The organism is Cohnella boryungensis, assembly GCF_042651945.1.
Classification (GTDB): Bacteria; Bacillota; Bacilli; order Paenibacillales; family Paenibacillaceae; genus Cohnella; species Cohnella boryungensis.
The window spans coordinates 288,358-346,028 of record NZ_JBHSED010000003.1 but is presented as its reverse complement, the minus strand read 5'-3'; the positions used below and the strand labels follow the sequence as shown (position 1 = coordinate 346,028).

39 protein-coding genes (2 of these 39 only partly in view) are annotated in these 57,671 nt (G+C 55.7%); 7 read left to right on the top strand and 32 right to left on the bottom strand.

Annotation, left to right across the window (positions count from 1 at the left end; all coding sequences use genetic code 11):
- The 23 genes from ACFO1S_RS02775 to ACFO1S_RS02665 all read right to left on the bottom strand — a co-directional run.
- Positions 1-416 carry the start of a hypothetical protein gene (locus ACFO1S_RS02775; protein WP_378126196.1) on the bottom strand. It extends 712 nt beyond the left edge of the window, so 416 of the gene's 1,128 nt are visible here — the first part of the coding sequence; its start codon is at positions 414-416; the stop codon falls past the left edge of the window.
- A gap of 11 nt (positions 417-427) precedes the next feature.
- Positions 428-1,915 carry an MBOAT family O-acyltransferase gene (locus tag ACFO1S_RS02770; protein ID WP_204600767.1) on the bottom strand — a complete coding sequence of 496 codons (1,488 nt, stop codon included), beginning with the start codon at positions 1,913-1,915 and terminating at the stop codon, positions 428-430.
- Between the two features lie 191 nt (positions 1,916-2,106).
- Positions 2,107-3,105 carry a C40 family peptidase gene (locus tag ACFO1S_RS02765; protein ID WP_378126194.1) on the bottom strand — a complete coding sequence of 333 codons (999 nt, stop codon included), beginning with the start codon at positions 3,103-3,105 and terminating at the stop codon, positions 2,107-2,109.
- 342 nt (positions 3,106-3,447) lie between these two features.
- Entirely contained in the window at positions 3,448-6,531 is a 3,084-nt protein-coding gene (locus ACFO1S_RS02760) for a glycoside hydrolase family 2 TIM barrel-domain containing protein (protein WP_378126286.1), read from the bottom strand.
- 63 nt (positions 6,532-6,594) lie between these two features.
- Positions 6,595-7,992, bottom strand: a complete 1,398-nt coding sequence (locus ACFO1S_RS02755) for a four-carbon acid sugar kinase family protein (protein ID WP_204600770.1) — start codon at positions 7,990-7,992, stop codon at positions 6,595-6,597.
- 6 nt (positions 7,993-7,998) lie between these two features.
- Positions 7,999-9,258, bottom strand: coding sequence for a ribulose-bisphosphate carboxylase large subunit family protein (locus ACFO1S_RS02750; protein ID WP_204600771.1), 1,260 nt, complete (start codon positions 9,256-9,258; stop codon positions 7,999-8,001).
- Positions 9,259-9,287: 29 nt separating this feature from the next.
- Complete coding sequence (locus ACFO1S_RS02745) at positions 9,288-9,962, bottom strand: aspartate/glutamate racemase family protein (protein WP_204600772.1); 675 nt, start codon at positions 9,960-9,962, stop codon at positions 9,288-9,290.
- Between the two features lie 30 nt (positions 9,963-9,992).
- Complete coding sequence (locus ACFO1S_RS02740) at positions 9,993-11,717, bottom strand: hypothetical protein (RefSeq protein ID WP_204600773.1); 1,725 nt, start codon at positions 11,715-11,717, stop codon at positions 9,993-9,995.
- Positions 11,718-11,730: 13 nt separating this feature from the next.
- Entirely contained in the window at positions 11,731-13,326 is a 1,596-nt protein-coding gene (locus ACFO1S_RS02735; protein ID WP_204600774.1) for a response regulator, read from the bottom strand.
- A gap of 41 nt (positions 13,327-13,367) precedes the next feature.
- Entirely contained in the window at positions 13,368-14,186 is an 819-nt protein-coding gene (locus tag ACFO1S_RS02730; protein ID WP_204600775.1) for a carbohydrate ABC transporter permease, read from the bottom strand.
- Positions 14,186-15,055 (bottom strand): carbohydrate ABC transporter permease, encoded by an 870-nt coding sequence (locus ACFO1S_RS02725; RefSeq protein ID WP_204600776.1) that lies wholly within the window; start codon positions 15,053-15,055, stop codon positions 14,186-14,188. The genes ACFO1S_RS02730 and ACFO1S_RS02725 overlap by 1 nt, the downstream gene beginning before the upstream one ends.
- A 92-nt stretch (positions 15,056-15,147) precedes the next feature.
- On the bottom strand, positions 15,148-16,518 hold the full coding sequence (locus tag ACFO1S_RS02720) for an ABC transporter substrate-binding protein (protein WP_204600777.1): 1,371 nt from the start codon (positions 16,516-16,518) through the stop codon (positions 15,148-15,150).
- 123 nt (positions 16,519-16,641) lie between these two features.
- Positions 16,642-18,417 carry a sensor histidine kinase gene (locus tag ACFO1S_RS02715; RefSeq protein ID WP_204600778.1) on the bottom strand — a complete coding sequence of 592 codons (1,776 nt, stop codon included), beginning with the start codon at positions 18,415-18,417 and terminating at the stop codon, positions 16,642-16,644.
- 286 nt (positions 18,418-18,703) lie between these two features.
- A complete protein-coding gene (locus ACFO1S_RS02710; RefSeq protein WP_204600779.1) occupies positions 18,704-20,107 on the bottom strand; it encodes an alpha-L-fucosidase in 1,404 nt (467 codons plus the stop codon).
- Positions 20,071-20,925, bottom strand: coding sequence for a sugar phosphate isomerase/epimerase family protein (locus ACFO1S_RS02705; RefSeq protein WP_204600780.1), 855 nt, complete (start codon positions 20,923-20,925; stop codon positions 20,071-20,073). Before ACFO1S_RS02705 ends, ACFO1S_RS02710 begins: the two co-directional genes overlap by 37 nt.
- Positions 20,918-22,027, bottom strand: coding sequence for a Gfo/Idh/MocA family protein (locus ACFO1S_RS02700; RefSeq protein WP_204600781.1), 1,110 nt, complete (start codon positions 22,025-22,027; stop codon positions 20,918-20,920). The genes ACFO1S_RS02705 and ACFO1S_RS02700 overlap by 8 nt, the downstream gene beginning before the upstream one ends.
- A 12-nt stretch (positions 22,028-22,039) precedes the next feature.
- Entirely contained in the window at positions 22,040-24,751 is a 2,712-nt protein-coding gene (locus ACFO1S_RS02695; RefSeq protein ID WP_204600782.1) for a hypothetical protein, read from the bottom strand.
- Positions 24,752-24,854: 103 nt separating this feature from the next.
- Positions 24,855-26,435: an extracellular solute-binding protein gene (locus ACFO1S_RS02690; RefSeq protein WP_204600783.1), complete on the bottom strand. Its 1,581-nt coding sequence runs from the start codon at positions 26,433-26,435 to the stop codon at positions 24,855-24,857.
- 127 nt (positions 26,436-26,562) lie between these two features.
- Complete coding sequence (locus tag ACFO1S_RS02685; protein ID WP_204600784.1) at positions 26,563-27,462, bottom strand: carbohydrate ABC transporter permease; 900 nt, start codon at positions 27,460-27,462, stop codon at positions 26,563-26,565.
- Positions 27,456-28,421 (bottom strand): ABC transporter permease, encoded by a 966-nt coding sequence (locus ACFO1S_RS02680; RefSeq protein WP_378126189.1) that lies wholly within the window; start codon positions 28,419-28,421, stop codon positions 27,456-27,458. The genes ACFO1S_RS02685 and ACFO1S_RS02680 overlap by 7 nt, the downstream gene beginning before the upstream one ends.
- A gap of 322 nt (positions 28,422-28,743) precedes the next feature.
- Positions 28,744-31,041 carry a helix-turn-helix domain-containing protein gene (locus ACFO1S_RS02675; protein ID WP_204600785.1) on the bottom strand — a complete coding sequence of 766 codons (2,298 nt, stop codon included), beginning with the start codon at positions 31,039-31,041 and terminating at the stop codon, positions 28,744-28,746.
- Between the two features lie 130 nt (positions 31,042-31,171).
- Positions 31,172-31,486 (bottom strand): cupin domain-containing protein, encoded by a 315-nt coding sequence (locus tag ACFO1S_RS02670; RefSeq protein ID WP_204600786.1) that lies wholly within the window; start codon positions 31,484-31,486, stop codon positions 31,172-31,174.
- 1 nt (position 31,487) lies between these two features.
- On the bottom strand, positions 31,488-32,723 hold the full coding sequence (locus ACFO1S_RS02665; protein WP_204600787.1) for an oligogalacturonate lyase family protein: 1,236 nt from the start codon (positions 32,721-32,723) through the stop codon (positions 31,488-31,490).
- Positions 32,724-32,852: 129 nt separating this feature from the next.
- Here ACFO1S_RS02665 and ACFO1S_RS02660 point away from each other — a divergent pair, with 129 nt between their 5' ends.
- Positions 32,853-33,713, top strand: a complete 861-nt coding sequence (locus ACFO1S_RS02660; RefSeq protein WP_204600788.1) for a helix-turn-helix domain-containing protein — start codon at positions 32,853-32,855, stop codon at positions 33,711-33,713.
- 35 nt (positions 33,714-33,748) lie between these two features.
- Here ACFO1S_RS02660 and ACFO1S_RS02655 read toward each other — a convergent pair whose 3' ends face one another.
- Positions 33,749-34,561 carry an AraC family transcriptional regulator gene (locus ACFO1S_RS02655; protein ID WP_378126186.1) on the bottom strand — a complete coding sequence of 271 codons (813 nt, stop codon included), beginning with the start codon at positions 34,559-34,561 and terminating at the stop codon, positions 33,749-33,751.
- 147 nt (positions 34,562-34,708) lie between these two features.
- On the opposite strand from ACFO1S_RS02655, the gene ACFO1S_RS02650 reads away from it, so the two are divergent.
- Both ACFO1S_RS02650 and ACFO1S_RS02645 read left to right on the top strand, forming a co-directional pair.
- On the top strand, positions 34,709-35,992 hold the full coding sequence (locus tag ACFO1S_RS02650; RefSeq protein WP_204600789.1) for a hypothetical protein: 1,284 nt from the start codon (positions 34,709-34,711) through the stop codon (positions 35,990-35,992).
- Positions 35,993-36,219: 227 nt separating this feature from the next.
- Positions 36,220-37,941, top strand: a complete 1,722-nt coding sequence (locus ACFO1S_RS02645; RefSeq protein WP_204600790.1) for a hypothetical protein — start codon at positions 36,220-36,222, stop codon at positions 37,939-37,941.
- 75 nt (positions 37,942-38,016) lie between these two features.
- On the opposite strand, the gene ACFO1S_RS02640 is transcribed toward ACFO1S_RS02645, so the two are convergent.
- The 3 genes from ACFO1S_RS02640 to ACFO1S_RS02630 form a co-directional block, all read right to left on the bottom strand.
- A complete protein-coding gene (locus ACFO1S_RS02640) occupies positions 38,017-38,898 on the bottom strand; it encodes a cation diffusion facilitator family transporter (RefSeq protein WP_204600791.1) in 882 nt (293 codons plus the stop codon).
- Between the two features lie 291 nt (positions 38,899-39,189).
- Entirely contained in the window at positions 39,190-40,821 is a 1,632-nt protein-coding gene (locus ACFO1S_RS02635; protein WP_204600792.1) for an ABC-F family ATP-binding cassette domain-containing protein, read from the bottom strand.
- Complete coding sequence (locus ACFO1S_RS02630) at positions 40,818-41,789, bottom strand: MBL fold metallo-hydrolase (protein WP_204600793.1); 972 nt, start codon at positions 41,787-41,789, stop codon at positions 40,818-40,820. The genes ACFO1S_RS02635 and ACFO1S_RS02630 overlap by 4 nt, the downstream gene beginning before the upstream one ends.
- 850 nt (positions 41,790-42,639) lie before the next feature.
- On the opposite strand from ACFO1S_RS02630, the gene ACFO1S_RS02625 reads away from it, so the two are divergent.
- The gene (locus ACFO1S_RS02625; RefSeq protein ID WP_204600794.1) at positions 42,640-43,785 is read left to right on the top strand and encodes a virulence factor; all 1,146 of its coding nucleotides are present in this window, start codon (positions 42,640-42,642) and stop codon (positions 43,783-43,785) included.
- A gap of 59 nt (positions 43,786-43,844) precedes the next feature.
- Here the strand turns inward: ACFO1S_RS02625 and ACFO1S_RS02620 are convergent, their stop codons facing one another.
- The 5 genes from ACFO1S_RS02620 to ACFO1S_RS02600 all read right to left on the bottom strand — a co-directional run bounded on the left by ACFO1S_RS02620 (position 43,845) and on the right by ACFO1S_RS02600 (position 54,707).
- Positions 43,845-44,804 carry a D-2-hydroxyacid dehydrogenase gene (locus ACFO1S_RS02620; protein WP_204600795.1) on the bottom strand — a complete coding sequence of 320 codons (960 nt, stop codon included), beginning with the start codon at positions 44,802-44,804 and terminating at the stop codon, positions 43,845-43,847.
- Positions 44,805-44,925: 121 nt separating this feature from the next.
- Entirely contained in the window at positions 44,926-45,579 is a 654-nt protein-coding gene (locus ACFO1S_RS02615) for a response regulator (RefSeq protein ID WP_204600796.1), read from the bottom strand.
- On the bottom strand, positions 45,576-50,693 hold the full coding sequence (locus tag ACFO1S_RS02610; RefSeq protein ID WP_378126183.1) for an AAA family ATPase: 5,118 nt from the start codon (positions 50,691-50,693) through the stop codon (positions 45,576-45,578). Before ACFO1S_RS02610 ends, ACFO1S_RS02615 begins: the two co-directional genes overlap by 4 nt.
- A gap of 240 nt (positions 50,694-50,933) precedes the next feature.
- The gene (locus ACFO1S_RS02605; RefSeq protein WP_204600797.1) at positions 50,934-54,047 is read right to left on the bottom strand and encodes an MMPL family transporter; all 3,114 of its coding nucleotides are present in this window, start codon (positions 54,045-54,047) and stop codon (positions 50,934-50,936) included.
- 90 nt (positions 54,048-54,137) lie between these two features.
- Positions 54,138-54,707: a TetR/AcrR family transcriptional regulator gene (locus ACFO1S_RS02600; protein WP_204600798.1), complete on the bottom strand. Its 570-nt coding sequence runs from the start codon at positions 54,705-54,707 to the stop codon at positions 54,138-54,140.
- 412 nt (positions 54,708-55,119) lie between these two features.
- Between ACFO1S_RS02600 and ACFO1S_RS02595 the strand changes: the two genes are divergently transcribed.
- The 3 genes from ACFO1S_RS02595 to ACFO1S_RS02585 form a co-directional block, all read left to right on the top strand.
- Positions 55,120-56,148 carry a zinc-dependent alcohol dehydrogenase gene (locus ACFO1S_RS02595; protein ID WP_378126284.1) on the top strand — a complete coding sequence of 343 codons (1,029 nt, stop codon included), beginning with the start codon at positions 55,120-55,122 and terminating at the stop codon, positions 56,146-56,148.
- 59 nt (positions 56,149-56,207) lie between these two features.
- Positions 56,208-57,113 (top strand): dihydrodipicolinate synthase family protein, encoded by a 906-nt coding sequence (locus ACFO1S_RS02590; protein WP_204600800.1) that lies wholly within the window; start codon positions 56,208-56,210, stop codon positions 57,111-57,113.
- A gap of 108 nt (positions 57,114-57,221) precedes the next feature.
- Positions 57,222-57,671, top strand: the 5' end (the start) of a protein-coding gene (locus tag ACFO1S_RS02585) for an ABC transporter substrate-binding protein (protein WP_204600801.1). Its footprint extends 888 nt past the window's final position; the window shows 450 of its 1,338 coding nt (coding positions 1-450); its start codon is at positions 57,222-57,224; the stop codon falls past the right edge of the window.

Sequence of the window (57,671 nt, the reverse complement as noted above, 5' to 3'; positions counted from 1 at the left end):
CTGAACACCGGTTTGATTTCCGAGAATTGGCTGAACCCTTCGAAATCTATGCCGAGAACGACTTTCCTTAACGAAGAGTCATGACTCAAAGCATACTCCAGATATCGCCTGGCCACATAGATGTTCGCGCCGGAAAGACCGCTGTTGTAGGCACTCTCCCCTGTGATCAGGCGATAATGTCGAGGATCCAGGCCTCTGCTGGTTCTGGATGAGCCGAGAAAGATGACCTCCGGTTTGCCGGTTGCCAGATATCTCGCTTTGCTCAAATATTCTTGAGTCGGCAGCTTCAAGCCGGCAATAGCTGATTTTCCAAATAGGGAATACGGATCGACAAGATAGTTAGTAACGGCAACCCCTGTACAGCATAGAACAAGCAATATAATGGCCGAGAAGTACCATCTTCTATATTTTTTCATGTTCATTATCCTCAAAAATTAAAATAGACAAACTCGTTTACCTTCGTCAGATTAAGCAAGGCGTATAAGAAAAGAATACAAGTAAACACGAACGTATACCATGCGGGCTTGAACTTGTCCAGCAGCTGATTCGAGTTCTTGAAGCAGAGAACCAGAATAAAGCCGATCAGAATATATTGGACTGCGCCTGTGGCATCGTTAAGCGCGCCTTCGGCAAAGGTGAACGCCTGAATACGGGTCAATTCCGGAAGCAGCTCCGCCAGCTTGGCAGGCAGCACAATTCCGCTTAACCCGAGCATCCCTTTTAATACCTTGACGACGTCCTCCATGCTGGAAGCCCTGAACAGAACAAATGAAAAATTGATCAAATTAAAATTGATGAACCACGCCAAAAATTTGTTCATTCTAATCCTCGTCAATTTCCAGCACCGGTATATGATCATCGACACGCCGTGCAGCAAGCCGAAGAGAACAAAATTCCAGCCCGCTCCGTGCCACAGCCCGCTCAACAGAAACAATACAAGCAAGCCTATGCTGATTCTCAGAGTGACTTTGCTCTTCAGCCCGAGAGGCGAGAACACCCTGTCGAGCAGAAACCTGTTCAAGGGAGCAAAAACATAGCGATTCAAAAACTGGCTTAACGTGACATGCCAGCTATGCCAGGTTTGCTGAATGTTCAATGACTTGTACGGGGAGTTGAAATTGATCGGCAACTTAATATTGAACAGCAAAGCTGCTCCCATGGCCATATCCATATATCCGCTAAAATCGAAATAGATCTGGAAGGTATAGGAGAGCGAAGTAATCCAAGCTTCGATGAAGCTAAGAGACTCCAGCTTATCGAACCCTTCCGTTGCCCATGTCGCGAAGGTATCCGCCAACACGACTTTCTTAAATAAGCCAATCGAAAATACAAACATGCCCATCGCCTGATTTTTATAGCTGACAAGCTTGCTTCTGAGCGCCATGAATTGAGACATCATATCTTTGTGATAAACGATCGGACCTACAATAAGCTGGGGGAAAAAAGTAATAAACAGAAAATAGTTGAGAAGATCCCGTTCCCGGGTCTCTTTCCTGTAACAATCTACGATAAAGGCAATCTGCTGGAAGGTATAGAAGCTGATCGCGAGCGGCAATCCAAGGTTTAAGAGGGCAATGTCCGTGCGCAATAGAGCATTCGCGTTTGAAATCAAAAAGTCAGTATATTTATAGTACCCTAACATGCCGAGGTTAAAGAGGATTCCTACAGTGACAATAGCCTTGCGCTTTGTTGCGGGGTAATTCCGGCCTAACGCCAAGCCGATGCCGTAATTGACGAGAATAGACAACAAGATCAGGGGAAGATAGCTGATATTCCACCAGGAGTAAAAAAACAAAGAACTTAATACTAGCCATGCTTTCGAAGCGATCGTGAGCTTCTTTCTGTTAAGCAGATAATAAACAAGAGTAACGATCGGCAAAAATAGCAAAATAAATTCAAATGAATTAAACAGCATCTATGCTTCTCCGTTTAGCAAGTTAGTCATTCAGGCACAGAAGTATTAATTATATCTCGTTAATAGGCTTGAGGATAGTGAACATTGTCAGTCCTTTGTCATATGACAAATTTAATAAAAAAAATCCAATGTCTATAAAAGACATTGGATAGACAATCTGGAAAACCCGCCCTGACGAGCATTTCCTCCGCTTACAATGCGCTGCCTCCGTACAGGAAGCGATATTCCCAATGCTTGCCGGCGATGCTGTCCGTGCGTACGCCCCCGGAAGCTACCGAATACGTATGCAGCACCTTGCCGTCGCCCAGATAGATCGCCGCGTGGCTGATTTTCTCGGAGAACGCTTTTTTCCCCGTATACTTGGAGGCGCTTGTCCCTTTGTAATCCATGAAAAACATCAGATCGCCGCGTTTGAGCTGACGCCAATCCGTCGTTACGGAGCCCTTGCTCCGCACATAGTCGCCCTGGCCGCGGGAATCGGCCGGCAAGGTAAGATTGATGGCGTCCTTGAACATCTGGCGGATCAGATCCGAGCAATCGAATGTGCGGGTGTTGTCGCGGCTGGACCCGTACTCGTACGGGGTACCCAAATATTTCATGCCGGCTGCAATGATCGCTTCCACCCGGTTTCCGGTTGGCGTCGTCGGCTGCGCCGGCGCGGGCTGCGAGACAGAGCCCGAGACCTGTATGTATTTGCTATCGGAGCTGACATAGCCGGACTGGCCGTTGGCGTCCGTAATCGCGTACCAATAGGAATTGGGTTGGCCGGTTACTTTCACCTGCTCGCCCTTGCTCATGTAGCGGATCCGAGAGGCGTCCGTAGAAGGCCCTGTGCGGAACGATACGCTGCCCGAGATCGTCGCGTTCGTGCCGTTAGCCGCAGCGCTTCCTCCCGTCGAGCCGGAGGGGGCGTTGTTGATGTGAATATACTTGCTGTCCGAAGAGATATACCCGATACTGCCGAACACGTCCTGAACCTGCAGCCAGGCGCTGTTATGACGGCCGAGCACGACGACTTCCTCGCCCTTGCCGATCATGCGGATAACGGATGCGGAGGTGCTTGGCGTTGTGCGGAAGTTGACGCCCGATTGAATCGCTCCCGTCGTAACCGCAGCCTCGGCGCGAGGCAGCGGGATCATCTCCCCTCCCAACAAGGCCGCCGTCAGTAAACAGATTAACGTTCGTTTCACTTTTACGTAATCCTCCTTTGGAATTCGGCATTCGGGAGCGGATAGGCCCCCTGCTTCATTATAAAGACCTGCCCAATCCCTTCCATCGGACATACAACCCAGCAATTGGGTCCCTGAAGTGAATAAAGTTCCATTTGCCGCTGGGTCTCTGGCACGTCAACCCGCGCGAGCGGAGCGTTTGCAACGTTCCGTTTTCCCCAATTTACCAGCGTTTCGTCAGGCAAAAAGCAAAAAAGCCGGAGCCAATCGGCTCCGGCTTCCCTTTCGGTTCTACTCCCCGAGGAAAATAACCCCAACTCGTATTACGTTAGACCCACTGCGAAGACGGGACATTGTCCCGCTTCACCGGATTTTCCGGTCCAAGGCATGAATGCTAAGCTTTATGCTCCGGCTGGCTGCCGGCAGCAGATAAGCTTCCAGCGTAGGCGCGTAGCCGCAGCTATGATTGCCTATCCCGCTTTGCCCCTCGTCGAGCTTCACATGTGTTTCGCGGAGACGCGGCAAGAGATGGGCATGGGAGGTTCTCGTCATCGCTTCCGACGAATAATGGTGCACGCTTGTCTCCAGAAGAGAATCGCCCCGGAAGAACAGTCCGGTCCCCTGTCCGTCCGTCACGGAGGACCACCTTACCTCGGACTTGTTGCCGTTGTCCTGCGGTTTGGGATAAGGGACGAATTGCTCGGCCACTGATCCGTCGTATACTCCCAGCCTGCCGCTTTCCTTGCGGTCGGGATAACACTCGTGAGGGCCTTTGCCGAACCAGGCGAACCTGTCATATTCGTCCGGCATGCTCAGCTCCAGCCCGAATCTCGGCAGCGGAGGCAGTTCTCTTCTGGCTTCAATCGAGGCCTCGATTTCGATCTCCCCGCCCCGATCGATGCGGTAACGCATCCTGGAGAGAAAAGCCATCGCTTCTCCCCTCGCTCCGATCGCGTGTTCGACGGCAATTCGGCAGCAGTCCGGCGAATTCTCCTCTACCTCAAACGAACGCAGCCCGAATTGAAGTCGATCGTATCCGGCCTTCGTCCATTCCTTCGCCAGATGGACATCGTTGTCCAAGGGAGCCCGCCATAGGTTCAACTTGGGGCCAGCAAGCAGCAGCTTCTTCCTTTCCCGCTGCCAGTCGGATATCCAGCCCGTCACCTTATCGAAGGCGATGCTGAAGCTTTCGCCGGTAATGCACAGCTCTTCGCGGCTTTCTGACACGGACAACGCCAAGCTCGGCACGGTCCCCTTGTCCCGCTGGCTTGCGGCCGCCTCCGTCGAGTCGTCCTTGTCCAGAAGCAGATCCGCCCAGGCGATTTCATGGCCGGCCTCCGCCCAGGACGTATCGTCCTTCAGGAAGAACCGGACGTGAATCCAGCACTCTCCGTCAGCCGTCGCCGCAGCGCCGGACGGAAGAGGCAGGCTGATCGTCTCTTCCTGTCCCGGCCCAAGCCGGGAGGGCTCCAGCGTGCCTCCGGCCAGCCTCCCTCCCTCGCTGAGCAGCGCCCATTCGCCGGACAAGTGTTCAAGCGTCAGGAAATGGTAGCGGTTGTGAATGCGAATGAGGCCTTTGCCGATATCGACCGCCTCGATCTTAACCGGTTCGATCGCCTTCTTGTACTCCAGCAAAGCCGGCTTCGGCCTGCGGTCGGGAAACAGCAGGCCGTCCAGGCAGAACGGCCCGCTGTGCGGCTCGTCTCCAAAATCTCCGCCGTAGGCATACCACGGGCGCCCCTCCTCGGTATGCTGAAGAATGCCCATGTCCGCCCATTCCCAGATCAGCCCGCCCAGCAGCCTCGGGTAGGTGTATACCGCCTCCCAGTACTCCTTTTGATTGCCGACGGAATTGCCCATCGCATGACCGAATTCGACCATCAGATAGGGCCGCTTGTCATCCTTGAGCCCTTCGGCGACCAGCATGTCCACCGAGGGATACATCGTGCTGACGATATCCGAGACCGGAGCTTCATAAGCGCGCTCGTAGTGGATCGGGCGCTCAGGATCGGCCTTCCGGATCCACTCGGCCATCGCGTCATGGTTCGCTCCGTACCCCGACTCGTTGCCCAACGACCAGACAATGACCGAAGGATGGTTCTTGTCCCTTTCGACCATTTTCCGCGCCCGCTGAACGTAGGCCTCCTTCCAGTCCGGGTGCTTGCTCAGGTAGCTCTCGTCCTCAATAAAGTGAAAGCCGTGCGTCTCCAGATCAGCCTCGTCAATGACATACAGCCCGTAACGATCGCACAGGTCGAGCCATCTGGCATCGTTGGGGTAATGGGACAGCCGAACGGTGTTGATGTTGTGGCGCTTCATCATCGTAATATCTTCAATCATGTTGTCCATTGTGGTGACATAGCCGCTGTCCGGGTAAAACTCGTTCCGGTTTACCCCTTTGATGATCACGGGCGTTCCGTTAACAAGCAGCTGTCCGTCGGAAATGACGATATCGCGAAACCCGACGGCGATTTCCTTGACTTCCTGCACGGCTCCCTTGTCATCATATAGCGTAAGCAGCAGCGTGTAGAGGTACGGGGTTTCCGCCGTCCATCTCCGGGGAGCCTGAACCGTGGACAGGAAGGTCAGCAGCGAGGCTTCTCCAGCATGGCTCGGTGGCTGCGCGTGGCCGCTGCGATCCAGCACGGGATTCCGCTCGCCGTCCAGCAATACCGCCCGGATCCTCCAGCGCGAGTAATCTCCTTCGGACGCCTGCGTAAGCTTCAGGCTGACCTCCAGCTCGTCCCCTTCGCCGTCTTCTCCCCGTTTTGTCCGCACTCGCGCATCTTCAATGGTCAAGGAGGGCAGCGACATCAAATACACATCGCGAAAAATACCGCTTAGCCGCCATTTGTCTTGAGACTCCAGATAGCTTCCGTCGCACCACTGGTATACCCGAACCGCCAATACGTTCGTCCCTTCTCTGACATAAGAAGAAACGTCGAACTCCGAGAAATTGTGACTGCCCTGGCTGTACCCGACGAATTGACCGTTCACCCATACATGGAAGGAGGAATCGACCCCCTCGAAAGCAAGGCGAACCTGACGAGCCTCCCAGCCCTCTCTTAAGGCAAAGGTCGTGCGGTAGCAGCCGGTAGCATTCTTAAGAGGCACGTTCGGAGGATCGATCGGGAACGGATAGGGACAGCTGCTGTAATGAGGCTTCCCGTAGCCGTGGATCTGCCAGTTGCCGGGAACGGGAATGCGATCCCAGCCCTCGTCCGCATAGTCCGCTCTATAAAAATCCGCCGGAGTCAGCTCCGGCGCATCGGCGTAATAGAAGCTCCAGCTTCCGTTCAATAGATGATAATAGGGGGACGCTAGCCGATCGGGGCGGCCGTTCGCAGATGGACTCGCATAGGGAATCAGATCCGCCCGAGGCGGTATCGTATTGCGCTCCAGGCACTCCAGGTTCGTCCAATCCGGCTTCATGCCATCTCTCGTCATCAATGGTGCTCCTCCTTCTTCTTGAGACGCAAATTGGATTCTTGACCGCGAAGCAGGCTCCGCCTAACGGCCGTTTTTCGCTTGCTCGAAGAAGTCCGGAGCGCCCACCTGTCCGCCCTTCAGCACGAGCTCCAAGCCGTCCAGCCCGGCTTCTTCAGAGGTAGCGCGGCATAGCGGAGCGCCCGGAGTCAGCGCCGCTATGCATTCCAGGGCCTCGATCCCGAGCTCCCGGGTCACATAGCCGGACGTGTCTCCGCCCGCGATTACCAGTCTTCGCAGCCCTTTGCTCAAGACGAGCTCACGAGCAAGCGAGCCCAGCACGGAGCCGAGCAAGCGGCTGCTGTCTTCCGGGCGATAACCCTGAGCCGTCAACGCCTCTCTGAATTGTCCGATGCTGGCGTCCTCCGGTCCCTCAGCCGAATAGAGCAGCACGCTCCTTCCCTCGTCCAAGCGATCGGCCGCTTCCTGCAGCAGCCGCTGCCGAGCTTCCGCCGCTTGCTCGGGATCGATGAGCCGATCCACAGGAACGCGGATACCGGCAAAGCCGGCATGAACGGCCCTGCCGATCTGTCCCTCGGTTACGGGCGAGCAGCTCCCGGATACGACGAGCAAGGCGTCTACGGCCGACACATCCGATGATGCCGCAGCCGGCGGTCGGGTGATGCCCTTGGTCTCCCAGTACGCGCCAAGGGCATATTCCACCCCCGAGGAGCCGATGACGAACATCCCCTCATCGCTCGCGGAGGCTTCTTGCCAGATCAGCTCGCCAACCGTTCGCAGTCTTTCATCGTCCAGCACGTCGAACAGAACCAGATCGGGGTTCTCCGCGGCGATGAGCATCTCCAGACGCTCACTCGCTTCCTCCGGCGTACCGGTCAGCGCCAGAATGTCCATCAAGCCGACGCTCAGATCGGTCTGCGCCGCAAGATGCTTGCGCAAATCCGCTTCCTTCATCGGCGTGATCGGATGACGGGACATCGTCGGATGGCGATCCAGCCGATGAACCTGCGCCCCCGCCGCCGCAAAGTGGTTGCCGAACAGCGTGTAGCGGCCGAGATAAGGCACGCCCGCCACCAAAGGCGCGTAACGGCCGGGAAACGCCTTAAGCCCGATTTCCGCCGCCGTGCCGATATTGCCGATCTCCGGAGAGGAATCGAATGTGGAGCATATCTTGTAATGGATAACGGCCGCATCCGCCCGCTTCAGCGTCTCGAACAGCGGAGTCAGCTCCCGGGTCGCCTCCTCCGGCGTGAGCGAGCGGCCAACGCCCGCGACACCGAAGGCTTCCCTGTCGGAGAAGCGTCCCTGCAGCTGCTCCTCGGTTGGCGGCTTCAGGAAAAGCACGGTCCTCACTCCGGCATGAAACAACGACTCAAGCACGTCCGTAGACCCCGTAAAGTCATCCCCGTAGTAGCACAGAAGCCTGGCATGCCGCCGATCGTTGCCCGACTGTGTCGTCATTGCCGATCAGCCCCTTCCGTATTTCTCGATCGCCCGCTGCAAGGCCGGATGAGATTTGGCGTATTCGGCCATAGGAATGCCTTGAACCGCCGCTTCCCAGCCCTGCTTCATGCTGTCGAAGCCCGCCGCCGCACCGTCCGGGTGAGCGAGAATGCCCCCGCCGGCCAGATGCATCACATCGACCGTCTTCGTCGCCTCGTAGGTGGCCTGAGCCGTGCCGGCCCATTGCGCGGAGGAGACGACCGGCATCGCGGCGTAGCCTCCGTACATCGGTGTCGTGCACGCCGTAATCGAGCGAACGACGGATTCGTTGCTCTCGTAGAACTTGCTGTTCAAGCCGTTCACGTGCAGCTGGTCGGCTCCCGCCAGCCGGCATAGCTTCTGGTAGGCCGAGAATTCAAAGCCCAGCTCCGGACAGCGCGTCAGCATGCCCCACTGGTTGCGGTGACCGTGAATCGGCACTTCGCTGTACGAGTTCAGATGAGCCAGTCCCGCCAATCCGACGCTCATGATGCTGACCATCACGCAATTGCCCCCAGCCTGGACGACAAGATCGTGGTTGCGCTTCATTTCCTCGATATCGCCCGTAATGTTGAAGGCATACATGATTTTTTTGCCGGTTGCGTCCGCCGCCCGTTCAACCGCCTCCATGACGGCTTTCACCTTCAGCTCCAGAGGGGCGTAAGGCGGGTTGGCGTTCAACTCGTCATCCTTGATGAAATCAAGCCCGGCCTCGGACACGTCCATAATCATCTGCTGCAATTGCTCCATCGGAAGGCCGATGCTCGGCTTGACGATCGTGCCCAGAATCGGGCGGTCGTACACGTTCGTCAGCCTGCGCGTGCCTTCGATTCCGAACTTGGGCCCGGGATAACGGGCCGCGAAGGCGTCTGGCAGCTCCAGATCGACCAAGCGCAAGCCGGACAGCTCCTGCAGCTCATACAGATTGCCTGCGATGGCGGACATCAGGTTCGGGATCGAGGGTCCGAAATTATGCAGTGGAAAAGAGATCGTCACCAGTCCCTGGCGATACAGCCCATCGTGCTGCGGCGGCGTCTTGGAGCCCGGCAGCGACGGCCTGTCGCGCGTCTCCAGCGCAACGATCTTCTCCACGCGCGCGCCATGCTTCTCCTTCAAGCTGTCCGTTTCCCCCGGCACGGCCGTGAACGTACCCGTGGATTGCTCTCCGGCAATCACTTCTGCGGCACGCTCTAGGGAATACGGCGTCTCGACTAAATAAACGGCTTGTACTCTATTCGAATCCACACGCGTTCCTCCGTTCTGTCGTCCGTCCCTTAGGACGGATTGCTCTCTAGCTGCTTGAGCACCGATTTGACCTGCTCGACGCCAAGGCGCGGACTCGACAGCACCGGCTTGCCCGTCGCTTCTCTCAGGCTTTGCTCCATGCGCGCCATCGAGCCTTGCGCCAGCACGAGCACATCCGCCTCCTCGCATACCCGCTTAGCCGTCTCCAGCAATATCCGGTCGTGCTCCTCCGGCCGGCCGCCGACCAGCGCGTCGAAGGCGCCTTCCGCAAGCCCGTTGACCAGAACAACCTCCTTGCCCAGCAAGTCCGCTTCCTTGCGAATCAATCGCAAGGTCGGCTCCAGCGTGGAGGGCAGCGTCGCCAGCACGCCGATTCTGCCGTACTCGGCTGCCGCCTTGGCCGCCATGGACTGATCGATCTTGACAATCGGAACGCCGATCAATCCGCGCGCCTGATCCGCCACCTCGCCGACGGAGGAGCAGGTATTAAGGATGACGTCCGCCCCCAGCTCTTCGGCATGGTGGTAATACTGAACAAGCCGCCTGGCGACCCCCTCGGGGATGCGCCCGGCCTTGACGACATCGCCGATCAGGCTGTCGTCGATAATATTGACAAGCCGGATGTCCGGCAAAACCTCTTTGAATACCGCCTTAAGCGGATCGGCCAGCCCTTGGCCGGTGTATATGGCAACAACCGTTTTCATTTGCACGCGCCTCCCTCGTCTCTCTTCCGTTTACCAGACCAGCTCGTTCTCGATACGGCGCAAGGCGCCTTCGCGCATCGGAGCTTTATCGAACACCTTGCGTCCATTGTAGAACGGATGCTCCGTTCCGGCAGGAGAGATGCCAATAACGTCGTCTCCGCGCCATTCCGTCTCGAAGATTTGACCGATCGCGTTCTCGATCGTCTTGCGGCGCGACAGCGGGAATTCTATCGTGATCACCTCTCCCGCGACGGCGCGGCCAAGCAGCAGGAAATGCTCGCCTACCCAGCGGCTCGGCTCGTTGCCCTTGCCTTCCTCGATCTTGCCGTCAAGCTCGCGCGTGAAGCGAACCTTCGCAAAGCCGGCCCACTCCGGAATTCTCACCTGCAGTCTGGCGATATCCTGATGAACGCGCAGGACCAGCTTGCCTTCGTGCGGCAGATAGCTTTCTACATCGAGCCAGACGGAGCCCCGGTTCAGCAGGAAGTTCACGCTCACCGTCCCCCGCTTCTCCGTGATCGTATTGCTCCAGCCCATATACAGTCCTCTCGTGCCCGATCCCAGACAGCAGATTTGCAGATCGTTCGTATGTCCCCGGCCATGGTTCACGTTGCAGCAGAAGTCATTCGGGGCGGAATAGCCCGCAAAGGCGCCGCGCGTTCTCTGGGCGATGTTGCGGTACGTAATGTATCCGGGAACTTCCTTGGAGAGATCGTCGGTTTCCTTGACCCAGCCCATCTCCAGCAGCTGCGATTCCGCCAAGTGATTGCGGATAAACTTCTCCACGACGCTCCAATATTTCGTATAGCCGCTTTGCGCCAGCGTAATACCCGTAGCGATGAGGTCGACCAGCGAGCAGGTTTCGTGCTCGTAAGCCTGTTCCTTCATATCTCCCGGCGTCCAGCCGAAAGTCGTGCACTGGGTCAGCGCCCAGGCGTAGCTTTTCTCCACGAAGCTGATCAGCGCCGCGTCTCCCTTGAAAGCGCCGAAGCGGGCAAGCGCGTCAAGCGTGCCGAGACGGGTATGGAAATGTCCGCTGCGATAAGCCAGCGAATCGTTGAAGCTGCCGTCGGCGTTAAACACGCCGCTGCGCTGCACGATCATGGCCGAGAAGAATTCGCAAAGCTCCAGCGCGTCCTCGTTGCCCGTCAGCTGATGGTATTTCAGCAGCGGCATAACCAGTCTTCCGCAGAACGCGGCAGGGTCAGGAGCCAAACGAAGCAGAATCGCGTTAGAGGACGGCCAGCCGCCTTCCTTATACTCGGAAGCCGGGTAGTACCATACGTCCTTCTCCTTGATCGCCACTCGCTTCAACGCCGCGACATGCTTGTCGGCGGTTTCCTTCACCTTCGGATCTCCCGTCGACATGTACCAGGTCGTCAGAGACAGAATGACCGCCCGCTGATCGATAAAGTTGGCGTTCGGCTCCCAGTTGAAATTCGGATTTGTCTGTCGATAGCTTAAGCCATCCTCCTTGAAGAACGTCAGCAGGTTCGCCCGGTATTTCTCCTCGATCTCCGTTCCGAACGTTTCTCCCGACATATGGCGCGCCAGAATCATCGCGTCGATCATCCGCCCGTGAGAGGAGCCGTAATCCCAGTCTCCGTGCGTCAGATTCGCCGGATTGCTCATGAGATTGGCTGCGAAAAAGGGAATGTCCTGATAGTCTCCGTCCGACATGCCCACAATCGCGTTCATCGCATGGGCCGCTCTTTGTTCCAAGGTTAACGTATCGGGTATTTGTCGTTTTTGCATCTGTGATCTCTCCCTAATTGTTATTCGTCGGTTGCTGCGAGTCCCGGAATTCCCCGATGGTCTTGCCTGTCTTCTTCTTGAAAATCTGACTGAAATACCGGTAATCCTCGTAGCCGACTCTTCTGGCAATCTCGTAATTTTTATCGTTGGAGTGCTTCATGTATTCGATAGATTTGGCAATGCGGTAATCGGTCAAATAGTCGACGAAGTTGTGCCCGGTCGTTTTTTTGAACAGCCGGCTCAAATAATCCGCGTTCAGAAACCGGCTTTCCGCAATCTGATGAAGCGACAGCGGCTGGGCATAGTGAACCTCGATCAGCTTCTGAATTTCCCTTACGATCTTCTCGCCCTGATTGGCCCCGGCCCGGTTGCCGTAAAAGGCGCGGATGGCGGGAAGGATGCGGCTGTCGAACAGGTAGCGGATCGATGCCGAATCGTTGCGCAGCTGCACCATCTCTACGTAGCTCAGCGGACCGCTTCCGACAAGCTCCTCCAGACTGCTCTGGGAAGCCTGCAATTGTCTTTCCAGCGCATGAATGAGCAGCGATGCGCTCTGCTGCAAATATTCAATCGACATTCCGTTCTCGGAGATCGCCCCGTAGAACCGGTCGAATTCCGCAATCGCCGCTTCCTCATTGCCCATTTGCAGCGCCAGCAGCAGCACTTCTTCTTTATCCTGCGGATATTTGTTGAGCGGAGCTCCCGCAGTCGCTTGGACCGGATATAGGATGGCCCCTTCGACGCCAAGCTTCCTGGCGGACAGACTCTGCCTCGCTTGCCTGTAACCGCCTGGGATGGCCGAAGCCTCCTTCAGAATCGCGCTCAAGCCGATGCTGTAGCTGACATTCGCTTGCTGTTTCAACAGATTTCTGACGATGGCGGCGAGCGTGTCCAGCTCCTTCTCCTTAAGCTTCTCGCCGGCGATGCATACGACGATTTCGCCCGTCTCCCCCGGTTTGGCCGTCAGCTCGTGCTCCCACGAGCCGTTCATATAGAAGCTCTTTTCCTGCCGAAGCTTGTCGTCCAGCAATCGGGCCAGCCGCTGCGTTTCGTAGCTCTCCCCGTAGCGGTCGGGCAGCGCGACAAATACGATGGCCTCTTGAAGGAGCCATCGCTCTGGCGGCTTGCCGCTTGCATCGGCCTCGGAGCCCGCTGCCCGGCTCTGCCGAAACAAAATGTGTCCCAGCCAGCTCTCGCCGTTGTCCTGCAGCTTCCTGCGGCGCTCCGCGTCCCGCTCGTCCAGATGGGCGAGCGCTTTGCGCAAGATCGACACAAGCTCCTCCTTCTTGACCGGCTTAAGCAAATAATCGAAGGCGTTATTGCGGATCGCTTCCTTCGTGTATTCGAAATCGGAATAGCCGCTGACGACGATGGTCAGCAGCTCGGGCAGATCCCGTCTCAGAAGGCCGAGCAGTTGCTTGCCGTCAAGGCCCGGCATGCGCATATCCAGAAATAACAGGTCGGGCTTGCGCTCGACGGCCATCTCGTAGGCGTCTCCGCCGTCCTCCGCCTCGCCGGCAAGCTCGATTCCCAGCTCCTCCCACGGGATCGACTGAATCAGTCCTCTGCGAACCCAGCGCTCGTCGTCCACAATCATGACTTGTCTCATCGCTTCAGCCTCCCCGTGTTGCGAGCGAAATCGTTCCGGACCTAGCCCTTCATCGATCCTGCCGTCAGTCCGTCGATAATGTAGCGTTGCAGGAACAAGTAAATCAACAATACCGGTGAAATGACGATAATCATAAACGCGAATACGACGCCCCAGTTCGTGCTGTACAGAGTAACGAAGTTAAACACCTGGAGCACAATGGTCCACTTGGTGCTGTCCGTGACCAGGTAGAACGGTCCGAAGAAGTCGTTCCACACCGAGACGATCACGACGATCGACACGGTCACCGACACCGTGCTGATCAGCGGCATAATGATCCGGAAGAACAAGCGGAAGTAGCCGCAGCCTTCAAGCAAGGCCGCCTCGTCCAGCTCCCGGGGAATGGACTTCATGAAACCGACGAGCAGGAACACGGCGAACGGAAGCAGCACGGCCGTATAATACATGATGATGCTGAAATAGGAGCCCTTGATGCCTAGGACGTCCATCAGCTTGATCGTCGGCACGATGGAGACCGGCACGATCAGACCTAGAATAAAGGCAAGGTAGGCGCCCTGCAGGAACTTGCCGCCGCGGCGCTGAATGATAAAGGCCGCCATCGAGGCGCAGACGTTAACCGACAGCACGACCAGACCGGAGATTAGAAAGCTGTTTTTGAAGCCCCGGAGAATGTTGTCTTGCTTGAATACCGCCTTGTAATTGTCGAACTCCCACACGGAGGGCAGCGACAGGCCGAACAAGGCCGATTCCCGTATGCCCTTGAACGAATTGATCAGGATCATGAAGAAGGGAATGAGAATCAACAGAGACAGCGCAATGACTACGATTTCAAGCGCAAGCCGCGAGCCGCTTCTTGTCATTACATCTCAACCTCCCTTTTCTTCATGAGCATCAGTACCGGCACTCCCACAATCGTCACGAAGAAGAACAGCAGCATATTGACCGCCGTGGCATATCCCATCTCCCCGGAGCTGAACGTGGTGCGAATGAGCGTATAGAATACTTCCGTCGTATAGCCCGGACCGCCTTCGGTCAAGACCATGACAATCTCGAACACCTTCATGGAATTGATCATGGCCAGCAATACGTTAACCGTGAAGGCAGGCGCCAGCAGCGGGAATACGATGTGCTTGAAGCGGCTCCAGTAGCTTGCCCCGTCGATGGAGGAGCTCTCTATCAAATCCTTGGGAATGAACTGCAAGCCCGCCAGATATACGACCATCGAGAAGCCGGCTACGCGCCAGATGTCCGTCACGATAATCGTGAACAAGGCATATTTCGGATCGTTCAGCCAGTCCTGCATCATGAAGTCCAGGCCGACCAGATCAAGGAACTTATTGACTACCCCGTGCTCGGGATGGTAGATTGCGCGGAAAATATAACCGATAACGAGAGGCGCGATCACATAAGGCATGAAAAAAATCATCCGTAGAACGTTCCGTGATTTCAGCTTCTCGTTCAGCATCAACGCCAGCGCGAGCCCCGTTACATTCTGGAGCACCGTTACCGCAACGGCGAATATGATCGTATTGATAAGGGCTTGTTTCAGCCTAGGCTCCTGGAATAGCTCTCTATAATTGTCCAGACCTATAAACTTGATGCTGTCCGCATTGATGTTCCAATCCGTAAAGCTGTAATAAATCCCGATAATCGTTGGCGTAATGAAAAACAGCAGGAAAATCGCAATTGCCGGAAATGAAAAATAAAGCGGGTATTTCAGCCGTTTCACGTCCACCCCTCCTTTCTTGACCAGAGCAAGGGACTGAATCGCTCGGTTAAAGTCCGAGCGAAGCCGTCCCTTGACTCTGGTGCACAGTACGTTTACTCGAAGCCTTGCAGACGCTTGGAATTGCCGTCTTTAACGTAATTGGTATCCATTTCTTTCAGAGCCGCATCGACATCGCCTTTGATGTGAAAGTTTTGCAGGATTTTGCCGAGGTCCAGGAACGAAGCCGTCAGACGGTTTTGCACGTTAACCATGGACTTGCCGTTGTTGATGTACTCTTGCACGGTTTGCTGCAACGGATACAGCTCGCTCGTCGCGCCCTTGTAGATCGGAATACCCGGCTGGCTGGCATAGAAAGTGTTGACGCTTTCGGAAGAGATCATGAATTTCACGAGCTCTTTCGCTTGCTCCAGATGCTTGGCCTTCGACGGAACCATCAATTGGTTCGGAGGCGTGATCATGGCAACTCCCGTATCGGTAGCCGAAGGGAATGGGAAGAATCCAACCTTGTCCGTGACGAACTCTTTGCCGAACTTCTTCTCCAGCTGCGGCAGAATGCCGTCCAGCATAAAGGTCATGGCAATCTTGCCTTCGCCGAATTCGTTTTGCAGCTCATCGAAGGTGCCCGACAGCGCGTTTTTCTGGAAGAAGCCCAGATCCTTCAATTCTTTGGACTTCACGAACAAATCCTTAAGCTCCGGAATATCGGACAGCTTCAGCTGATTCACGTTCAGCTTCTGTACGCCTTCCTCGCCAATTGCCGGATCGACTTGCGTTACCCAGCCTGTGAGGTAGAAGACTTGAGTCGGCCAGCCTTCTTTGACTGCTTCATAGAAAGGCGTGATGCCGGCCGCTTTGATCTTATTCGCGATCTCGATCAGATCGGCATAGTTTTTCGGAGGCTCTACGCCGGCTTTGGCGAATACGTCTTTGTTGTAGAACACGCCCATTTGGCCGGTTTTGCCGAAGGGTACGCCATACGCTTTGCCGTTCGGGTCCTTCTGGAATTGGTTGATGGAATCGATGATGTTGTCCCATACGCCAGCTTCGCCCGACCATTCATACAGCGTTTCTTCCGCTCTCAGCTTGACATACTGCTTCGTGCCCGGCTGCATAAGGAACACGTCCGGGAAGTCGCCGGTGGAGAAGCGGGTTTTCAGCATATTGTCGTAGTCTCCGCCCGGAAGAGCCTGCACTTCGACCTTGTTGCCCGTTTGCTTCTCGAATGCGGAGAAGATCGTGTTGTATGGCGTTACGTCCTCCGTGTTCGGAATAAGGAACGTCAAAGTAACCGGGTCTTTCGACTTCGACGGCTCAGCCGAAGGGCTTGCCGCAGAGCTGGCGGGAGCGCTTTCAGAAGAGCTCGCCGACGGGGAAGCCTTCTCGTTGTTTCCGCCGCACGCCGACAGCACGAAAGCGACCAGAAGTACAGATAATACGGAATACATCCATTTTGTTTTTTTCAATTGACGCCACCCTCTCAGTAGTAATCGCTTACAAACCGATTATATTGCAAACGCTTTCCTGTCCCCATTCACGTTTTTGACCTGTTATGTTGAAAATTCTTACCTCTCCGCTCGATTCGACAATTATTCTTCAAATGGCGGAAACAGCAGCATGATCGATGTGCCGACGCCTTTCTTGCTGTCCATGTGAAATTCGAATCTGTCGCCGAATCGAATAGCATAACGGGAATAGACGTTGGCAATGCCGATTCCGTTCTCTTGCGCCGGTCGGGGCTCGTTCATCTGCTGAATAGGCGGCCTCAGGCTTTCCCGGATTTCGTTCAGCCGCCTGTCCGAAATCCCCACGCCGTCATCCGCAACCGTCAGCCGGATGCGCGAATCCTCCTTCGAGACGGATATCGTAATCGTGCCTTTGCCCCTCTTGCGTTCGATTCCGTGAAAGACGGCATTCTCAACGAGCGGCTGCAGCGTCATTTTCAACAGGGAGGCGCTGTACAGCTCCTCGTCGATCTCCTGGCGGTACACAATCTTGCCCTCGAACCGGATGCTCTGGATGCGAAGGTACGAATCGATCTGCACAAGCTCCTCCTGCAGCGTCACGATTTCGTCCTTATTGTTGGTGTTGTAGCGGAACATATCCGCCAGAGACTGCGCCATTATGCTGATTTCCTCGACCTTGTAGTAGTCGGACATCGCGCGAATGCTGTCCAGCGTGTTGTACAGGAAATGCGGGTTAATCTGCGAATAGAGCATGGCCAGTTCAACCTCTTGAAGCTTGATCTGGTTCAAATACTTGGTCTCGATCAGCATCTGAAGCTCATCCTGCATCGCATTGAAGTTCATGCCTATTCTGCCGATCTCGTCGTTGCGGTCGACCTTCACCCGCAGGGAGAAATCTCCGCGCTTGATACGGTTGACGGTTTTGTACAAATTCAGAATCGGCTGTGTGATCCGTTGGCCGAACAGAACGGAAATGAAGAAGGTGATCACGAAGGCGAGAAGCGCCGTCAAAATAACCGTTGTTTTGATTTTGTCCAACGAGCCGAAGATTTCCTCTCTCGGTGTGACGAGAACGGCTTTCCAGGCGGAATAACCCGACTTCGTATAGGAGGCGAGCATTTTGTCGCCGTCCACATTCATCCAGAACTTGCCTTCGCGGCCGGTCACCCGATCCGTCAGCTCCGCCGCCAGTCCGGTATCGGTCGAATCCCCGGATTCGTAGATCATCCGGCTGTTCTCGTCCAGGATCACGATTTTGCTGCTGAGCGACAGATCGTCGTTCTGACCGATGCTGCGGAATAGACTGGTTCTGTATTCGGCGCGAACGACGATGAACCGGTCCGGATTGGAGTAATCCCGAATCAGGATTGACGACGCATAAGCGGCGACCTCCGCGTTTTTCTCATCCGCCTGCTGGGGGATGGAGCCGCTGAAGAACACCTCGCCATCCTTGGCCACCGTCTCCCGAAACCAGTCCGAATTGCGCACCTGGCTGGGCGTCCACGGCTTTCGGGCATCCGAGGAACTGAGCAGCTCTCCGTTGTTATAGTAGATTTGGAATCGAATGAAGTCCCGGATCGGAGTCACATTAAAGCTCTTGAGATAGAGATCGCCCAGCCGCTGGCGGAATTGAAACTTCTCCTGGTCGTTCATCTCGATGTAACGGTTAATGCCGTCGATATAGGTCTGATCGTTATAAGGAGCCAACAGCAAGTTCCGCTTGCTGTGAAAATCGTTGTCCATGTTGTTCTCGATCTGCCGGACGAGCTGGAGACCGGCGGATTCCACCCGTTCCGACATGGTCGTATAGGAAATATAGAATGAAACGAAGCCGACCAGCGTTATACTCAGAAGAATCACAATAAAATAGCTCAACAAAAGCACGGTGCGGATACGCACAGCCGACCCACTCCTCCCATAGATTGCGCTTACTCGATTATATACGACAATGCCGAGCAATCAAGTTAGCGCCTTCAAGCGGTAGCGAAGGGAAGGTCGGTTAAGAGAAGGATTCGATTCGGTGAAAGCTGAGGAGCTGCGAAGCCTCGAAGCGAGGATAATACGGGTAAGTTAATCGGCTAACTCCGACGCATATATGCGGGTGAAGTTAGCCGATTTTTCGAACGTCTCGGTGGAATTCCGCCTTTCTGGCCTTCTGGCAACCGAGGCTTGCCGGATGCTTGCTTTATTTCAGGAACAACTCAATGACAGGTACGCTCACGTTCGGCTTCTTCACCGGAAGCTTCAGCGTCAGCGTGTTCGCAGGACGGCCTTCGTCGAACGCTCCCGCTTCCATGCTCATCCGCTGCTCGCCTTCCACCATGCGAATTTCGGAAGCATCATGCAGCAGTTGCGCATACGCGACCCGACCCGAGAACTCCGGCAGATGCACCTGCTTGAATGGCCATGCGAATAAGTGCAGGTATAACCGATTGCTCTCCGGGTTATACGTGTACCGGCAATCCGGCGGGCACGCATACTCCTCCGGCGCCGCCGTGCAGCCGTAGATGGAGCGGCTGTGCCGTCTCATCCACTGCCCCATCCCTTTCAGCCGATCTACCGCACGCTCGTCAATTTCTCCGCGTCCCGTCGGTCCAACGTTGAGCAGCAGGTTGCCTCCCTTGGCGACGGTATCGATGAGCATCTGCAGCAGCATGTCCACGCTTTTCCAGGATTCCTCATCGCGATAGTATCCCCATGAGCCGCTAAATGTATGACACGCCTCCCAGACGGTGCGCTGGCCGTTCAGCTTGATCCACTCCCGCGGCTGATACTGCTCCGGCGTCGTAATGTCGCCCGGAATGCCCAGACGGTCGTTCACCAGAATGTTCGGCTGCAACTCCCTAACCATCTGCATGAATCTCTCGCTCTGCCACTCTTCCTTGCCCTTGGCCGCGAAGCCTTCCTCCGGCGGTATGGAAAAGTCCAGAAACAGCACGCCGATGTCCCCGTATTCCGTAAGCAGCTCCCGCGTCTGGCCGAACATGTAGTCTACATATTTGGAAAAATCCCGCTGCTTGCTCTGTTCCACGAATGCAGGATCGTAACGCTGCGGATGCTTGACGTCCACGGTGTAGTGATCATGATGCCAATCCAGGAGCGAATAGTATAATCCCGGAGTAATGCCTTTTCCCCGAAACGCCTCCAGCATCGGGCGCAGCAGGTCGGAGCCCGCCGGCGTGTTCGTCGCTTTATAGTCCGTCAGCTTGGAGTCCCACAGGCAGAACCCTTCGTGATGCTTGGCCGTTACGACCATATATTTCATTCCGGCATCTGCAGCGAGATCGGCCCACAGCTCGGGGTCGTACAGATCCGGATCGAATCTGCGAAAATACTTGTCATACTGCGCGTTGTTCAGGAATTCGCGCCCTTTCATCCATTCGTGCCGCGCCCCAAGCGCATAGAGTCCCCAATGAATGTACATGCCGAATCGGGCTTCCGTAAACCACTTTGTTCGTTCCTCCGCCATGGCCGAGTTCCTCCTGTCCTCAACTTCTGTTCTGCCGCGCCTATTCTGCTGCTCCTTAACTTTCCCTGCCTGTCCCGGTCGCCTTATTGCCGATAAGCTTGCCGAATGAATGCGAGGCATTCCTCAACCTCGTCAGGCTGCAGGTGCTCCAAGTAAAGCACCGCGTCGGGCATCGTCCTCGTCAATCGGTCGGCAACGAGCTCCCATTGCATTAGGCCGGTGCCGGCGCGCGGCGTGTGAATTCCTTTTGCCGTATAGAGGGTATCCTTGGCATGAGCAATGACGCAGTGAGGCGCAATCGCATCAAAAATAACGTCCAGCGCCTCTTCCTGTCGCTTCAAATCGGCCTCCTTTATGTAATTAAAGGGGTCCATGACGAGCCCTAGCCCGGCGGACGGCAGCTCGCGAATCAGTCTGGCTGCCCGCTCCGCAGTAGATAGTACGTTATTCACATAACCTTCAAGCAATAGCGTGACCCCATTGCTGGCCGCTCTAAGCCGCAGCCGCTCTGTGACGTGAAGCAAGGCGTCCCAGGCCGCCTCAGTGTCGTTGTCCGGATGGTGGCCCCATGGGTTCGTCGGATGGAGGCTGCCGGTTTCCGTGGCAATGCAGCCTGCTCCGAAGGATGGACACAGTTCAATCATCTCCTCCATCTCCTGCAAATTTGCCTCCCGCCGTCCCGGATCGGGATCCAGCAAATTCATATACCCCGACAGGACAGGGATTGAAATTCCTTGCTGCTGAAACACCTTCCGAATATGCTCCGCCTGCCTGATGCCCATCCTGCCGTCCCCGTCCAGCAATCCCTTCTGCCGGGGATCGACCTGGGCAAAGGCAATGCCGTGCCCGTTAATGGCAGCCGCCATTTCCTCCGCCGACGAATTTCCGTATACGTAGCTCATCATGCCTATAATAGGACCTGCATCTCGCTCATTCATCGTCCTCGCCGCCCCTCATTAGTTCTTCACGGTGGACTACGCGATTCTCCCGACTGGAAATGACCATCGCCGATGTAAGAGCAATCGTATTGTAGTTGTCTTCCGGGGTTACGGGACAAGCTTCTCCGCGATCCAGCGCGGTAATGAACGCCGCCATCGATCCGGCGAATCCGTCCGGGAACCAGGAGCCCTTGATCCGGATTTCATGAACGGTGGAGCCTTCTCCGGCCAACGAGACGTAGAGCTTGTCATGACCGCCCCAAATGCTGCCTGCCGTACCGTCCACCCACCATGTGTAGCTATGGGATGTTGTCGCCCTGACAATGTTGTTGAATTGCAGCGACGCCATAAAAGAATGCCGACCGCCGTCGGGACCGAAAGCGATGTTGGCCGAGTAAATAAGCGGATCGACCGCATTTTGCCCCGGCAATACGGCGGTCAGGCAGTTCACGCTGCTCCATTCCTCCTGCCCCGCATAAGCCGACTTGCTAATGTTGCGGCACAGGTCGATATAATGAATGCCGTGGTCGGCTATATTGAAATCGTTCATTGTGGTCCACCACATGCCGGGCTGGTCTTGATAGGCGCGCATGACGTGCTGGACGCTATAAATCTGGCCCGCCAGTCCTTGATCCACCAGAAGCTGGAGCGCTTTGTGCGCAGGCGCCCATCTGGCCTGATGGTTAACACCGAGAACAATTCCGTTATCCCGGGCAAAGTCGCCCAGTTCACGGGCCTGCTGCAAATTCAGCGCAAGCGGCTTCTGGCAGAGCACAGGTCTCGGCGCCTTCGCCACCTCTCTCAGCAAGGGTAGCCGAGCGGGATAATGCACGGCCATATCGATTACCTTGACATCATCGCGGGCCAGCAGCTCTCTGATATCCGTCGTCCAGAACGGAATACCGAATTTCTCGGCCGTAGTCCGCGCCGCATCCGCATTGACGTCACAGCACGCGACAACGGGAAGGTTCAGCTTCCGGTACGCGGGCAGATGAGCCTGATTGGCGATCGTGCCGCAGCCGACAAGTCCGATGCCGTATTTGCCGGCGTCAACAGAAGGATCAAGCTTCGGCAAATAGTGTTCCGGTTTTAACCATTCCATGTGCTCCACTCCCTAAGTCTCGCTGCTCTCGAACAGCCAATCCAGCGATTGCAAGCTGCTGACGCCGTCAAGATTGCGCGGTTTCATTGGTTGATTTCCCTTGACGATCCCCGCGATCAAATAAGAGCCCCGACCGAAGAGAAGAGTATGCCGCCCCGGCTCATAACGAAATGCATGCACATGGACCGATGGATAGAAGAAGACGCCAATTCCGTTCTTCAGAACCGGAGACAGCCCGCCCCGATCGTCGGCGTGCGTATTCTCCTCCAGGCTAGGCACCTGCAAATACTCGGAATCGGCGGAATTGAAATAGCCTACCAGAATCAGCGCATGCTCCTTCAACTCAATGTCGATGGCGACACCTTCCTTCGCCGCCTGCTCGCGGCTGAAGCGGATGCCCGTCAAACCGTCCAGCTCTTCGGCTACCGCGGATGCCGTAACGTTCCCGTCTATAAACAGCCTGGACTGTTTACACAATGTGTAGGTTTCTGCATACGGAGACAGCAGCGAGAAATCGGCCTCTTCATAACGTTCGACAGCTTCGTCGACTGCCTGCGCCGGCAAGACGCCCGACTTCAGCGCCTGCACGTTATCGGTGAAAGAGCGGAATTCCTGTTCGTAGGCCGGCAGACATTCCCGCCAATGCGCGAATTTCTCGCCGTTGGGAAAGGGCACCTTGCGTTGCGGCGTCTGCATGCTGTTCGCATAGAGATAAGTTTCGCTTGTCAGCTTTGCAAGCGCCCGGTAGTTTGCCAGACTCTCCCGGAACAGCGGCACGGCTTTCTCCAGCAGTTCCGGATATTTGAGAAATTGACCATCCGCGCGCTGCTTGTAGCGAAGAATCTCGATAGCCGCCCGCACTTTGAACGTATAGGCACGCGTCATCAACCCGATCGCCTCGACATCGGTTGCGATACGCCCGAATTCTTCGACATTCTTGGTCACATGAGCTCGTGCCCTTCTGACCGCCTCCTCCGCTCTGACGGCATGGGCGTCGACGTTATCGGCAATATCCACGGGCGTCTCCCCGATATGCGCCTCTCCGCGTCCCTCCCGCTCCATGAACAATTGAAGGCGTTCGCCCTGCGGCGCTTGCGACTCCCACAGTTCCCTCCATGGGCCGTAACGGTCTGGATTCGTTAATTGGCTCATCGTCATGCCAAGGCTCATCGTCTGACGATTGCCTTCCGTAATGCCGAACCTGCGCAGCAGCTTAGGCGCGCATTCTCCGGCATGTTCATAGGCATCCAGAATGGCTTCTCCCGCCTCAGGACTGCCGTAGCGCTGAGCGAACTGCTGAATCCAGTATTGGCGCTCCAGCTCTGGATTCAGATCGGGCTGCCAGGCGTAACGGAACCAGGCGGCGAACCAGATCCAGTCGCGATCAAGCTGCTTCAGCCGCGGCACAGCGGCATCGGGAGAATAAGGCCAATCCCAATAAAAGAGCGGATATAGATGAATGCCGTTGCACCCGAGCCGATATTTGGCCGCCTGGACGCACTTCTGAATAAATGAAGGCGAACCGAATCGGAACGGCTCCAGATTGGCCAATATATGCACATTGAACAAGTGAACCGAACCCAGAGAACCCAAATGCCGGTGCGTATCTTGCCAATTGCCGCGCGGCGTAAACGTCGTAAGCGATTCTCCGTTGTACTTCGCTTCGGTGAATAGATTGGCATAATTCGGAAGCGCGGCCTCCATCACCTTCTCCGAAGGAATCGCATGCGCTCGCACGATGATCGGCGGCAGCTCCTTCAGCTCTAAATCCTTGAGCCCCTCGTTCACGCCGGCCAGGATCGTCTCATTGAACCATTCCACACCGTACAGCGCTCCCTGCAGCGCCTCCCCCAAACATACCATCAGACCAACATTCGGAAAGCTGCGGATGAAGGCGGATATCGAGGCGATGTAATAATCGCTCGTGAGCGGCAGCGGCTTCGGCTGATGCAGATCAAGACCGTGCTTTTCCGCGAACGGAAGCGGAATATGAATGTTGTAAAATTTCAGAACGAGCCATATGCCGCGTCGGTCGCATTCCTCTGCCAGCCAGCGGAATGTCTCGACGTTAAGCGCGAACTCCTCTTCCGTAACCTCCATCGCTTCCGGATAAGGAGCCAATTTAACAAGCGAGGAGAACGGATGACCGGACCAAATATAAATGACATTGCAGCGGTATTCCAGCAGACGGTCCAAATATTCCAGCCACAGCTCCTTGTCGTAAAACCAGGGGAAACGGCCGCTCGTAATCGGATACTCGTAAGTCCGCCGAGGCGGCTCCACTTTCGTCAGCTGCAACGGCACGACAGGACCGCGCAATTTCATCGATGGGGCATCCCCGTAGGCAAGCTCCGCAGGGAGGCCGCCGTTGCGGACGATTCGGTTGGCCAACTCCTGGCAGCCGTACAGAACCCCCGTGTCGCTGCCCCCCGACACTACAATCAGATCGCCCGGGAGGGAGGCGAGGTAGAACCCTTCTCCTTCAGGTTCAGCGGTATGATAGAGCAGCACCTCATTCTGCTCCAGCTCTCTAATGAACTCGCTCTCGTATCTGTTGCCGATTGCGATTTTGGGGCCGTCAACCTTACGGTAATTGAATATGCTCCACTCTTCGGCGCTGCATACTGAAACCCCGGTCTCTCGAAGGGCAGTATCCAGCAATTGCGCAGCCAAAGTAATCCGGCTGCTTGCCGCCTTCGGTACGGCCATATGAGTCGTTGTCATGTGAAACGCTCCTTCTCCATCCAGTCCGGGAAATCCACCCCGTCAGCGGCAGGCATCCCATTTTCTCCTTGACCGTACGAGGTGTTTTCCCGGATCGCTTGGTTTATTTCAAATACTTGGCATAGATCGACAGCGCCTCTTTCAAGCCGACCTTCTCCAAATCTTTCAAATAATTGTTCCAAACCTTGTCGTCGCTAACGTCGACGATCCCCATCGCAGCCTTCGTAGCGAATTGAAGCGCAACATCCTCCAGCGCGCTGACGCGCGTATTGATCATCTCCGTCTCCTCATCCGTAAGAGGCGCGCTTTTCGGCATCAGGTTAAACATGTCCGCGTTCTGCTCCATCGCTTCCTTCTTCTTCAGATACCCTGCATCGGACTTCATGAAGTCCGCGCTCTGATTCAGCCACCAGTCGAATCCGAACTGCTCCGCTACTTTCTGGCGGTCAAGCCCTTCCTTATATTTGATTCCGTCGCCTTCCTTCACATAAGTGACGTTCTCCAGTCCCGCCTGATGGAACAGTTGGCCTTCCGGAGTCGCGCCCCATTCGATATACTCCAGCAGCTTCTGCAGCTTCTCCGGCTCATTGGCCAGCTTGCTGCTGAACACGGGACCGAACAAGGAGAAGTTGACGGGCTTGAATTCCAGCGCCGGCTTGTCCGTCGCGCTCGGCAATGAACGCGCATAGTCCCATTGTCCCCCAGCTATGTCAGTCAGCGCATAAGTGGGATCTACCGTATGGCTCGCATATTGGAAATCGATCAGCACTTGGCCGTTCAACCGCTTCGCCTTCCACTGATCCTGCGTGAGCGTTGCAAATTCCTTTTCCAGCAGGCCTTCCTTATACAGCTTGACGATGAACGTCAACATGTCGCGATGCTTGGATGAAGCCATGTTCCATACGACCGCGTCCCCTTCGTCCGGATCGTTCCAGAAGCCCCGTGTATATACGTTAAGCGGATTGCGGAAGGCCTGACGGAAGCCGTTCATCATATTTTTAACGCCATTGTTGTCCGTCCCCCCTCGAACGCCGATGCCTACGGATTCCGGGTATGCCGTCTTCAACGCTTTCAGCGCTGCGTACAATTCATCGGTCGTCTTGGGAAACGTCGTAATTCCAGCCTTATCGAAAGCGTCCTTCCGGTAAACCCATGTCATCGGATCGTTGCTGGCCGTATTCGGCAGCATGTACAGCTTTCCGTTCGTACTTGCAAAATCGAGCAGTAATTGCCAATCCTCGTCGGAGAACAGCGCGCGGTAGTTCGGCAGCTTGTCGATGTAGTCGCCGATCGGCAGCAAATAGCCCGAGGTCGCCCATTTCGCCACGCTAGAAGGGCTGTTCATGTTCGGGATGAAATCCGGATAGTCTCCGGAGGCAAACATAACATTATATTTTTCAATCCCAGCGGTAAGCGGAATGGACTGAAAATCCCATTTCATACCGAAACGCTTTTCCACTTCCTGAATGTAGGCGTTCGGAATTTCATTGGGCGGATACTTGGGCATGCTTGCGACAGACAGCTCAATCGGCTTGTCCTCCGCAGCGCCGCTGCTTGCCGTCGACTGCCCCGTGCTCGTTGCCGCAGAACCGGCCTTGTCGTTACTCGAACTGTTGCAACCCGCCAATACTCCCATTGCCAAACCTATCGTTGCCGCAATCAGAAAAAATCGCTGCTTCTTCATTTGCGAAATCCCCCTCGAATAATGATCTCGTGTGCATTAAGTCCATTCCCCAAGCTTGGCAAGCAGGTTAGGCATCACCGCCTTTAAGAATGATGAGAGTGTCCGGCTCCGAACGTTATGGCGATGCTCAGCCTTTTAATGAACCGATCATGATGCCTTTGACAAAATATTTCTGGATAAACGGGTACACAATCAGCATCGGCGCGATCGAAATGACCAGCGTAGCGTACTGTACGCTCTCCGGCGTCAGCTTGGAGCTCATATCTTCCGCAAGCGCGGCGTTACCCTGGGAGGCCAACTGCTCGGCCAGCGTACTCTGCAGCACAATTTCTCTAAGCAGCAACTGCAACGGGTAATTGTCGTAGCTGCGCAAATACAGCATGGCGGAGAAGTAGGAGTTCCAATGGCTGACGCCATAGAACAGAGAAATGGTGACGACAGCGGCCATCGACAGCGGCAGCACAATCCGTACAAGGGTCTGAAGCTCGCCGCAGCCGTCGAGCTTGGCCGCTTCCTCCAGTTCCACAGGAAAGCTTTTGAAGAACGAGATCATAATAATGAGCCACCATGAGCTGATGAGCACCGGAATGGTAACGGCCCAGATCGTATCCATCATTCCGAGCGACTTGACGAGAAGAAACTGCGGTACGATCCCCCCGGTGAAAAACATCGGCATAATGCAGAAGATGAGGAAAAAGGGACGAAACAGCAAATCCTTTTTCGATAACACGTAAGCCGCCAACGTCGTAAAAAAGATATTGAGCAGCGTGCCGGAAACCGTAATGAGCACCGAATTCAGAAACGATTTGGGAATGTGGACGTTTTCGAGCAGAATCGTACGGTAGGCGGACAGATTGAAGTTGGACGGCAGCAAGCCGACCTTGCCCCGCACAATATCCACCGGATCGCTGAACGAAATGGAGACGACGTGCAGAAGCGGCAGCAGCGTCGCAAGCAGCACGAACGCCATGACCAATTGAACGACGGCATCCAGCAGCCTGGAGCTGACCGACTTGTCTTTTACCATAAGCTCTCGTTAGCCACCTTTCTTGCCACATAATTGGCTGTGACGAGGAACAGCAGGTTCACCAGCGCATTGAAAAGATCAACCGCCGCCCCGAAGCTGAAGTCCAATTCGACGAGTCCGCGCCGATACACGAAGGTGGAGAAAACGTCCGCCGTTTCGTAAGTAAGCGAGTTATACATCAGAATTATTTTTTCAGACCCGACGCTGAGCACACCCGACATATTGAGAATGAGCGTGATGACGACTACCGGCTTAATGGCCGGGAGCGTAATGTGCCACATTTGCCGCAGTCGCGATGCTCCGTCGATGACGGCCGATTCGTATTGCTCCGCATCGACCTTCGATAACGCCGCTAAATAAATAACGGCGCCCATGCCCATCGATGTCCATATGCCGGAGCTGACGAACAGGAAGCGGAACCAATCGGCATTAGCCATGAAGTAGATCGGTTCAAGTCCGATTTTCGTCAACATTACATTAACGATACCGTTACTAGGAGAAAGCACCATCTTCATCATGCCGATCACGGCGACGATGGACAGAAAATAAGGCAGGTAGCTGACCGTCTGAACAAAGCTTTTGTAAAATTTCCTTCTTAATTCATTCAGCAGCAGCGCGAACATAATCGGAATCGGAAAACCGAACAGCAATGCATAGAAGCCCAGCAGAAACGTATTTCTGAGCAATTTCCAGAAGAAAGGCCCGTTCACGAACGCCTTGAAATGATCCAGACCGTACGCCCCCGCCCAAGGCGCGTTAAGCACAGTCTCTAGAAACCCTTGTCCTTCCTGCATGCGGAAGTTTTTGAAAGCAATGAGCACACCGTAAATCGGGATATAGTTGAATACTAAAAAGTAAACCAGAGCAGGAAGTAGCAGCAACAGCAGCACTCTTTGCTTTAGGAACCTCCTGCGCAGGTCGATCCCGATTCCTCCTCGCCCCGCAGTGCTATCTTTCATATTGAACTCCCCCCTGGATGCTTGCGCTGCGACTGTTTTGGTAGCGCTATCACGATTCACCTTATCGTCCAGGACTTCTTTCGTAAAGGAACAGTTCATTCCCGTCACACCATTCATTTGAAAGCGATTTCATTCGATTGCGGCATTCTCTTTATTCCGGCACCCATTTGATTTCGGACACCCATTTGTTCTGAAATCGGCAGATTTGTCCCCCTGTACGCCAATAAATACGGCCGACCTTTCTGCACGATTGCGCGCAATAGGGTCGGCCTTGGGCTTTGACTAAACTACGCCGCAGACGGCTTAATACGTTAACGCTCGTTCAACTACCGGCCGCAACTTCCAGGTTATTGCGGTATGACGTCGGCTGCACGCCGAACGACCTCTTGAACGCTCTGCGAAACGACTTGTCGCTGCTGTATCCGACGCGAATGGCAATCTCCTGTATCGGCAGCTGGGAGCCCTTGAGCAGCACACGCGCTTCATCGAGGCGAAGCTGCTCCAAATATTCGGAGAACGCAACGCCCATATACTCCTTGAAAAACGTGGATACGGTGCTTTCTGCCTGTTTGAATTCATTGGCTAACGCGCACAGGCTGAGATTGTTGTCCGTATAGTTCGCCAAGATATAGGCTTTCATATTTTGCAGCGTGGATTGATGCTTCGCGCTTCTCTGCTGCCTGATGCCGTCGCAGATCGCCAATAGCTTCTCCTTGATAGGACGGAAATCAAGCTCGGTATCGTCTGAGAGGTTATCCGGGAATTTGTGGCTTGCTCCCGGCGTTTCAGGAGAAAATTGCACCTGCTCCGACAGCTTCTGCATCGTGCCCTCGATTTCGGAATAGAGCTGTCGCGCGCGCCATACGCTAAGCTGCCGGCGCTGAAAATTTTCCAGCTCCAGATGCTCAAGCAGACGCTCAAGCCCTTCGGTATCCCCTGTCTTAATATTGTGGATCAGCTTGTGCTCGATATCCAGCGGATAATAATAATGACCGGATTGGCGGCTGATGCTGCCAAAGCAGATCGGCTTCATCGAGACGTCAGGGTCCTGAACGTCCAACGCTTGACAGGCTTCATTATAGGAGCGCCAGAGATCCATCCCGCTGCTGTACATTTGGCCGACACCAATCGATGCGGCCAGTCCGTATTCCCCCAGCAGCTTCCGCTGCAGTTCTTCCAGTCGAATAAGGAACGAATTCATGCGCTCCTCCGAGGCTGTGCCCGGGAATGAAAACAGCGCGGCGAGCCTTCCGGCTTTGAGATCGTGAACATGGCACACTTCGGACAATTGCTGCGACAATACCCGAAGCAAGCGTATCTGTTCCGCTCCCTCTTCGCCAACTGCAAAGTCCGACTGATGCAGCTTGATTACCGCTGCGCCGACAGTCCCTTCCGCCAGCGTAATTTGCGCCTGATCCAGATAGCTGGACATCTCCCGCTCGCTGTTGAAGCCGCTTTTGAGCAGCCGCTCAAAGCAAGCCGATTGCAGCATTGGCAATTGCTGCCCCATTCTCACATTCATAAGCTTGTTGTCGCTCATCATCTTGTAGAAAGTCGACTTGAGCAAGTCCATCTCGCTTCCTCTGCGGTCGGCGCTATGATCTCCGCCCGCAAACTCCTTGATGGCCCCAACCAGGTCGGCAATCGGCTTGCTGTTCCGATAAGCCAGCAGCAGCGCGAATAGACAGCCCACTACGAGCACGATGGCGGCGAACATCCAGTTGATCCGCTTAATATATTCGGCCTTGGAGAACACGGCGTCAGCGGGAAGACCGACTTGATACGTCCAGCCGCTTGCCGGAGAACGCTTTGTCGTGAGGAACATTTCTGTGCCGTCTATAACGGGCCTTGAGCCGTTCTGCGTAATTTCGGCAATGGCTTCGGCCGACGCTCCCTTGGCGGTCGATACGATCACTTCCTGACGATCGTTCAAAATATGCGCAAAAGCGCCTTCATCGACGACGAGACGCTTGAACAGACTGACGATCGTTTGCTCGTCTATGAGGATGATAATCGCGCCGTCGACATGCTTCTTGTTGCCCTCTGGAAGCGCGCTGACATAAGCCAGATAGTTCCCGGGAGAACGTCCGCTCCGCACATCTTCCAGCCTCAGAAACTGATTCGTCCGACCGTCGGAGATCACGCCGTCCAGCCATTGCCGAAACGGCGCGCCGCCCACGGACAACGTCGACGTCGCCATTCTTTCAATTTCATTCCTGGAAATAACGGCATCGCTTTGACGAAAATAGACGAACAGCCCGGAGAAAAACTGGTTCGTCGACAGCAGGCTAAGCTCATTGCGCTGCAGCTGCGCAAACCGGTACAAGGATTCGGCCGACCACGAAGGCTCCGCCGTAATCATCAGATTAAGCACCTCCGAATCCAACGACAGCAGCGCTACCGTATCCCGTATTTCCGACAGCAGCCGGTTCAGCGCTTCCTCGCTCTGCTCCAATACGGTCAGGTTGAGCTGCGCGGCATCCTCCCGCACGACTTGTACAGTCTGGTTGTAGGCGTAAAATCCGACGGTCAGCGGAATCAACAGGACGAAAAAATAAGACAGCAGAAATTTGCCGAACAGCTTATTCTCTCTAGGCTTGCGAGTCGGCCATATAGTCATCGTCGTTCCCCCTCACGCGGCAATAACACGCACCCTCATGATGCTTCGCCGAATATGATGTATCCGCTTACATAATCAAGCATTGCGACGAAATAAGTTCCGCAAGGGAAACGAATTTCGTCGCAAGTCCTCAACCCAGCAGGTCTTCCCGAATCGGCGTGAAGCAGTCCAGCAGGCTCGACGGGATTAGCGCTCTAACACCATGCTTCGCCATGCTTGGAATATATATGCTGTCTCCCGCCTTGACGACTGTCGTCACGCCGTCAATCGTAAACGCCAGCTCCCCATAGAGAACATAAGTCAATTGCTCGTGAGGATGGGAGTGCAGATAGCCTTCCGCACCGGCTTCAAACTCGACAATCATGTTCATTACGCCTTGGCCGACCGCGCCGATCTTGCGTCTGACCCCCGGCTCCGCCGATTCCCACTGTCCGATAACTCCCATTTCAATCCCCTCCCTTGTTTGCCGCATCTGTCGCATCGACGATATACAGATGGCCCTTCAGCTTCTCGTTATGGGCATCCGACGTAAACAGCACGTAACGGTCATCGTTGCTGAATATCGGGTGCGGATGAACGTCCTGGACCCCGAAGCTGCTGCCGTGTGCGCATAATTTGGTCCAGGATGCCGTCCCGTTGCGCCAATCCGGCGTAACGAGATGAATGCTGCGGTCGTCAATGACCCCATCCGTAACCAGCACTTCGTCGGTCGAATTGGACGTGAAATGACCATAAGCCTGCATCCCTGACGGAAACAATATTTCCCGAAATTCGTCGGTCTCCAATTCATAATGGCCGACAAAGCTGGCAATTTCGCTCTGAGGCCTGCTTAACTCGGCCATCGCAGGATCGTTGGGAATCCCGTACGTCCCATGATAGATGATGCCTTTGCCGGATTGCGTCCACATCTCGTGGCAAATCCATAAGGCATTCTCGCCTGCCGACTGCTCTCTCACTTTGCGGATGGCACCTTCCGCATAAAGCCATATGCGCTGTTCGACAAGCCCTCCCTCATGATTATACAATAGTGCGCCATCATTCTCGGGATGAAATTGAACGTGTGTAATCCAGCCGGGCTGCGTAAACAATTCCTTGGTGCTTGCATCCTCCACGTTAATGAGGAGCATGCGAGATGACAAGTATTCTCTCGCGACCTTCTCCCGGATCTGGCCGAACGGATTGCCCGAGCCCACCTGAAAAGCATCTTCGGCGATGATCGGTACGGCCGCGATTGTGCCGTCTGCGGACAAATGCGTAAAGCCGGTCATAACCTTGCCGGGAAGCTTTCCCAAGCTAGTTTCCTCCAGCGTATCCACATGCAGAAGCCGAATCTCGTCGTCCTGAATATATAGCAGCCGATTGGTCGCAGCGTTATAGGACGGGCTCGCTTTGGCCAAGCCGACGTTATCCTTGCCATCGTAATACACATAGCTTCTCATGATTCCGTTGCGGTTGTCCGTCAATTGGACGGCGCTGCCGTCAGCCAGGGAAAGCTTGAACAGGTTAGGCCCGCTCCCGTGATCGCCGATGTACAGCACATGCGTGTCCCCGGCCGTAAAGCTGCTGCTCGTAAAATATAAATGATGAAAATTGCCCGGGAGCGAAGTCAACTGCTTCACCCTCCTGCCCGTCTCGGGGTCTACGCGTTCCTTCATTTGATGTTTGATTACTGTGCCCTTCATTTTTGCCGCCTCCCAATGCCTGTCTTAGGTTTGATTGTAACCAGGCTGGATTCGGCGATCTTCCATTATCTTGCGAAACCGCTTACAATTAATCTATCTTGTCATTTATTTTTGAGGGAGGCATCCGTTATGCAAAGCTCATCGCTATTTGCTGGAAGAGCCGCCTTCCATTTCGAGTTCACGGACAGTCCTATGACGAGCAGAGAGCCGTTGGAACATTTTCACGATGCGTTCGAGCTGGCCTTGTTTCTGAAGGCCGACATTTCTATTTTCATCAAGGATCGCAAGTACGACATCCGCGACGGAGACCTGCTCTTCATCGACAGTTACGAAATTCACCGCATGGTGTACAAGCCTGACCAGCACTACAAACGATATGTCCTTAATTTTCAACATCGGTTTGTGCAAGATCTGTTACGAACGCTTGGGCAAGAGTCGCTGTTCCAGGCCATTCGCAGCAATCCTAACGCCAAAATCAGACTGAATCTGAAGCAACGTCTGTCCATGGAGGAGCATTTTTCCCGGCTGATGACGCTGAACGCCTCCCTTGCAGAAAACCGGGACGACGGTACGATGCAAGCAGAGTTGACGATGAGACTGATTCTGCTTCTCCAAGAGGTGTATCGGATCGGGCAAGCCCAGCGTCAGGCCAGAAGCGACAGTCGGCTGCATTTGCTCGTTGTCGATATGCTCCTCTATATTGATAGCCGGTACAGCGAGGATATTCAACTGGAACAATTGGCCGCCGCCGTCGGGAAAAGCAAATATTATATTTGCCGTCTGTTCAAGGAATCGACCACCTTTACGATCGTTGAGTACATTCAGTACCGCAGAGTCATCGAGGCGCAAAAAAAGCTGTTGGAATCGGACATGCACATTATTGACATCGGACTGGCTTGCGGCTTTCAAAGCTTACAGCACTTCTACCGAGTGTTCAAGCGAATATCCCGGCTAACGCCGGCGCAATACCGCGCAGGTCGCCACGATTAAGGCGGCCGACAGCGAGTTTCGTGCGCAGGTTGCCGTTACTTGCGCAGTTGACTGGGCGACAGGCCTCGGAATCGCTTAAACTGCCGACTGAAAAAAGGTAGGTCGTGATAACCGAGCAGATCGGCCACCTCTGCAACCGTCATGTTGTGACAGCGAAGCAAATGCTCAGCCCTTGTGATTCGGGCTTCTACGATGAACGCTGCGACCGTCATTCGCATGCTTTCCCTGAATTTCAGCGAAAAATACCTCGGCGACAAACCCGCCCGCTCCGCCAATCCGATAACCGTATGCCGGACGCCTGGATATTGCCGGATATAGTTGGCCGTCTCCCGAATCCGGTCCAGCCTCTCCCCCCGTACAAAACCGTTGCGCTCCTCCCACTGCTGCCGCTCAAGCTGCTGCAGCATAAGCGACAGCAGCAGCTCCGCTTCACGCTCGTAACGGAAGGCACGGTCTCTTGCATTCTGAACGTAACGGCTCAGAAGCGTCTCCAGAAAAACCGTATCCCGCACCGAGCGATACGAAGACAGATTGTCCAGCTCGGCCCGTCGTCCAGCACCGACGCCAAAGTGAATATAGGTGACGGTCAAGGGATTGTCCGGAGCCTGTGAAGCCGAGGCACGATCACCCGGACGGAACAGAAAACAGCTTCCCTTGGTTAGCGTGTACGCAATTCCGTTCAATACCATCTCCCCCACACCGTCCCACACATACCACAGATCGTAATCCTCAAAAGAACGATCCTCCGTGCTCCATTGCCAGCCAGGCTCGCAGGTTACCTGGCCCAGGTCGTCCTTACAGATGAGCTCTGCATCCTCTTGAATATCCACTTGCATATTCTCTTGCATGTCCTCGTTCCTCCCTTCTATCCCGGACAGATTCAGACATCGGGTGCAACTATTTGTTTACGGGATGCATTTATCCCAGCCCTGTATTGACCCTACAATAAAAATTGTATCACACGCAAATAAATCCATTATTCGGGAGATGAGAGCATGCATCCCTTCATGGGCATTACGGATTGGGATCGAATCGGCATGTCCGTCGAGCAATCCGCCAAACGGCTGCAGCGTATCGCTTATGTGGATCGGCAGAGCATGAGAATTGAAGCTGGCCATATGACGGCCAGACCGGAATATGAAGTGAAAGGCGGCCTGGCCCGTTTAATCTGGCAGGATGCCGTCCATTACGACGGCTTGCGGAGCCGCTGCAAGCAGCTGCGCATGAGTACAGTCGCCTTCGAACGCTGTCCCGATCCGGCGCTGGAAGCGCTGATGGCCCGTACGCTGAATTCGCCTTCGACGCTGACGCTGCTGACAGCGCAGTTCGAAGTGGTGAAGCCCGCTCAGATTGCTGCCATCCGTCAGTATATTTCACTAGCCCAGCCGATTGTCGACGAGCCGACGATCAGCATGCTCCGCCATCAATTAATCGACCGCGAGGACCAATGCCGCTGGGGAGTGGAAGCGCTTACGGAATACCGGTCATCCGCGGATGAGGCTGAGCTTCTATATGCCGATCGGTGGGCGGAAGAGCTTAGGAGTCTGCTGGCGGCAGCCGGCGGAATAGAGGGCCAAGGCGAGCGTATCCCTGTTTCCGAAGCTTCCTTCCTGACTGTCGAGCCCTTCTCTTTGCCCGATTCCAGCACTCGCGACGCCAGGTTTTCAACCGCCGTGGCGAAGCACGAGGGGCTCCAATTTCCAGATAGCAATGAAGGACGATTCCAGATGATGATGTACAACCGCTTTTTCGAGATGACTGCTGCCGAAGCGATTGCTTATGTGCACTTCTCCCAAGATAACAGGCCATGGGCATTTTATTATGATACGGCCAGACATATTTGGGATGAGGTGCGTCACGCCTGGTTCGGCGAAGCCGCTCTGCGGCTAAACGGAGTCGACGTCTACGCGGCTCCCAACTGGATCGGCTGGTACGACATGACGGCCAAGCTGTTCAACACGGACGAAGCCTACACCCATCTTACGATTGCGATTGAAAAAGCGGCAATGAAATATCCGCCGGGCAAACGGGAGGAATGGGAGTTTTGCCGGGACGCCGTGCGTCACCCGCTCATGACGACGTTCCAGGATTTCGACTGGGCGGACGAAGTCGTGCATGCGGGCTTCGGACAGCGCTGGATCGTCGAGCATATGTACGACGGCAACGTCGGGGAAGCCATTGCGGCCGGCGAGCGCACCATGGACATGAGAGCGGCGTTCATGGCCCGTTATGAGAACGGCTCCGAGACGAAGCACTCTTCATTCGCCGGAGAGTATTGATTGGGGCTGCCAAGTTATCGTTGGTCAAGCCATGCTTCTGCCAGTTGGGCGGGCTTACGCTTTGCTATTTAAATCTATCTCAGCAACTCTGCCTTTTCAAATGGAAAAAAGTGTAACGGCACATTTGATTCACAGTCTTTATGCGATTACCTTTAACCGGCTTAAAGCAGTTTATCTTCTGCTCACTAGAAGCCGGAATATATCGTGCAGCCAGGTGACATTAAAAGATGAAAACGATAAACAATACCGAAATTCCGCAGCCGCGTCTAGGCATCCAGGGCTCCGTCGTCGCTTGGCAAGACCCTTGGGCCGGCGAAGCTTCCGACACAATTATGCGTACGGGCACCGGACGGATTGTCCCGTCCCAAGACCCGGCTCCGGGCGGCGGAGAGTTTCTGGAAGCGCTCAAAGCTCTGGGCGCGGAATTCTATGTGCACCATGTCATGCCCGGGCTAGAGGGCCAAAGCCAACTGCTCGCAGATGTTGAGCGTCACGACATGGACCTGTGTCTCGGCAACGAGTACGGCAACATCAACGGACCCTGGGTGCCGGGAAGCAATCGATACGACATCCCGGACGATGCGCTGGTGCAGGCGGCTGCGACGGGACGGCTCATCGGATTGCTCTATGACGAGCCGGAGCATCTGCAGATCAACGCCAGACAATATCGCAAGGACGACTGGTTCCCCCACTGGCCAGTCGCGGACGTTCCCGGCAGCCTTGATGAAGCCCGCGACAGCTTTACCCGAACCGCGGCAGCTCGTGTCGGCCACGTTCGCGAAATCTTACAAGCAGACGGGCAGGATGGGGCAGTTAGTGCTGATGGCGTTGAGGTTTCCTCGGGAACCGATAAGGCTGGCGCTGCTCACGCCAATGTCCCTGTGTTGTCGGAGCAAGTATTTCCCGTGCTCTTTCACGCTCAGGCACGCGCCGGTCTGGCACCATGCCCGAAAATCATGAAGGAGTCCTTTCAGTCCCTTCAGTTGTCTACCGCGCTTGGCGCAGCCAAGCAATATCGGCTGCCGTTATGGATATGCGCAGACTTATGGGGACCCGACGCAGGAGCCTGGTTCACGCGCGCGCCGGGCTTCCCCGGCCACTCTCCGGCAGAGTTCGCCTCTGCCCTGCGGATGGGCTATCTCATGGGGCCGGATCGGATGTTCGTCGAGAACACGGACGTTCTGCTTCGTTACAATGCCCCGAACGGCTTCCGCAGAACGGAATTCGGCGATGTGTGGCAGCAGTTTGCCCGCGAATTCGTGCCCGCCCATCGACTGAACTGGACTCACCGGGACGCGGATGCCGACATCGTGCTCATTCATTCCGACGACAGCAACTATGGACAGAACGAGCGCCCGTTCGGCTTGCGGGAGCTGCGCATGCCGGCGGAAACACAAAGCGTGTTTCACGCCTGGCATTTGATCAGCCACGGCACCCTGCCCTGCCACGGGAACAACATGCATATTAGCGGATATCGCTTTCCTCGGCACGAGCTAAAGCGTCTGGTCGAAGATGCGCAGTTTCCGCTGGAGAATGGGAAGCTGCTGCCAGACACGCAGCCTGCGCATCCCCTGTTCTTCCCGACGAACAACGTGCTCGTGTACGACGGCCATGTATCCGAAGATCAGCTAGGCAACCCCAGGCTCATCATCATTGCGGGGACGCATCTCTCGCCTGAATCGCTGCAGGCGGTGATCAACTGCGCTGAGCGAGGGGCAACGGTCATTGCCTGCGAATGGCTGCTTCCTCAAGCGTGGCGGCGCAGCACCCGGCTTCAAGACGGTCTGTGGCTGTCGACGACGAGCCTGCTGTCGGATAACGTCAAAGAAGCCGCCGCACCATTCCTCGGCAAGCCCGATTGCTGGTCCCTACGCTTCGGCGACCGCGAGGTTCGATTTTACCCGAAAGACGATGCGGGCTTTGAACTGAATTTCGAAATCACATCCTGATTGCAAGCAAACCGCATGCATTCCGAACGTTCGTCGGTTGCATGCGGCTTGCTGCCGCTCTCTTATGTCCAACAGTCAAGTAACGTCCTCATCGGGCTCGACATGAACATGAACGTTCAGGATGTCCTGCTTGCGCCTTAACCGCTGCTCCACCGCATCGCTGATCCGGTGGCTGTCGATCAGGGACAGGGAGGGATTCACAAGCACGATCACATCGACAAGCACGGTGCTGCCATGAATGCGCGCCCTAATATCCTTGATCGCGCGAACCCCTTCCGTACGCTCGACTACACCTCTTAGCGTGGTCAGCTGATTGACGTCGAAGCCGTCCGTCAAGTCGTGCGTCGCCGACCAGAAAATATCCCATGCCGTCTTCAGGATGAGAATCGCCACCGCCAGGGCCGCAACCGCGTCGAGCCAGGCCAGACCCAGCGCAGCTCCGAAGATGCCGACAGCCGCCCCGATGCTGACCAGAGCATCCGATAGATTGTCCTTCGCCGCAGCCATCAGAGCTTGACTGCGGATGCGCCGGGCGAGCCGAACATTGAAGCCGTATACGGCGAACATGGCAGCGGCGGCTCCGAGAGCCACCCAGCCTGCACTCACCCCCGGCACCTCGAACTCGCCGCTCCAGAGCTTGCGGACGGCCGCCATTCCAACCTGCAGCCCTACCGTGGCCATGACGAACGAGGCGATCAGCGCTGCAATCGTCTCGGCACGCAGATGTCCGTAAGGGTGATTGGCATCCGGCGGCCTACGGGAAATGCGCAGGCCGATCAAGACCGCCAGGGAAGCGACGATGTCGGTCGCATTGTTGAAGCCGTCCGCGACAAGCGCTTCGGAAGCGAAATACCAGCCGGCGGCCAGCTTTAGCGCCGACAGCGCCAAATAAGCCGCTATGCTGACCCAAGCGCCTCTTTCTGCCTTTTTAATGTCTCCGTAGATATCCGCAGTCATTTCGCTCGCTCCCCCGGGTTCGTTATTTCTTCATGGTATGCGTTGTTCGGCTATCGAACTAGTGTAACCTTGCGGGCTAATCTGGAACCCCTCTATCCGTTGAGGGAAAGAAAAGACGGCTTCGCGCTGAATCTTACATCCTTTCTGGTCGCAAGCAAAAACGCCTTCGGCATCCTCCGACAGCCGGAGAAGCTTTGCGGAGACGATTCAGAGAAGGATAAGCGTGAAACTTATAAAACCTGTATCGTTTAAAAAAACGCCCCCCGGTTTCCCGGAGGACGCTGCCTGCATTTATTTTCTGAATTCCTCCGGGATTAGCTTCGCACGAAGCTCCTGCACTTCGGGATGCTCCAGGTATTCGTCGAACGTCATCAAACGATCGATAATGCCGTTCGGCGTAATCTCGATGATCCGGTTGGCGATCGTCTGCATGAACTGATGGTCGTGCGAGGTAAAAATGATCGGGCCGTCGAAGTCGATCAAGCCGTTGTTCAGCGCCGTAATCGACTCCAAATCCAGATGGTTCGTCGGCTCGTCGAGCAGCAATACGTTACCGTTGGTAAGCATCATGCGGGACAGCATGCAGCGAACCTTCTCTCCTCCGGACAAGACGGATGCCTTCTTCAGCGCTTCGTCCCCGGAGAACAGCATCCGGCCCAGGAAGCCCCGGATAAACGATTCGTCGGGGTCCTTCGTATATTGGCGCAGCCAATCCACCAGGTTCATATCCACGCCGTCGAAGTAATCGGAGTTCTCCTTGGGGAAATACGCCTTCGTCGCCGTCACGCCCCAGGTTACCGCGCCTTCTTCCGGTTCCTTCTCGCCTACGAGAATTTGGAACAGCAGCGTTTTCGCGTGGCCGTAAGGCCCTACGAGCGCGATCTTGTCGCCTTTGTTCACGACAATATTAACCCCGTTCAATACCTTCTCGCCGTCAAGGGATGCCGAAACATTCTCCACGGTGACGACTTGTTTGCCGACCTCGCGCTCCGGCTTGAAGTTAATGAACGGATATTTGCGGTTGGAAGGGCGAATGTCATCAAGAGAAATTTTGTCCAACAGCTTCCGGCGGCTGGTCGCTTGCTTCGCCTTCGACTTGTTCGCGGAGAAGCGTTGAATAAACTCCTGAAGCTCCTTGATCTTGTCTTCCTTCTTCTTGTTCTGATCTCGCACGAGCTTGAGCGCCAGCTGGCTGGACTCGTACCAGAAGTCGTAGTTGCCGACATACATCTGGATCTTGCCGAAATCGATGTCCGCGATGTGCGTACATACCTGGTTGAGGAAGTGCCGGTCATGGGATACGACGATAACGGTGCCCTCATAGCGGGACAGGAATTCTTCCAGCCAGTTGATCGAATCCAGGTCCAAGTGGTTGGTAGGTTCGTCAAGCAGCAGAATGTTCGGGGTGCCGAACAGCGCCTGGGCAAGCAGCACGCGAACCTTCTCGTTGCCGCTCAGCTCGGCCATCTTCTTATCGTGCAGGTCGGTCGTAATGCCCAAGCCGTTCAGCATGCCCGCCGCTTCGCTCTCCGCTTCCCAACCATTCATCTCCGCAAACTCGGCTTCAAGCTCTCCCGCACGCATGCCGTCCTCGTCGGAGAAATCCTCCTTCATGTAGATGGCGTCTTTCTCTTTCATGACTTTATACAGACGCTCGTGTCCCATGATAACCGTCTCAAGCACGTTGAAATCATCGTACTCAAAATGGTTTTGCTTCAGCACCGCAAGCCGTTCGCCAGGCGTAATGTGCACCTCGCCCGAGGAGGACTCCACCTCGCCGGACAAAATTTTCAGAAACGTGGACTTCCCCGCTCCGTTCGCGCCGATCAAGCCGTAGCAGTTGCCGGGGGTAAATTTGATGTTAACATCTTCGAATAAGGGGCGTTTGCCAAATCGCAGGCTAACGCCGGATACGGTAATCATGAGTCTAATCCATCCTTTGTTTGGTTTTCTGAATTAAAGCTGTCGAACCGCAGCGTCTCGCCGTGCTGCAGAAGCAGAAGCTTCTCTTCCGGGATTCCGAGCCTGGCCCGTTCCGCCTCCAGTCGCTGCAGCGCTTCCGCAGGCGTGTCGTCCGACAGCTTGAACGCACCGTAATGCATCGGTACGAAATACTTCGCCTTCACGTCCAGAAAAGCCTGCAAAGCCTCCTCCGGACTTACGTGCTGGGATGACATGAACCATTCCGGATCATATGCTCCAATCGGCAGCAACGCAATATCAATGTCAAACCTTCGCCCGATTTCCTTGAACCCGCGAAAATAACCGCTGTCTCCCGCAAAATAGATCGTCGGCCCGTGATCGGTCTGCATGACCCAGCCTCCCCAATGGGACGTATTCATGTCCCAGGGATTGCGGCGGGTCCAGTGCTGCGCCGGAACGAACGAGAACTTCACGCCGTGAAACGCGAGGTCCTCCCACCAGTGCAGCTCCTGCGCCTGCGTGAAGCCGCGAATGACCAGCTTCTTGCGCAAGCCCGCAGGAACGATCAGCTTTTTCGGCCCGCGAAGCCTGCGGAGAGACGAGACGTGCAAATGATCGTAATGCGCGTGCGAGACGAGTACGACATCCACCGACGGCATGTCCGACAAGGGGATACCCGGCGGAACGAGCCGTTTCTGGAACGCCATTCTGCGCGCCCACACGGGATCGGTCACGATGTTCAAGCCCGCAAGCTGGATCAGGAAGGTGGAATGGCCGATCCAGGTAATGGAGGGCTCGCTATGATTATGCTGTAGAAAATGCAGGTCGGGCGTCACGCTCGGGACGCACTCCAGATAGCCTTTGTTGCGCAGCTTGCGCAACCGGTTTGCACGCCAACGGTCGAATTGATCCTTGGATGCTTTGCCCGCGCCAACGGAATCCAAGTTGCCGAAGCGTCTCCTAAGCATGTAATCCCTCCGATGATGTGCTCATGTATACTATAGCAGGAAACTCCCGAATGTACCAAGGTTGGGATGAAAAAAGCCCCGCCCCTCCGGGCAAGGCATTGGATGGAGCTTCTCTTCCCTTAGTTAACCTGAGCGGAGCCTCTTTAATCGTGAAAAAATGACGTTCTGTTGAGCGGGCGCATAGGCCGTTGCCGAGGGCTCTGGCGCAGCACCTCGCGGGTGATTAGTTCGACTAAGCATCACTACTGCGCTGTGACGGAACCCTTCGCGGGTGGTTAGTTCGACTAATCATCACTACTGCGCTGTGACGGAACCCTTCGCGGGTGGTTAGTTCGACTAAGCATCACTACTGCGCTCTGGCCGAACACTTCTCGGGTGGTTAGTTCGACTAATCATCACTACAGCGCTGTGACGGAACACTCTGCGGGCGCTTAGTTCGACTAAGCATCACTACTGCGCTGTGACGGAACACTCTGCGGGCGCTTAGTTCGACTAAGCATCACTACTGCGCTGTGACGGAACCCTTCGCGAGTGGTTAGTTCGACTAATCATCACTACTGCGCTGTGACGGAACCCTTCGCGGGTGGTTAGTTCGACTAAGCATCACTACTGCGCTCTGGCCGAACACTTCTCGGGTGGTTAGTTCGACTAATCATCACTAATGCGCTGTGACGGAACACTTTGCGAGTAGTTAGTTCGACTAATCATCACTATTTCGCTCTGGCGGAACAGTTCGCAAGTGGTTAGTTCGCTTACCGTGTAAAATGGCGTTTCTCTCCAGCGATTTTGGCATTTGGTCAAAGTTAGGGTATTGTGGAGGTAGTTCAAAAAAGTAAGGGGTGTTCGTTCCATGAAATTATTGTCCATCGAGCCGACCCCGAGTCCGAATACGATGAAGCTTAACGTGGATGTTCGGCTCGATTCCGGCGTTCAATTGAACTATAGCAAGGATTCTTCGACGACCGCTCCTCCGCTTCTGATCGTCAAGCTGTTGGAGATTCCCGGCGTGAAAAGCATTTTCCAGACGGCGGACTTTCTTGCCATAGACCGCAAAGGACCTAACGCCGATTGGGCCGCCATTCTCGAAGGGGTGAAGAACGTCTTCGGCATCGCCGGCGACGGAGCGTTCTCTTCCTCGGCCGCGGATGCCGCCGGGTTCGGCGAAGCGCACGTCCGCGTGCAGTTGTATCGCGGAATCCCAATCCAGCTTCGCGTACGCAGCGGGGGGCAGGAGCATCGTGCAGCAATGCCGGATCGTTTCTCGCAAGCGGTCACCGAAGCGGCGGGCGCGACGATGATCCGCGAGCGCATGCTTGAGGATCTCGGGGTGCGCTATGGGGAACCGCAAGAAGTGTTGGAGGAAGTGAAGAGAGAGCTGGATGCCGCTTATTCCGAAACGCGGCTCCGCGATCTGGTCGAGCAGGCCAAAGCCGCCGGCCCCGAAGCCCCGCCCCCGGCGCCTCCCGCTCCGCTGGACGGCGATACCGTCATGAAGGCGCTGGAGTCGCAAGATTGGCGTGAGCGCTATGCCGCTTTGGAGCGCCTAAAGCCTACGCCGGAGGATTTGCCGGTTGTCGCCCGGGCGCTCGGGGACAGCCAGATGTCGGTGCGGCGGCTGGCTGTCGTATACCTCGGCGATCTGCGCACGGCGGAAGCGTTCCCGCTTCTGTTCGAAGCGCTGAAGGATTCGTCCGGCTCCGTTCGGCGGACAGCCGGCGACACGCTGTCGGACATCGGCGACCCAATCGCGATCGCTCCAATGATCGAAGCGCTGGAGGATTCCAACAAGCTCGTTCGTTGGCGCGCGGCTCGTTTTCTGTACGAAGCGGGCGATGAAACGGCGCTCGAGGCGCTTCTGCGCACGACGGGCAGCGAGACGGAATTCGAGGTACGCCTGCAAGCCGAGATGGCGGTCGCCCGCATTGAACGCGGCGAAGAAGCCGCCGGCTCTGTCTGGCAGCAAATGACGCGCATGCGAGAGCAGCAAGATAGTTGATTAGTAATAAAGGAGAGGGGGCTTCCCCCTCTCCTTTATTTGCGACTATACCTACGAAGCTAACCCACGCTATTCTCCGTCTCTCCCGCCAGGTAGCGCTCGACGTTGCGCACAACGCCGCTCATCAAGGCAGATCGCGCCGCATGGGTAGCCCATGCGATATGAGGCGTTATATAACAGTTCGGCACGCCGATTAACGGATGATCGGGCGCCGGGGGCTCCTTGGACAATACATCCAGTCCGGCCCCTGCAATCGTTCCGCTCCGCAGCGCCTCGGCTAAATCCTCTTCGACGACAAGCGCTCCGCGCCCCGTATTGATGAGGAACGCCGACCGCTTCATTGCGCTCAGGCTCCCTCGGTGGATCATGCCCTTGGTCGCTTCGGTCAGCGGACAGTGCAGGCTTACTACGTCCGACTGCGCGTACAGGTCTTCCAGCTCGACGAGTTCGACATCCGGGAGTTCGACGGGCAACTCCTTCTTCGTGCGGGATACCGCCACCACTCGCATGCCGAACGCGAGCGCAAGCTTCGCGACCCGCCGGCCGATATCGCCCAGTCCCACGATTCCCATCGTGCGGCCTTCGAGCTCGATGAGCGGCGTCCGCCAGAAGCTGAAGTCGGGGGAACGCGACCAGTCGCCCTCGTGCACCGATTCGTTATGCAAGCCGACGCGATGACACAGCTCAAGCAGCAAGGCGAAGACGAGTTGGGCGACCGAAGCGGAGCTGTATGCGGGAACGTTCGTTACCGTAATGCCTCGTTCCCTCGCGGCCCTGACATCGACATTGTCGAACCCGGTTGCAATGACTCCGATATATCGCAGCTCCGGCAAGCGATCAATCGTCTCCGCCCGAAGAGGCGTTTTGTTCGTCAGCACGATCTGCGCTCCTTCAGCTCTCTCCGCGATCAAATCGGCCGGGGTGCGGTCATAAACGAACACCTCGCCCAGCTTCTCCAGCTCCAACCAGCTTAAGTCCCCCGGGTTAAGCAAATATCCGTCCAGAACGACTATCTTCATTCGCTTCCGCCTCCGTTTGTTTTGGGAGCTTGCTCCCAGCTCTTCTGCTCTTTGCTCTCTTACACTCTCTTACACTCTCTTGCTCTCCTGCTCCGCTGTTTCCGGCTTTCTAATTCCCCGTTTACAGCAATCTCTGCAGCTTAATGATCGCTTGAACCCGATCGATGACCTCCAGCTTGCTATACAGGCTGCTGATATAGTTCCTGACCGTCCCCTCGGCAATATGCAAGGCATCGGCGATCTCGCGATTGTTCAGTCCCTTGAGAATATGATGCGCAAGCTCCGCCTCTCGTTCGGTCAGCTTGATGCGGGACGCGGAGGAACGCTGCCATTGCTCGAAATCCCCCGCCATTTCGTTCATTCGCGTCGCCAGCTTGGCAGCGACGGCAGAAGGCAGCACGAACTGGCCGCTCACGGCATCGCGAATGGAGGCGATCATTTTATCCCCGTCCATATCCTTCAGCATATAGCCGCTGGCCCCGTTGGCCATTCCCTCGACGATATAATCCGTATCGATGAAGGTCGTCAAGATTAATACCTGCGTGGTTGGACAATTACTTCGAATCCGCTTAAGCGCGGAAAGGCCATTCATGACGGGCATTTGAATGTCCAACAGCACGAGCGTCGGTTGGAGCGCTTCCGCCAATTCGCAAGCTTGTTCGCCGTTCTTGGCCAGGCCGACGACCTCCATGTCCTCTTCCAGCTCCAGAATCGTGCGCAGGCCTTCCCGCGTCAGCATCTGATCGTCGGCGATAACCAGCCTGATCTTCGTCATTTCCTGTCCTCCTTCCGCCGTTTCGGATACGGCAAATCTATGCTTAGCAGGAACCCTTCGCCCTGCCGGAATTCGATCTCCAGATCGCCGCCCAACTGCTCGGCACGATCCTTCATCGCCTTCAGTCCGAAGCCCATCGCGATCTTCGAGGCGCCCTTGCCGTAATCCTGCAGCCGGAATTGCGCAGCTCCGTCCGCATCGTTCAGATGAAAGCGGAACTTCAGGCTTCCGCCGTGCCGGATGCCATTGGTCAACCCTTCCTGCAGAGCGTAATAGAACATTTTTTTATGGCTCGCCGGCAGATCGGGAAAGTCTTCGATCTCCGCTTGAATGACAACTCCCATATTGCGTTCCGTGTCGCGAATCAATTGGCCGAGCGTGTCGCCCAGATTGGCGTACTTGTCCTCTTTCAGCATATGAACCGACCCGCGGATCTCGTTCAAGCCGTGACGGACCAGATCCTGCGCTTCTCTCAGACGCGCCGCGGCTTCCTCCGCGTCCTTGCGTATCAGTCGCTTTCCCGCCTCGATCTGGATAACCGTCGAAGTCAGCGTATGTCCGACGATATCGTGTATCTCCTGTGCGATCCGGCTTCTCTCTTCGTATACCGACACCTCGGCCAGAGCCGCCGAAGTCTCCAGCATGGAGCGCTCAAGGCTTCGCGTTCTTTCCTCGACCTGCCTCTCCAGATTGTTTTTCAGCTCCTGCACGTCCGAATACAGCTTCGCGTTGGCAATCGAGATCGCACATTGGGAGCCGAAGAGCTTGAGCACGTCCAATCTCTCGGGCGTAAAAGCATTGGGCGTAAGCTTATTCTCCATATATAACAGCCCGACTGGCTTGCTTTGATGAAAGATCGGCAGACATAGCACCGACTTTAGCCTCTTCTCCCTGACCGCGGGATTGCGCGCGAACATTCCCGCTTCCGACGCATCCTCCAGGACGACGACCTCCCGAGTCCTTGCCGCGTATCCGATGATCGCTGCAGGAACCAGATTTGCCGCTTCCTCCAGCGGAATCGATTCGATTCGAAGCTCTGCCGGCGTTCCATGGATTTCGACCTTCCATTTTCCCCCATGCTCCAGCAGAAGCGCTCCGTATTCCGCCCCCGAGTTTTGCAGCATAAGACGCATCAGCGTATCGAGCAGCCGGTTCATCTCCATCTCTCCGGATAACGCCTGAGCGGACCGTGCGACGGATAGGTAATCGACACGCTCCATTCCTGACTCCGGCTTGGCGTTCAGCAGATGCCCGTATTGACGCTCCATGTCGGCCGCTTTGACCCACGCTCCCCATTGCTGGTAAGCGTTATGCGCTTCCGTCAGATAGATTTTCGCAAGATGCGGCTTGCCTTGCCGAAGCCCGTGCTTCCCGCAGCTTTCGGCGGCCATCGCTAGATCGTGTATGTGGCCGTGCGTCCGGGCGGCTTCGATCGATAATGCGAACCATTCCTCCGCTTGCCGGCTTTTCCCTTTGATTTGGGCCATCTCGGCCTTAACAAACAAGTATTTGTGCAGATAATCCTCCGGGCATTGCCTGGCGTATTTCCGCAGCATCCTTCGCCGTTCGCGCAATCCCGTCCATGCGGCGCTTCTCTCCTTGGCCGGCATGTCCTCATACAGCTGTGCCCAGACGAGCGCCTCGTAGGTATATTGCATAACATTCTCGCGATTGTCTTGCCGGCTTGCGGCAAGCTCGGACGTCCTCTTCAAGGCTTCGTTCGCTTCTCGGTATTCCCCGAAAATATAACCCGGCAAATAAACCGCGACGAACATCAGTTCCTCAATGATCCGCGTCTCGTCCCCGCGTACTGAACGATAGAAAGCTTCCGAGCCAACCTCCTCGATCGGAAAAGGATCGTCGGCGGCGCGATGTCCGGATAACCGAACCAGCATGGATACCAACAAGATCGCTTGCTTCCACAGAAGCTCGTTGTTCTGACGCCGGATTTCTCCCGAATGGGCAATCATCCGCTCATAGATTATCGAAATAGGTTTCCCGAATTGAAATTGGGATACGCCGTTGATGATGACGCTTTGGTTGCCTTGCAGCAGATCGCCGGATTCCAATCCGACCTTGCCGGCGTGCTCGCTGAACCGTTCCAGCATCTCGGGCTTGTATTTTCTCCAACTATCGTAGCACAGCGAGAATGCGGCAATCGTCTTGGCGTGAAGCGCAGGATACGGCTTCGACCATTCGTAGGCCAGCATGCCCCATTGGAAGGCGACTTCCAAACGGCGAAAAGAATAATGGTACAACGCGTAACCGACGAATCCGATAGAGGCTTCGGGGGTCTGCCCGCGATCGAGCGTCAGCTCGATCATCGCGAACGTCGCGGCAAGCCATCCTTTCTTGTCTATAAAAAACAGAGCGCTGCTTACGTTAACCAAGGCTGTTATTGCAGCCCGTCCGATCTCGTCCTCCATTACAGGCAATTCGATAAGGGAGTCAATCGGATACTTGCGCAGCTTCCATTTTAATCGCAGCTCCAGGCGGAGCAGACGAAGCGCGCTTGGCGCTGCATTCATCTTAAAGCCGAGCAACGCCAGCGATCGACGTCCCAGCTCGATCACTTCTACGTGATTATTCTGAGTGGATTCCAGCTGCATCATAAGATTATAGACGAGGGCTTGATCTACATTCGTAGCGGCCTTGGCAATCAGCAGTTGAAACAACTCGTTCGCTTCCGCGAAATAAGAGCATAGAAACTCCAACTCGGCTCTCTCGCGATACATGGGGAAGACGAAATTATAATCCCGCTCCCAATCCGCTTCGCCAATCAAGTCGGTCGCGCGGCGCAAGTAGTCCAGCGCGGTCTCGTAAGCCGTAGACTGCTTCGCCTTCAAACCGGCCAACAGATTCAATTCGGCCAGCTCGCGCCTCAGGTCCGAACTGGCGAATCGCTCGACGGCGCGGTTCAAGTGCTGAACCGCCTCGAACTGGCCCGCCTCCCCGCCCGAACGCATGCGGTCTGCCAGCGCCGTGCCGATCCGCAGATGCAGTGCGATTCGTTCTTCCTCGGACACGAGCGCGTATGCGGCTTGCTGAATGCGGTCATGCTCGAATTTGTACTGCTTTAATTTCTTGCTCGACGCCTGCAGCAAACCTTCGCGAACGGCATGATCCAGCTCCTCGCACAGCTCGTCCTCGGAAAGCCCCGTGAACGGAAGCAAGCTCTCCACCGCGAACGGGCTTCCCAGAAAAGCCGCCCTGCTGAGCGCGTGCGCCATAGGCTCGGGCAAATGCTTCAGCTTCTCCGAGATATAAGCCGCCGCGTTATCGGCTATACGTGTCTCGGCAATACCGCTCATATCCCATACCCATTTTTCGGCGATTTCGTCGAACGCGATCCGGCCGCCATCGAACAAATCCTGAAGAAATTGCTTGAGAAATAGTGGATTTCCGTCTGTCTTCTGCAGCAGCATTGCCACCAGCTCATCCCTGTCTTCCCCGATGCTTCGCAGCGCATCCCCCAGCAGACGATGAACATCTGCAGCGTCAAGCACGTTCAATCGAATACGGCTGACCGTCAAACCGCGTTCCTCCGGCTGCCTATCCGCTCGCCGAAGCGCATGGGTCATCGGGGTCTCCTCATCCCGATACGCCGTGACGATGAGCGTATGTCTCGTCTCCCGATCTTCCAGCAGGTAATTCAAATATTGGAGCGAAGCTTCGTCGGCCCATTGAAGGTCGTCCAGAAACAAGATCAAAGGTCGATCTTGACGGCCGAACAGCTGGAAAAATCGGTTCAAGAGCAGGTGGAAGCGACGCTGCGCCTCGATTGGCGGCAAGCTCGGAACGACCGGCTGGGGACCGATCACCAACTCCAGCATGGGGACTCTTTCAATCAACAGTTGGCCGTAGCTCTCCAGCGCCTTCATTATCCGCAGCTTCCAAACTTCGACCTCCAGTTCGCTCTCCGTCAGCCGTTGCCCAACCAATTCTCCAATCGCTTGAACCCATACGTCATAGGGAGCAGCCTTTCGGTTCGGATCGAACTTGCCCTTGGCAAACGTCCCTTCCCTAGACGCGGCATCCTGCAACGTCTTCAGGACGAAGGAGGTTTTGCCTATCCCTCCACCTCCGATAATCTCGAAGTGCTCCGCTCCTCCCTCGGCCGCCCGCCGCAGCGCGTCGATCAGCAATGCTTGCTCGCGGCTTCTCCCGTATAGCCGCGTCGGAATCGTCAGCCGATTCGGGACGTCCCGTTCAGCCAGCGCGAATTTCCCAATCGTTCCAGAGCCTTCAAGAGCCTTCAAGCTTTTCTCCAAATCGAACTTAAGCCCGTAGGCGCTCTCGTACCGTGCATCGGGAGACTTCTCCAAGCATTTGGCAATAATCTCGGACACCATCTGGGGAATCCCTTCCCGAATCAGTTCCAGCGGCTGCGGCTTGATCGCAAGATGATGATAGACGATATCCAGCGTATCCTTCAGCTCGAACGGGACTTTTCCCGACAGCCATTCATAGAGCGTAGCGCCCAGCGCGTAGAAGTCTGACCGATAGTCCGCAGACGCGCCCGACCTCCCCGTCTGCTCCGGAGAGATATACGGCAAGAGCGAATCCGGACGATCCGTGATCGACGATAACGGGCTCCTGGCGGAACGGGAAGCTCCCAGCCTCAAATCCGCGAACTTTGCTTCGCGGGTCCCAAGATTGACCATCAAATGACCGGGGGAAATTTCGTTCAGCGTGATTTTCTCCCGATGAATTCGCACCAAGCTGTCCGCGGCGGCCACGGCGATGCCGAGCAACTCCTGCAGGTCCGTTGCTTGGCCTCGTTCGCGAATAAGCTGATCGAGCGTACTCCCTCCGATATCCTGAAGCAGAAGCACCGGACGTTCCCCTTCGTACTCCAGCCCGTAAGCCTTCAGCGCCCCTCGGCCATCGAGCGTCCGGAGCAAGTCGTACTCATGACGAAAAGCCGCAACCTGTTTCTCATCCGGATAGGCGTCGCGTGTCGTCTTGGCGATCGCTAACAAACCGTCTTCGTAACGTTGCAGCCGGTAAAAACAAATATCGTCATGGCAGCCGAGCTTCTCCCTCGTTTCGTAACCCTGCAATTCAAGCCTCATGATCTGCTCCCCGGATGCCTCGATTGTCGGATCTCTCATGACCTCTTCCCTTTCGCCTATTATATCATCGGGTCGACATAAATCGATATTTCGCTCGCGTCTTATGAAATTACACTCTAATCCTTATTTTCAAGGCCGTGTAGTGATCGGTGTCATCAATCTGTCATGTGACAATAGAATTTTTCCGGGGAAGGCGCATCGCCCATAACAGCAAACAGACCGCCCAGTAGACGGTCTGTTTGCTTAGGTTTTCTTACATTCGTCCCCTGCGGGAGCTCGTTATTCTCGCGAGCGGCTGGATTCTCCCCTTCCCCCCAGCTTGCGGGCCAGCGTCATCAGCGCAGGAATGAACACCGGCAGCATGAGGAAGCTGAGGAACAGCAGGCCGAGGATAACCACGGCGGCTACCTCGATCAGCGTCAGTACGCCGGAGGGCATGAGGGCGGCGAAGGTGCCGCCTAGAATAACCGCTGCGGAGATGACGATTCCTCCGACGTGGCGAGAGGCTTCGACGATCGCACGATCGGAATCGCCGTCCAGCTCCCGGTACCTCATCATCAGGAAGATGCTGTAATCGACGCCCAGCGCGACAATCATGATCAGACTGAAAAACGGGACGTTCCACCCCAGCTCGTCGACGCCCAGCACGCCCGACCCGATCCATTCTCCGATCCCCATCGCCGCTCCATAGGCCAGAAGCAGCGATGCGATAATAAATACCGGCTGCCAGAAGGAGCGCGTGATCACCATCAGCACGATGCCGATTCCGGCGAGCATGATCACTACCGTACGGTTCAGGTCGCCGCTCGCGATGTTCCGAAGATCAACGTTCTGAGCCGATTTGCCTCCGAGCGCCATCTCGGCTCCGGCCAAGCCGCTACCTTCCAGCGCGGCTTCCGCCGTACGATCCAGCTCCTTCGCGATAGTCATGGCCTCCTCGCTGTACGGATTGACATCGAGCACAATCATCAGCCGCACGGTTCTGCGATCCTCGGACATATACTCGGAGATCGACGTCTGAAATTCTTCGCCTTCCAGCACTTCCTTCGGAATATAGAATTTCTGCGCCGCGTTGGACTCGCTCAATTCGCTAAGGTAGCTCTGCGCTTCGTTCAAGCCCGCATTGATCTTCTCGAATCCGGCCGAGCTCTCTGCAAGTCCGGTCTTTAAACCGGTCATCTTCTCTTCCAGCTCGCCCAGACTTGCGCCGAGCTGTCGCTGCCCGTCCTGGATGCTCGCGATCCCTTGCGACAATTGCTTGCTCTTGTCGGCGATCTGGCCTGCTCCGTCGCTTCCGTCCTTCAATCCGACCGCCAATTGGCCTGCGCCGGATTGCAAGCGGCCTACTCCGTCCTGCATCTGCTTCAGCCCATCGCCCGCTTGCTTCAAGGCGCTGTTCGCTTCTTTGAACGCCGATATGGAGGCCTCGTATTGCGATCCCAAATCCTGCAGCTGCCGGGCAAGCGCGGCGAGCTCTTGTTTGCCGGAGGCAGCCTCCTCCAGCGTCGCGACGATCCGGGAGTCCTCCGCCAGCTCGGGGCGATCCTGCGTTAGCTCCTTCATCGCCGTCTCGATACGGCTGTAGCCGCGTTCCGCCGATCCGAGCGACTGGCCTAAGGCATCGAACGAGGAGCCGAAGCCTCCCAGCCCCCCTTCCAGCTTGGCGTATCCCGTATGCAGCGCAGCGACAGCCTCGGACAATTTCTTCATCTGCTCTTCCGCGGAGCCGAGCTGCCGTTCCAGCTCCTGAGCGCCCGTCCGTCCGCCGGCCAGACCCGAAGCCAGGCGATCCAACGCCCCGCCCAGGTCCGCAGCGCCTTGCCGGGCTGCTCCCGTGCCGTCGATCAGCTTCTGCACGTCCGCCAGCCCGCCGCCTTCGTCGTTCGCCTCGAATTGGACTTCGGCGTCGGTTAAACCGGCATTGATTTTATCAATCCCCTTCGCCGCGTCGTCCAGTCCTTCGTACAGGCCCTTCGTCTGATCGTTGATATAGAGTGCATTAATCTTCTCTCCCCCGGGACGCGTTGCCGTGAATACCCCGGACACCCCCTCCACTTTGGAGAGCTTCTCCGCCAGCTCATCCAGCGTCTGCAAGTCATCGGAATTATCCAGCGGCCGCTCCGCCCGGATCGCCAGATTGGCCGGAGACGAGAAGCCTGCCGGATAGTGAGCTTCAATCGCGTTAATCCCCTGCTTGGACTCGTAGGCATCATTCACCTCAAGCAGATCGTTGTAGCTCGACGTTCCGCTGTAGGTCAGCAGCGTCGGCAAGCTGATCAGCAGAACGAGCAGAAGCGCTATAATCGGACGAGCTACGGCAAACCCGGATAGCTTCGCCCAGATTCGGCTGTCCCCATGCCCGTCGAAGCGTTTGATCGGCCAGAACATCTTCCTGCCCAACAGCGCCATGAAAAACGGATTTAAGGTAATCAGAACAAGGATCAGAACAGCGACTCCGATTGCCACCGCAGAGCTGGATCGATAAATCTTGAACTCCGCCAGAATCAGCGCCATAAAGCCGATGAATACGGCGAGACCGCTGTAGAGCACCGTTTTGCCCGCCGACCTGTAGGTAGAGCGGACCGCATCCAGCACCCGATCCGTCCGGCTTAGCTCCTCCTTGAATCGCGTGAACAGAAGAATGTTGTAATCCGTTCCGATCCCGAACAGCACGACAACGAGAAATACTTGCGTGAAATTCGAGAACGGATAGTCAAAACGATCGACCAGATGAGCCACGATCCCCATAGACACCAGGTAGGACACCCCAACCGTGAGCAGGGAGATCAGCGGGACAATCGGGGATCGGAAGACCAGCACCAGCACAATCAGGATGAACACGACGGCGATTACCTCCGTCTTCTTGATGCCCTCCTGTGTCGATTGGACGAAGTCCTCCATGACAAGGCCGTTCCCGGTCAGATACGTCCGAACGCTCCCGCTGTCGAGCGCAGCCCGTATACGATCGCCCGCTTCCGTCAAGGTCCCGGAGGCGGCATCCACCGAGATTTGCGCCAGAATCGTCGTGCCGTCGGAGGAGACAAGCTGCTTTTCCAGCACTTCATTGTCCTTGTAGGTCACGATGTCAACGATGCCAAGCTCCGTCTTGCGAGCTTCCAATCCTTTCGTCGCCGCATCGATCTCGCCCTTCTGCGCTTCGGTCAAAGGATTGTCGCTTGTGAATACGGCGATCATCTCATAGCGATTCTCTTCGCCGCTCTTCATGCTTTTCAACAGCTCGTCCGCCACTCCGCTTCGCGCGGATTCGGGCAAGGAAACCTGCCCCTTGTCCCTTACGAGCCGATCCATGTCGGGCATACTAAGCAGAATAACGACAGTCACGGCTATCCAAGCAATCAGGGCAAGTGTTCTCGGATTCATAAGCTTCTTCATGTTAAACCTCCATAGATGTGAATGAACGTTCATTCCGCATGCGGTAAATCGCACTCCCGGATCGACTCGCTGCGTCCGGGGCGGATTTCGTTAATGTCGTTTAATCGCGTTCCAGCAGCTTTCTTCTACACCGGCCAGCAGCTCTGCGCTCTGCTCCAGCACGCCTACGCGGATCGTTTTGAACACGTGGACGAACGCACCCCAGACGATCGCGATCATCGCATCCGACTGGAGCGCTCCGATCGTTCCGTCGTTCTTGCCGTTCTCCAGCAGCTGGCGGAACAGCTCAAGCATCTCCGAAAAAACCCGATGGCTCTGCTCGTTCAAATAATAGGCATTGTGATGGGAGTCCAGAAATAGAAGCGCATCGATTCGTTCGTCGGCGAACTGCGTCAGTCGACGGAAAATTAAATGAAATTGATGGCGAAGATCGTACTCGGGATTCAACAGATTGGACGACAGCCGATCCGACAAGCTTTTCACGCACTCCTGGAAGAGCTCGTTCACAAGCACTTCCTTGCTCTCGAAGTAACGATAGATCGTGCCGGCCCCCACCTGAGCTCTTTCCGCAATCATCGGTACGGTCGTTCCGTCGTATTTGCGCTCCGCGAACAGCGTCAAAGCCGCCTTCAGAATGTCTTCCCGTTTATTGTTAGCCAATTCCGGTTCCTCCATTCCTGAACGGAATGAATATTCATTCCTAACATGGGCTTTATTATGCCCCAGATCGCAACGAATTGCAAGCCCCGATGTTATCAACCCCCTGCCGCAACACTCTCCCCTGCCAATCGTGCTCGCCTTTAGCTTCGCCGTTCTGGCATTCCCACTCTTCAAATCTCTGAGATTCGTATGAAGCACGTATCCGCAGCTCTGCCCAAACCCGTTAAGATTAGACCGCGAATGTTAAATTATTGTCCTTCCTTGGCACGGTTCAAGCGCCTACAATAAAACCACTCCCGCTGGGCAAGCTGCACGAAGCGGCTTCGGCTGATGCGATCTGCAATCAATTGAAGCCGTTCCGAAACGACGGCATGCGGGTTAGTCGACAAGAGGAAGGAGTATACGACAAGTGATGAAAGCAGCGGTTGTCCAAGGCACTTTCCAATTCGCAATCGAAGAACGCCCCATTCCCGAACCGAAGGCGGGCGAGGTGCTCGTTCGCATCAAAGCGGTAGGCATATGCGGCTCCGATATTCACGGGATGACCGAGGACGGCGGCGTTCGGCGGCGGCCGGGACTCATCATGGGACACGAGGCGGCCGGAGTTATTGAACGATTGGGCGAAGGCGTGGAAGGCTGGCAGCCGGGAGATCGCGTTGCCCTTGATCCGCAATGGTCTTGCGGCAAGTGCGAACCTTGCCGGCGCGGCTGGTTGAACCTGTGCGAGAACGGCTTCATCTTCGGTTCGTCGAAGCTCAGATTCACTCACGGAGCCATGTGCGAATATTTGGCCGTCCCGCAGAAGCAATTGAACCGTCTGCCCGACGAGGTCAGCTTCGCCGAAGGCGCGTCGCTGGACTATGTCGGCAATGCGATGCACGCCGTCAACGAGTCGGGGAGCCGATTCGGCGACACGTTCGTCATCATAGGCACCGGCGCCATCGGACTCGTAGCCGTCCAGATGGCCAGACTCCGCGGCGCAGGGAAGATTATCGCCGTAGGCACCTCCCCTCACAAGCTGGCCATGGCGAAGAAGTTCGGCGCGGATCGGGTGATTCACTCCCGCGAGGAGAACGCGCTTGAAGTCATCTTGGAGGAAACCGGGGGCAAAGGCGCAGAAGTCGTCATCGAAGCCGTAGGCGTAAGCGATACCTACGCTTTGGCCGTTCAAGCGGCCAAACGGCGCGGCAAGGTGATGGCGCTCGGCTTCGCCTCCAGCGAGATTACGATTCCGGTGCAGCCTCTCCTGTTCCGCGAGATTAGCCTTATCGGCATTACCGGATACGTATTCGAAGCCGAGCCCGTATTGAAAATGATTGCCGACGGCAAGATAGACGTAAAATCCATGACGACCGAGCTTCCCCTTGAGGAAGTTCAGAATGCCTTCGAGATGCTCGTCGGCAAGAAAAACGACGTGATTAAAGTAGCGCTTATTCCCTGACATTCATTCGGGCTTGTACAGAGAACGTCCTCATTCTTATTTCGGGAGCTGACCAAATAATGAAGCATTTATACGGTGTGACAACCGCGATGGTAACCCCATTCGATTCGGAAGGCAAAGTCGATACGGGCAAGGTAGAGCAATTAACGGAATTTCTGATTTCCAAAGGCGTCAACTGCTTGTATCCGCTGGGAACGACCGGGGAAATGCTGCGCGTATCCATAGAGGAGCGCAAGAAGGTGGCCGAAGCCGTCGTTCGCACAGCCAATGGTCGAGTCACGGTATTCATACACGTCGGCGCCATGAACACAGCAGAGACGGTAGAGCTTGCCAGACATGCGCACGAGATCGGCGCAGACGGCATCGGCGCGGTTACGCCTGTATTCTTCGGAGCGAACGACCGGGAATTGGTGCAATACTACAAGACCTTATCCGCCAGTGTGCCTTCCGATTTCCCGATCTACTTGTACAGCATTCCGCAATGCGCGGCCAACGATCTGAAGCCTGAGGTCGCGCAGCAGATTGCGAGAGAATGCAGCAATGTCATTGGAATTAAATACAGCTACCCGGATTATTTGCGCATTAACGATTATTTAACGATCAACGAGGAGAAATTCTCGGTTCTCCCTGGCGCCGACAGATTGTTCCTGCCCGCGCTGGCCATGGGCTGCGACGGAGTCGTATCCGGCATATCCGGCGTATACCCCGAGCCGTTCGTCGCCGTCTACAACGCTTTCGTTGCCGGCGATCTGCCGAAAGCGCGCCAATTGCAGAGACTGGCGATCCGATTCTGCGAAACGCTCAAAAACGGCAGCAATATGGCCTACTTCAAAGAGGCCTTGAAATTCAGAGGCATAGACGCAGGCCATATGAAAAATCCCCAGCTCGATCTGCCTGACGAGGATGCCGCTGCACTTCGCGACAGCTTAAGACTGCTGGAGCAACAGCTTAAGCAAGCTACCTAACCAAAGCCGTTAAATCTGTATAGCCAATGTTAAATTGTTGCCATATCGACTCCATTCAAGCCTAGCTACAATAAATGTGTAAGCGATCACAACTAAGGGGGATCACACATGAACTTTAAGAGAAAGCCTTGGCTTACCGCAGCGGTAAGCGCCGTACTGACCGTTAGCTTGCTGGCCGGCTGCGGCTCCAACAACGCCTCGGAAGGCTCCAACGCATCGGGCTCTCCGGCGGCGAGCGGGGACAAGCCCTTCAAAGGAAAAACGCTGTCCGTCTATATCGGAAGCAACTCCACCAGCGAATTTATTCGTACTCAACTGCCCGAGTTCGAAGAAGCGACGGGAATGAAGGTCGACTTCCAGGTGTTCGCCAACGAGCAGCTCAGCCAGAAGCTGAGCGTACAGATGACCGCCGGAAGCGCGACGCCCGACGTATTCACGATCCGTCCGCTGGAGGAAACGAAGCTGTTCGAGAAGAATGGCTGGCTGCACCCGCTCAACGATTATGCTTCCAAGGATACAGCCTTCGATCTCGCGGATTTCAGCGAATCCTCGCTGTCT

Coding starts and splice junctions, on each gene's coding strand:
- ACFO1S_RS02770 (WP_204600767.1), bottom strand. CDS start 1,915: ATGCTGTTTAATTCATTTGAATTTATTTTGCTATTTTTGCCGATCGTT.
- ACFO1S_RS02760 (WP_378126286.1), bottom strand. CDS start 6,531: ATGACGAGAGATGGCATGAAGCCGGATTGGACGAACCTGGAGTGCCTG.
- ACFO1S_RS02755 (WP_204600770.1), bottom strand. CDS start 7,992: ATGACGACACAGTCGGGCAACGATCGGCGGCATGCCAGGCTTCTGTGC.
- ACFO1S_RS02745 (WP_204600772.1), bottom strand. CDS start 9,962: ATGAAAACGGTTGTTGCCATATACACCGGCCAAGGGCTGGCCGATCCG.
- ACFO1S_RS02740 (WP_204600773.1), bottom strand. CDS start 11,717: ATGCAAAAACGACAAATACCCGATACGTTAACCTTGGAACAAAGAGCG.
- ACFO1S_RS02735 (WP_204600774.1), bottom strand. CDS start 13,326: ATGAGACAAGTCATGATTGTGGACGACGAGCGCTGGGTTCGCAGAGGA.
- ACFO1S_RS02730 (WP_204600775.1), bottom strand. CDS start 14,186: ATGACAAGAAGCGGCTCGCGGCTTGCGCTTGAAATCGTAGTCATTGCG.
- ACFO1S_RS02710 (WP_204600779.1), bottom strand. CDS start 20,107: ATGCCTCGCATTCATTCGGCAAGCTTATCGGCAATAAGGCGACCGGGA.
- ACFO1S_RS02705 (WP_204600780.1), bottom strand. CDS start 20,925: ATGAATGAGCGAGATGCAGGTCCTATTATAGGCATGATGAGCTACGTA.
- ACFO1S_RS02700 (WP_204600781.1), bottom strand. CDS start 22,027: ATGGAATGGTTAAAACCGGAACACTATTTGCCGAAGCTTGATCCTTCT.
- ACFO1S_RS02695 (WP_204600782.1), bottom strand. CDS start 24,751: ATGACAACGACTCATATGGCCGTACCGAAGGCGGCAAGCAGCCGGATT.
- ACFO1S_RS02690 (WP_204600783.1), bottom strand. CDS start 26,435: ATGAAGAAGCAGCGATTTTTTCTGATTGCGGCAACGATAGGTTTGGCA.
- ACFO1S_RS02685 (WP_204600784.1), bottom strand. CDS start 27,462: ATGGTAAAAGACAAGTCGGTCAGCTCCAGGCTGCTGGATGCCGTCGTT.
- ACFO1S_RS02680 (WP_378126189.1), bottom strand. CDS start 28,421: ATGAAAGATAGCACTGCGGGGCGAGGAGGAATCGGGATCGACCTGCGC.
- ACFO1S_RS02675 (WP_204600785.1), bottom strand. CDS start 31,041: ATGACTATATGGCCGACTCGCAAGCCTAGAGAGAATAAGCTGTTCGGC.
- ACFO1S_RS02670 (WP_204600786.1), bottom strand. CDS start 31,486: ATGGGAGTTATCGGACAGTGGGAATCGGCGGAGCCGGGGGTCAGACGC.
- ACFO1S_RS02665 (WP_204600787.1), bottom strand. CDS start 32,723: ATGAAGGGCACAGTAATCAAACATCAAATGAAGGAACGCGTAGACCCC.
- ACFO1S_RS02660 (WP_204600788.1), top strand. CDS start 32,853: ATGCAAAGCTCATCGCTATTTGCTGGAAGAGCCGCCTTCCATTTCGAG.
- ACFO1S_RS02655 (WP_378126186.1), bottom strand. CDS start 34,561: ATGCAAGAGAATATGCAAGTGGATATTCAAGAGGATGCAGAGCTCATC.
- ACFO1S_RS02650 (WP_204600789.1), top strand. CDS start 34,709: ATGCATCCCTTCATGGGCATTACGGATTGGGATCGAATCGGCATGTCC.
- ACFO1S_RS02645 (WP_204600790.1), top strand. CDS start 36,220: ATGAAAACGATAAACAATACCGAAATTCCGCAGCCGCGTCTAGGCATC.
- ACFO1S_RS02640 (WP_204600791.1), bottom strand. CDS start 38,898: ATGACTGCGGATATCTACGGAGACATTAAAAAGGCAGAAAGAGGCGCT.
- ACFO1S_RS02635 (WP_204600792.1), bottom strand. CDS start 40,821: ATGATTACCGTATCCGGCGTTAGCCTGCGATTTGGCAAACGCCCCTTA.
- ACFO1S_RS02630 (WP_204600793.1), bottom strand. CDS start 41,789: ATGCTTAGGAGACGCTTCGGCAACTTGGATTCCGTTGGCGCGGGCAAA.
- ACFO1S_RS02625 (WP_204600794.1), top strand. CDS start 42,640: ATGAAATTATTGTCCATCGAGCCGACCCCGAGTCCGAATACGATGAAG.
- ACFO1S_RS02620 (WP_204600795.1), bottom strand. CDS start 44,804: ATGAAGATAGTCGTTCTGGACGGATATTTGCTTAACCCGGGGGACTTA.
- ACFO1S_RS02615 (WP_204600796.1), bottom strand. CDS start 45,579: ATGACGAAGATCAGGCTGGTTATCGCCGACGATCAGATGCTGACGCGG.
- ACFO1S_RS02610 (WP_378126183.1), bottom strand. CDS start 50,693: ATGAGAGATCCGACAATCGAGGCATCCGGGGAGCAGATCATGAGGCTT.
- ACFO1S_RS02605 (WP_204600797.1), bottom strand. CDS start 54,047: ATGAAGAAGCTTATGAATCCGAGAACACTTGCCCTGATTGCTTGGATA.
- ACFO1S_RS02595 (WP_378126284.1), top strand. CDS start 55,120: ATGAAAGCAGCGGTTGTCCAAGGCACTTTCCAATTCGCAATCGAAGAA.
- ACFO1S_RS02590 (WP_204600800.1), top strand. CDS start 56,208: ATGAAGCATTTATACGGTGTGACAACCGCGATGGTAACCCCATTCGAT.